Source organism: Lysinibacillus sp. NPDC097214 (assembly GCF_050277945.1).
Classification (GTDB): Bacteria; Bacillota; Bacilli; order Bacillales_A; family Planococcaceae; genus Lysinibacillus; species Lysinibacillus xylanilyticus_B.
The window spans coordinates 85586-142036 of the sequence record NZ_JBNNSS010000004.1 but is presented as its reverse complement, the minus strand read 5'-3'; the positions used below and the strand labels follow the sequence as shown (position 1 = coordinate 142036).

The window sequence follows — 56451 nt, the reverse complement described above, 5'->3', positions numbered from 1 at the left end:
TGTTAATAGCGATTGTACGCTTTAACGTAATATTTTAATTTTCTATGTTGTATTTCTTTGTCTTCGTCCGGAACACGAATACGATTCATTTGATTAATTACATAGCCATGCTCTGAATCATTGTCACGCAAAAACTTTAATCTACTTTCAACCTCATCAGCGATTGCTTCAGTATCGAGAAATACGTCACCATTTATCATTTTTGTTTTATTCCATATGTCAACATCAAGGAATAACTCATCCTTTAGATAATCCAACTCGTTTTGATTCGTAAAATCTATAATTATGTACGGATACTTAGCACTTTTAGGTGCTTGAACAATGTAGACAGGTGCAATGTCAGCTAACCTATCCTTGATGAAATCATATTTAGATACCATGCTACCCATTTAATCAACCACCCTCGTAAATACTCATAGCTATTTGTTTTATCTTTTGAGTATTCTCTTGGAGTGCAGGTGCTAAAAATGGTTGTGCTTCCATTTTTGAAGTACCTAATTCAACGAATGGTGCATATGGAGCTAATTCTTTATTGCAACCAATATCAACTTTGCTTTCTGGAAGATCAACATGATGTTCGACAGATCTTCGTAAATCACCAGATAAAACTGCAGCACGAACCTTTGCTTCACTATCACCAAACAATCCTATTGCTTCAAGAGTTAATTCTTTTTTATTGATCAATTCAGCAAGAACAGTATCTAAATTACTCTCGATTCTTACTGTAATGCTCATAATGTTTCACCGATATCAAGATTCATCGTATACGTTAACATGTCTGAAGCTGTTGCTATATCGACAATAGTATCTAAGTTCTTCTTGATACGAGCCGTTTTATCATGTGAATTTGTATTAATCAATTCCACTGCAGCAATTTTAGTAGGAATTGTTAATTCGCTACCAAGTACTTGAACACGTAAAATCATGTTAGGATTAGTCTGCACATTGATAAATCCTGTGATTGGTTTACCGTTTAAGTCTGTACCAATTACTACTTCAGTTCTTGTTGTCGTATGCATCCATTTAATTCTTGTACCGTTTGGAATCGGTTTGGAAAAGATTTCTTCACCCTTTTCATTCAAGAGCCGTATCTTATTCCAATTGTCTATCACATACTGGCGAAAATCTATGTATGCCAAATCTTGTAGTTCTGACATTTACTCACCTTCTTATTCTTCCTCAATTTCTTTATCTGGAAGGAATTTTAATTCAACTTCAAGATGATGATTCCTATTCATTGGATTATCTACGAATACAACCTCATAAACACGTTTGTTATTTTGATTGCATGTAACGTAATCACCAATTTGAATATCAACTACACCACAAATTAAAATGTGTGTAGAATCTTCAACCATCTTCATAGTTTTCAAACTAACTCCACCAGACAACAAATCAATTACTCCACTTGTTGGACAAATTTTATTGAACTCATAACGAGGTCTACCACTAACCACCGTTTCTGTAGCACGATAAATTTCTATTAAATCATTCATCTTTAATCACCGTAATGGTATAAAGTTAATGGATTTTCCAGAACTATTACTATCCACTACATAAGGTTCAAGTAATGACAATAAATACTTTGGAATTTCGTCAGAATACGTACTTGATTCTCTCGATAAACTGTAGCTTTTTAGACCTGCATTTAACATGAAATATTCAATGAATTTAGAGACAACAAAAGCTATTCCTTCATCTAAATTGAATAAATCTAACTCTAAACCTGTCTTCTTTTCTACAAATTTAACTGTGGCAGGAATAAGCATATTAATCTGTTCATCTTTCTCGTTGCCTTTTATGTTTAAAAAGGATTTAACGGATTCTTTAGTAAATAAAGTACCTGTCATTACTTATCACTCTTTTCAGCTTTAGATACTTGTTTAGTTGACTTTGGTTTAGTTTCAACCTCTTTCGGCTGTACTACATCTTCAACTTGTTGTACTTGTTGTTCACGTAATTGTCGTTTTCGATGGTAACGCATTAAAACACCTCCAAAATAAAATAAGAGAGAGGTACGAATACCCCTCCCATGGTTATGTATTACTTATTATTTAGTTGTAATTAATTTAACAACTTTAGTATCATCTTTTAGTGCCGCAACATACATCATGTCACCAGTGATAATATCTTCTTTCGTTTCAATATCACGATCAAACTCTACATCAACATCTGTCTTAATGTAAATCTTCAAAGCTCCATTTTTCACTAAGAAATTCGTATATTCATTGCTAACGTCATTAAATGGAACTTCTTGTGAAATCACTACTTTTGCTCCACCTAGTTCACCTAGATACGCTTTTTCGATTGTGCCTTGAACATTATTAATAAAGTCTTTACTTTTAACAACAGTTGGCTTTTGTCGTGGATGGATAAATAAAATCATTTCCTCCATACCCTCGTCTTCAAATTCTGAAGAAGCATCTACAACTGCATCAAAATTAATTGGCGTAGTAGCAGTGAATACTTTAGTAGCCCCATTTAATGCAATTACACAATCTTCATTGACTTTAGCTGAAATAGAATCTCCAATATAAGTAACTGCATCTTCCATTACATTTCCTGCGCCTGCAACTTTTGAACGCTTAGAAATACGGTAGCCATCACCAATATGTTTGATTGAATATTGTTTCTCTGTATCGTGAATTTTATGTAATGTAATAGCATCACCTTCTGCTGTTAGCTCCGTCGCTTTACCATTTGAGTGTCGAGTTGTAATTGTGACAGTATCACCTGCACCACGAGTAAGTGTGTAATCTAAATCTGCATTAGCTTTAAATTGCAATTTTGAATTCACTCGCTCTAAAATAGAATCTCCTAGGACTTCTGGACGGAATAAATCTGTACTACGTGTTAAATTTGGCATAAATTATGCACTCCATTTCTTTTTTTGTTTTTTAGTATTTTTATCTTTAGTGTCTTAAAACCCTAAACAAGACAATATAAAAAGGACATCAGTTAATTAGCGCCCTTTAAAATTAAATTGATTATATAGACTTGGATTCTCGTCATATAATTTTGATTTTTCTTGTAGAGATAATGCATTAAATTCCTCTTTCGACATTGCTCCAACCTTTTCACTACCTTGCTTATGTTGAGTACCTTTACTACGGTATAAATCCCCTGCTTTTTCAGTCACAGCATTATCAATAATTAATTTTAAAGCTGATACATTCTTAGCAATTTCTTCTTCATTTTCACCAGTAATGAACTGCGTAGCTTCTAATGGTAATGACTGTTTAGCCAATTCCGTTTGTGCTACAAATTTTAATTTTTCTTGTTTTAAGGTTTCATTTTCTTGACGAATCTGTTCAATCTCATGCACCTTTCGTTCTTCTTCTGACATCTTCTCAATTTGAATAGTTTCTAGCTCTTTCTCTTTTGCTTTCAACTTTTTATTATATTCTGTGCGTACCTTATCCGTTTCAGACTGAATCATTTTCTGGATTTCTTCCATAGTAGGTACTTTAGCTTCTTGTTCATTTTCTTCATTAGTACCTGTTTCAGTATCAGTAATCGTTTCCGTATTTGTATCATTTGTTTGATTATCTTCTGCAAAGAATTGTAAGTCTAAGTCTAATAAGTTTTTAATAGGTTTATTCATATTAATATAACTCCCTTTATGTTTATTTTTATGTAAATCATTTAGTATTCTTATATGTAAACATATTAATATTACTTAAACGTTTACTATTTAAGTTTTTGTTTCCATTCATTATAGTTTTTGTACTTGGTTATCTCACCTTTATTTTGACTATCCCTTGCTCTACGGACTTCTGGCTCTAATCCTTTAAAGATAGCAATAGTAGTACATCTGCATCCCATATCTTCTTTAGGATCGCCAAACTTCTTTGGTGCTTGTGCTTTACGACCACTTTTTGAAATAAAATAATCATCAATTCCAACAGTTTGACCATCTAAATGTTGATGTGTTTTTCTAGTCTTGCTATCTAAAGTTGAAAGCCATCTTTTATCCATAATGACACCTTTATCTTTAGCATCTTGCATGACCTTTAAATTAGCATCTTCACTCGCTCGATGTGTCTCTTCTTGTACAATTTGTAATGCTTTATTTCTACCAACATTTAAACGTTCTTTTACTGCTCCAATAGTAGCTTTGTAATCGTCACCTTGAATAATGGAAGTCCTCAATGCAGACTTTAACTGTTTAATTAAAACGTTATTATCGTCATTAATAGATTCATTCCATTTATTTGGTAACAAATTATTATAGATAAATGAGTTAACTACTTGAGGTTGTAGCAATGCGTATATACTCATAGCCGTTACTGTCTCAACGGTAAATCCACGATAATAATAAGACTCACTAAATGTATCTACAATTGCCTTTTGAGTAATCGTTTCTTGGCTTTGTGTAAGTACCTTAATACGCTCTACAATTTGATTATCTAATTGTTGTAGGTATCCTAAACTTTCTAAACGCTGTAATTCAAATCCACCATCTTTTCTATGATCCTCATAAAACTTTGCAATTAAAATCCGTAACTCTTCTAACTCATTCAAATACAATTCATCTATCATACGTTCGTTCTTATTCTGAATACCACGTATTAATTTAATAAATGCGTCGTATTGTTTAGCGTTCATCAGCGTTACCCTCATCTAAATTAGCAAGGTTATATAATTCATTTGTTGGTACGTTTGGATTGGTTAATTGAATATAAGACGATTGTTTTTCTTTTTCCCATTCAAGTAATTCGTGTTCGGAATCATCCACAGATGATGCTAAATCGAGAACGGATTTATGAGAACGTGTTTCACGCATTTTACTAGACCAATTTGCTTCGTATTCAAGGTCTGGTGGAAGGTTACGTTTGAACGTAAAGTAAATATCAAGATAATCAATATCAATACCAATCTTCTTCCATCCACTTGTAATGATTTTAAATTGTTCGGTTAATGAACGCTTAAACTTGGATTCAAGCGCAATACACTTATTACTTAGTGCCTGTAACTTATGTTTCAAGGCTACTCCACTAAGGTTATTGAACTTTTCATCATTGAAGTTTACACTCTCCGCAAATTGGAAAATATCTTGTGCGGTGCGGTCTAAATAAGAGTCACTAAATGTCGGGTCTAATTTTTTAATTAAAAAACTGACATCTCCGTCCTTATCCAATTCTACTCCACCTGTCACACGCATTGTATTTACCATTTCTTCAGTTAATCCGTTTGTAGCTTTAAATAGCATTAATGCATTTGTAAAGCCATTCAAATCGTTATTATTGTTAGACACAACTTGATTGTAAGCATCAATTAATGAGAATACTCGTTCTCCATCTGACATTGACTCTTCATTATTCTGGAAATAAACGAATGGACAATAATCAAATACGTGCTGTTGGGGATTTTCGGGGTAGTCTGTATCTAATACAAACCGTTCTTTATTCTTACTCTTTTTCTTTGGATTTTCAGTAAAGTATGTAACTTTGTCATTATCATAAAACTCTATGTATGTAACTAATTCATCATTATCGTTGTAATCCTTATAAAATTGTAAAGCGTACTCCACTTCTTTGTGTTCATTCAAAAGTACCATAGCTACGTCCGTTTTAAGATTTACTCCTCGTGTATACCCTTGTTTATCTGTGTAATATTTACGTACACCATCACCACATACTGATATGATTTTTGTAATCTCGCTATCCAGATCATGCATGTTATTTCGTAGTAAAAATTCAGATACAACTTTACGGTGTCCTTGATAAATAGAATCTTCAGTTTCCGTCAATTGTTCATCATTCATAGCATATGTATTTTTATCAATCGTATAATTGATTGGAATACCATTGAAGAAACCAACCTTATTATTGACAATCAGCGAAAAGAAATCATGTTTAATCTTTTCGTTATTGAGTGCATATTCAGGCATTTCCCTGTCATCAATTGGTGCTTTACCTAAGTAGCGCCCCCATAAGTATTCCACTTTAGAGATTTTATTTGTATGGTCATCTAATAATTCACATAGCATTTCTGAATTAATAGGAATCCCTTTGCGTAGCTTACGTAATATTTTATTTTGTACTAATGTATTAATATTCATCACCCTTTCAAATATGAATATAAAGATTTAACTGCTCTAATTGGTTTACCGCCACTTTCAATTAATTCGACTAAACCAGTCAATGCATCCGGCGCATCATCATGCTTATTATTTTTAAAAATACGTTGAAATGAAATCAACGCTAAATAAAACTTATTCCATCGGTCATTCCAATTTGAAGGGAAGTACACTAATCGCTCTACAGTCGATGACATAGATAAGATGCGTGATTCCTTATTTTTAGATTGATGAAACGTTTTAATAGTCGTTAAATGGTTATTGAATTGGGAACGCAAAATCTTTTCAACATTACGAGCAATAACTGAACCTGCTGCGTTACCTTCAAAAGTAACCTCATTCACTTCATTTTTATGTATAATTTCAGCCAGCTTATACTCTGTCTTGTCCGATGATTCTTGAGAATAGAGAACATCGAGTATGTATAATTCATTATTGAATACTCCACTGATTACGCAACAAGTCCAGTCTTTACCTTTATCCGCATAGTCAACGAATCCAATTACTTTAGTGAATACAGGCCTATCATGTTCATTAACAGGAATCTTCTTATACGTTTTAAAATGCGTGTAAAGTCTCCCCGTCAATTTGATTGGCTCTTGTTGGTAGTTACTCATGAAAATTTCTGGTGACATTGTTCTTTTACGCTTTTGATACATCTTAATATCAAATATTTCATCGCATAACATTTCTCCAGTTTGTTCATTTAAGCACGCTGCTAATTTTAATTCGTACCAATCAGAACTCTCACGTTCAAGTAATCGACCTGTTAAATCATTAGTACTCCACCTAGTCATAATTAAAATAGTTTTACCACCTTTTTCTATTCGAGAAGCAAAGGTGTTATCGTACCAGTTCAATATCTTTTCTAATGCATCTTCATTAAAGGCTTCTGAATCATCCTTTGTTGGATCATCAATTACTCCTACAGTTGCACCCATACCAGTAATTGCAGAACCAATAGAAGTTGCATAATAATTTGGTCTTTCGCTACCTTCTAACGACCATTTTCTTTTAGATGAATCTCCATACTTTAATTTAGTATCTGGAAATATATCTGCATATGTAATATTAAGATCATCGCTCGCTTCAACATCAATTCCATCTCGTACTTGTTGTGCGAATAAATCAGCTAAATCTCGTGAATATGATACGGTTATAATCTGTCGCTTATTATTCTTACCTAGTAGCCACATTTCAAGGTTTTTAATTGTGAATGACTTACCGTGTCGAGGAGGAACATTGAGTGTTAAGTTTTGATAAGGTTCATTAGTTGTAGGATTAATAAGCTTATCTTCTATGAAGTCCTGTAAAGTGTTACAGATGGTTTTCAAGAAGGTACGATTTGGCTTATAAAAACTAGGATATAAAACTTTGCAGAACTCATAAAAATCATTCTGTGCATCTTCAATTATTTTTTCTCGCTTTAATAGCAAATACATATTTAACTCTTCTTCAGTTAAATGGTCTAAATTCATTAGCATACTCCTTTATAGTCCTTTCAGCAGCACCCTAATTAATAGTTTGTTGTTGGTAGTCCTACTTTATTGCAAAATAAAAAGTCATGCGATAGGCACGACTTCAAAAATTATAGATATTGATCTACATCATTAGCGTATACATCGATGTAGTGTTTTGTAATTGTCTCTTTACTTGAATGACCTGTTTGCTTTGCTATTACAGGAATATCAGCACCATTTTTATACATGTTTGTAATTTGCGTTTTACGTAACGAATAAGGAGCTAAACCGTTTAACCATCGTTTAACATGCTTATTATAAACATTCGCATCTAATTCAGCACTTGAATAATTACCATGCTTATCTGCTTTGCCTACAAAATAATCATCTGAATTCAAATCAAACGTTTTAATATACTTTTTAACTGCATTTACACATTCAATTGTTAATCGTTTCTTATGTGGTACTCCTTGCTTATGAAGGGAAATCAATACTTCATTATTATCTAAATTGAAATCAGATACCTTCATAGTTACCATTTCACTAGGACGGTTAGCAGTAATAAGATTAACAAGTAGTATGGCACGTTTACGAATATCGCTCTTTTCTTTCGTATCGTATTTATCAATCATGCCTAATACTTCATCTTTATTTTCGGCTTTAGTCTTAGCTTGAACACTTGCCAACTTCATGTATTCACCAGTCTTATATAACGCTCTCATTGCTTTTGTATTCGTAGTTTGTTTATCTGTCTGTTTTAAATCGTACTGATATTCAAGGTAGAATTTTAATGCTGCATGTTTACGGTTAAAAGTATTCAGCTTAACCCTCTTCACTTGCACCTGTTCAAGTAAATACTTTTCAACAGTTTCAAATGAATCCAATGGATAAGATGAAGCCTTTGCCCATTTTACATATAGATTAAATTCACCTTTATAATCCTGTAACTTTTTTAAATTAGCTTGCTCAACTATTTCATTCATTTGTTTTTCATGGATCGCTTTATTTAATGGTACAACATTAGTCATATAGATAACCTCCCAATGGAAATACTTGTTAGATTAACTATACACTTTCAAGTACCAAAAAGCAATTATTTTATGTACTTGAAAAATTACATTCTCATATACCTAAAAGGTAGTTTTTTGGTACTTGAGATATTAATGTTCAATTCTATTGTTTTCAAATTTATGTAGCAACTCCATTTTTTCTTCAGTAGTCATTTCAGATAATCGCTTTAAATTATCATCAGTATTAACGACAACTTCAGATTTTTCTGGAGCATTCCAACCGTTCATCTGATTGAGCATTTTCATTGCTTCTAATTGTTGACCAATCGGAAATTCAGAAACAGTAATAATATGTTCTAACTTTCTAACTACATCAGCACGATCAAGCGAACAATAGATACTATTTAATTGATTACAAAGGTTTATGTATTTTTGAATATAAGCCTTCTTTAATAGCCGACTCGCTTGGGTTGTATAACTAGCATCACTTGAGCAATTGTATCCTGCCTCTTTGTACGCTTGGGACGCGTTACCCCCGTTATTTAAATAGGCATCACAAAAACGAAGCTGCTTAAAATTTAATTCGCTCCTTACCTTTGCAATCTCATTTTGTAACTCTTTTTCTTCCATTATGTATCACCGCCTAAACACTTTCTTATCATCTTACTTTTCTGTATTTACTTCACTAATAACCTGTACAATTCCGTATTTATCTACTGTATACTTCATGTCCTCACTCCTTTTACGCATAATAAAAAGGCATTGCACAAAGCAACACCTTTCGTATGTATTATTTGTTTAATTCCCTTTCACAAAATATATAGGATACTCCTGTCCTTTTACTAACTCATATCCCAAACTTAAAATCATGTTAAATTCATCTTTTGTATCTACATTTATCGTATATTCTTTATCAAGATAGAGTGTAGCATTGTTAGGTATGTACAAAACGCCATAATCCTTTGTCTTAATCGTAAATGAATTGTATCCAATATCGCTATTTTCCACATGCTTTATGAATCCTTCATCACTTTCATCTACATTTACACTTTTTTCAATTAAACGATTAATAACGGACTTATATATTTCATTTCCGATATTATCCTTTAAATAATCAATAGAGAATTTCAAAGAATCAAATTCTTCATTTTGTAACGCTTCCTCTACCACTACACAACCATATTCAGCTTTATATCTTAAATTATCTGGGTATACATACGGCATCACCTTTACAAATTTAGATAAACGTATTAACCATGTATCTTCAATATTAATCTTTAATGGAAACATCATTAAACTCTCCTTCAATAAACATCTTTAATAGCGAACTTCCTGTTGTTACTAACTCATGTAAATCAATAAATGTAGTTCCAAACAGTAGTAATCCAGTTTCAATTAATGTTTCTTCATCTTCTATTTCTTTTAATTCATACAATACCGTATGGAAATTCTTATCTTTGTAACCTTCTATGTCTAATTTTCTAATGTCATATTCTTTTGCTAAATCCGCAATATGTTCAATAAGGATTAGACTGTTTTTATTCAGACTCATACTATGCTCTCTCCCTCATCACTTTAATCATTTCTAAAAAGCTACATCCTGATTCTTTATAATAGCTGCTATATTCCATCAAATTGTCAAGTAGCTTACCTTTACGATTTAATCCAACTTCAGATGCTTTATTTAATCCTTCAAATACTTCTGTTTCTTCAATATCAAATACACTAACAATATGATCTACAACTTGAGTAACAGTATATTTCATTTAATAATCCGCCTTCTCAAATTTGATTTCATCATCTGCTATCAATACTTCATATTCGTTATATTTACACCCTTCATCCACTACATCAAATAATGGAGAAATAGCGATATATTCAAATTGGTTACTGTAGTAATGATGTGTACATTCCACCACGATTACTTGGCTTAGTATGCGATTCACAATATCGTAATTATCGAATAGTAATTCACTTGAAATATAAAATCTCCCGAAACGTTTATTTATGTTTTTATCAATTTCCATCTTATTTTCCCCTTCGAATATAAAAAGAACCACACCTATTTCAGATGCAGTTCCTTAAATATTTATTGTTTATTCTTATTTTTTAACTCAAGATATGTATTGATTCCATCAGCAATTTGTTTTAGGTATTCGTCATCGAACCAATCCATGTGAACGACTTGATCGCCTTTTGATGAACTACTGTAATCAAACAAAAAGAAGTCTGTAACATCTGGCGTAACTGAAACTAAATGTAGTTGTGTATCATCCATATCAATATTTACCATAATTTCTTTCTCATCTTTTTTAACTTTTAACATCTTCCATTCTCCTTTTAAACTAAATTTATGTATTTATTAGATTAATATTTTTAAATCATGTTTGAACATACTTATCAAACAACTCAACGACTTCATTAACAACCTTATGTTCAATTGAGTCTGGTTCATAATACACACAAGCTAATAAGTCGTGTAATTCTAATTCAAATTTCCTTACATCTTCTATGAAATCATTGTATTCTGCTTCCAGTACATCATAATCCTTACTTTCACCATCTGTAAATTGTTCAAATTCATCACCAAACATTGAGACACAATATTCCTTTAAAGCTTCTGTCTTCAATTGTGATTGCATGTCGTATAAGTGGTTAATCATTTGAGTGAATGACATCAATGAGCAAATTTCCTTCTCGGAATAATTATCACAACATACACCTATGTTGTCTAAATACACTGTTTTAAAATCCTTAATGTCATACGATTTACAATGTAGTTCTAAAATTTTATTTAAATACTCATCCAATTTTTCAATAAGTAATTTGTATTCACCTTTATATTGATCCATGAAAGCTGAGTGTTCATCTGCTGAACTAACAAACTTCCATAAGTAATCTGAAGCTTCATTATATTGATCTGTTATTGTTTTAGTTGTCATAGTTATTTTCCCCTATTCTCTATATAAATTTCCTGATCGTATTTTAAACCTTAGTCTTTTTAAAAATACCGTAGCGTGGAATCCACTTGCCAATACCTTTAACACCTTCAATCTTTATATGAGTCTCTTCTTTAGGAAGCTCAATTGAATTAAAAAATTCTCGAATCTCAGAAAATTCTTCATAGGATAACTCCATTTTCATATCTTTAATTTTTACTGTTTTATTATTCTTATTAACATACACACTATACTTTTTATTAATAATGCATTTCCCCATTCACTTAAAATTTTAGTATTACATTTATGTTTACATATACGTTTACTTAAACATTTTAGTTTAAACTGTCATTATCCCTATTAATAAAGCATGATATTGCTTGGTATTCTAAATAGTCTTCAATTTTAGTAAAACCCATACTTTTACATTCCATATTAAATAATACTATGTCTTTTTCATACTCTTCTTCTATCGCTTCATACTGGTAAAGGTCAATCAATGCACGACCAACTTGAACCTTTTGAATACCTGTATGAAATACACCGAATTTCAAAGAAATAGATTTACTACTTTCAATGCGTTCTAATAGCTCAGTTGTTGTTAATTTAGTCATAATAATTCTCCTCATTTAACTCTCTCTCAAGATAATCAACTAAATTACCATCTCGCCATTTTAAATCATCCAATGAATGTGCAATTTCATCATTCATTGCTCGTATTGCGATATTTGTAACAACATAATTGGAATCAATATGCTTATCAATTTCTACAGACACGACTCTATTATTCTCTTTATTATTACAAGCGAAATTCTCTAATTTATGTATAATATTTTCTTCACCTTTCATAAGTGCTACTCACTTTCTCTGTATAATTTACCCTATATTAATCCCTTTTCTTTGTTCATAATCACTTCTCATTATTGAATTCTTCAACAACCAATAACTTATTTACTTCTGGCTTCTTCATACCGTAATACTTTGATATTTCATTTACTAATGCAGTTTTAACTTCTTTAATATCTAAGTACTCCGACTTAACTCCTGCATACAATGGATCACCATTCAATTCATCTAAGCTATCAAATGTGTCCTTCAACATTTCCATATAGTTACTTACGTATCTTTCTAACATCAATAGACCCCTTCCCAATTAAAATTGATGTTTGCATCTTTAATTACAATGCTTTTTATCTTCTCACCGAATGTAGATGCAGTAATAATGTAATTTGAAACAATATCCTCTATTGCAGAGTTATTTACGATGATCCTGCAAGGTTTATCAACGTAAAGGCTACACTTTTCAAATCCCTCATTACTGTCGCTTAAGACGGCTTCTACAAATCCATTTTTACTATTCTCACACTTATCGTTCCAAACATATTTCATTTAATCATCCCTCTTAACTTTCACATCAAACTTTACGATATCTGGCTTTACATGTGACAAAAAGTTATACAAAGAATGATCATTATTTAAGAATACGTCTGTCAGACCTGTTGCTAATCGAGTAACAATTTCTTCTTCCATTAATTTATCTTTGTCTTCTTGCTCTCCACCTTGAAGCTGTGTACGTTTATAGATTTCAGATACATTGATATCCCACTCTTTAAAGATGCCATGCGTTATTTCGTGGAGGATTACACCTAGTCGTACAGCACTACTGTTATTACGATTTAATTCAATACTCTTCCATTGCTTATCGATATTTCCGAGCGTGTTTTCATCTAAATCTCTATAATGCATTTGATAGCTATTTAATCCGATATTTATTTTACTGATTCTAGCTTCTTCAGATCCACCGAAAAATTCTTTATCGATGCCATTTTTAACAAAGATAGGAAGGATAGAGTATCCATCAAACTTGTGTACGTATTTCGGTATATGACAATATGCAGTTTCATACATAAGAATGTCGTGAATCACTCTACTAAGATCCATAACAAGTAAACTAATATGCTCCATGCTTGATGGCTTTATATTTAATTTAGCTTTATTTGAATCTAACTCATAATCTGTACCATCACTTTCGATTTCATATTCTATACCTAAAAATTTAAATTTCTTATTTTCGAATATTGATTCAAACGATTCATTTTCTTTGAAAAACTTCAAATATCCAATTTTAAGCTGTTTAATCCAATGTAATAGAGCCATTCCTTTAGCTTCTTTACGCTTTTTACTTCGGTCATTATCATCTTCATACATGATATTTTCCTCAATAATGATTGAAACAATTTCATTTTTAAAAAACTCAATGTTGGTATATTGGTTTTGACTCCAATTTAAAGGAATTACCTTGTTATCCATTTTAATTTCTTTTAAATCTTCCAGTTTAATCATTTCTATTCCCCTTGCTAAAATTATTTTTGTGTGTTATGATATTAATGGGTAAACACGGTTTTAACGTGTTGTGTACCTATTTCTAAATTTAATTTGCATTCCCTCATATCCTTCAACGTCATCTAACTTACCACTTCCTGCAAAATTAACGTTCCCAATTCCACCTACATGTTGTTGATTGAATAGAGCAATTACTCTATCCACTACTTTCGCTAGAGTAAATCCTGTATTTTGGAAGTCCTCATGTACATACGCATCAATATTAACTAATTGTAAGAAACTATAAGGGTCAATAGCATTATTAGTACCACTTGTTGCATTCTCAAAATTATCTAAGTAAAAATACAGAACACATTGAGGATCATCTGCTGTTAAATCTTTCTCATTCCGTTTACGCATCTTAACAACTTGATTAATAATATCGAACGATGTTACATTTTCACCATTTATACCGTTATTGTATATTTGGTTATTTAAGCCACCAATAATATTTGGGCGATCTGAAGTTACCAAGGTTACATCATCATCTTTATGTTTAGCTGCATAAAATAAATACCTCATTAATTTCTCATCCGTTATCGCATGTTTATACATCGCATCAAAAATTTTATACACACTCATTTCCTTCACCATATCCTTCTATGTAATTTTTTAAGTTATTTTCATTCTCGATGTTCATATTTGCTTTTCCGCTGAAGAACTGACTTAAAAGTGATGCAGAAATACCGATTTCCGCAGCAATAGTGCGAGCCTTCAATTTCTTTTTTCTCATAGCAAGATATAACTCGTTTCTACTATCAATTGACACTGTAATCATCTCCTTTTTTGTATTATGTATTTTTTGCATTAAAAATTTATTAATTGAATTTATTCAATGAAAGAAAGTGGGACTTATCGCTAAATCCCAAAGAGGAGAAATTAAATAATAAGAGGTAAACTATACACAAAAAGCATATAGCAACAAAAGCATTTAAAAATAAATGGTTGGAAAATAAGAAATTAAAAGTTTTAGAATTATGTTAGCAAAGGAGTGAATAAATTCATTTCCTCTACTATAAGTCAAGAATAACAAAACCCCCAAACCATTGATACATAAGGGTTTGAGGGTTATTTTTCAAAAAACCTGTTAAATTTTCGCTTTTTTTACAAAAAAACCTTGCAAAATTCATCTCTATGTGTGTATAATAAAAGATTTACCATTTTAGAAGATTTCTCTGTTTTCTTATTATTGTACATATCGTCAATTAGTACATAAATAGTCTCGGCATTGATCTTTAGCTTGGATAGTTTCTTTTTGAATTTAGCAGTCGCTTTACTGGCGTTACTCATCAATTCGTCCTTTTCTAAGTTTTTAAGGTTCAATTCAATGAAATAAGAATCAACCTCTTTAGCTAATGCCTTTAACTCTGGTAACTGATTTCGATTAGCTTCACTACGTTTAATCTCTGGATTCATTATTTTTTTGAGTTCTATTGTACGTGTTGAAGTTGTTGATTTAGTATCATCAATGATTTTTTGTAGATAATCCATAGGTGTATTAAAATAATCGTATACAACCTTTACTTTACGATTTCTTTTTGATTTCCTTTCTTTTGTTATTTTCTTCGCTTCAACATATTCAAAGAATTTTGGCTTAGTAATTGATATAACTTGTCTCAATTTTGATTTAGTTGATATTTTTCCAATATACTTAATATGAATAACATTTTTATTTAGCTTGAATTTCTTTAATTCTTGTATGTATTTATTTAACTCATTTCGAATAGAACTAATTTCAGATTGAATTTTAACATCAAATTCTTTTTTTGCCATATCGATTACGCAAGTCTGCAGGCTACAAATTTTATCAACCTGCGCTAGAACTTTATTAGCTTTTTTTACTTTACCTTCAATTTTTAAATGTTGATGAATTGAAAAAGCTAATTGTCCCAAATTTGCAACTTCTCCTATTAAGCGTCCACTTATACTAATCTTTTCATCAGCACGTGCCATAGCTTTCGGTGAATATGTATAACTATTAGCTTGCTTTTGAGTAATTCCACTTACTACAGTAGAATACATTCCTTCAGAATCATTTGTTAATTGTAATAATGCTTTATTGTTAGAAATCAACAAGCTGTCGCTGTCAAAATCCGCACCTCCACATTGCTCTTGAAGAGTTGTCCCAATAGCATTAACTATAATCAGGTTTTTCGAAATATTTTCCATATACTTGTAAATTAAATTGTTATATGTATTAGTGCAGCTATAAATACTTGATGTCGATGTATGAGGATTACGGAAAGCTGAAATCTCATCTCCAAAAGGAAATAACTTCGTGTACACTCGGTCGCCCTTTAATGCAATAGCTTCTACATTTTTATTATCAAACTGACCTATTGACCATTTCGCTAATTCCATTGGGTTTGAACACATAATACTATAATCTGCCCCACTGATATGAATTGAACCACGTTTAATCTTCTTTTTATAGCTATTAAGCGTTGTGTATTTGAAATCTTTAAACATGTTGGTGTTCTGAAACTCTTCGTTATGTCTATATAACTCAACATATAAGTTATTTGAATTATTATCATTACTTGTTCTTTCTAAATAGGCAATAAATGCTTCATTGTCAGTATTTAATTTAGCAATATAATCTACTTCTTCCTGCGCTAGTTCCTTCATTCCATTTTCATCTGCAATAAGAGTGTTGACAATTTGATAAGATAAACGATGAACAGAGTCCTCAAAATCATTATCGAAAGTGTGAATTGATTCTTTTTCATATTTACATACTCCAAAGATTTTACTTGCTTTTTTCTTCCAGATATTATAGATAGCCTTTTCAGCTTTTTTCTGTTCTTTTAATGGTAATTTTTTAAATCCTGTATATGACTTATTCTCAGTCATCAAATATGCAAACTTAATAAATTTACAACTGTTCGGAGTCGTTATTATTCTAACATCTTTCGCAAGAATTGACTTTCCGTACATGTCCTTTACTTTCCATTTTTCAAATTCGATACCTTCTGGACAGTTATCACGCATGAATTGTTGAATATCAAAACTAAATCCCGCACTCTTAAACATGTGATTCCGTAATAACATGAATGAGTAATCCTTACCTTCAAAGAACGTTTTATAATCCATTAGTGATTCGCCATCAAAAATATCATTTGTAATTGTAAATGTGTCTTTTTCTTTTGGTTTCTCAATATCAACTTTAAGTTTCCCATCTGCCCCTTTACGGATTACTTTTATAGGATTTTTGATTTCAAAAGTAGATTGTAAATCTTCAACTAATAAAATACTATTAACATCAATATTGACTGTTGACTGTATACCGCTAGAAATAAGGCTTTCATAAGCACGTAATGAAACTAAATCTAAAGGTGCATCTTCTTCAAATTCAAATCCTAAACGAGTCCATTTTTGGATTGGTTCAAGTAAAGTCTCTTTGATGAAAAGCACCTCGCCTTTGCGACTCTTAGATGATGATCTAGCAAACTGCACAAACTCTATACCATCTAATTTAAATCCTTCTTCATATAAGTATGTACGCAATGCACCAGTGGACATCTCTTTCCATTCTTCGTTATCGGTAGGTACTCCGTTAATCTCTGCCAAACGTTCTTCTTTTCGTTCTAAGATAGAAAGTAGCCTTTTTAATAATTTCACTTCTTCATCATCAAGTTTTTCTTTAATTTTTAATTTAGTGATACTTTTTTTGAGATTTTCAATATCTTTTTTAAACTTTTCCTTCGTATCTTCTAAACTTAATGATTTATTATCAAATTTAACATTTATTATATCATCACTTAAATATTTGTAATTAATTGGATTCTTCTTTGTACCTTCTAAGATAACAGTACGCTTTTTAAACTCACGTATAGTATCTAACTTCATGGATAGTAAGGAGTAAGGCATCATACCAGTGTAATCAGCTTTTACATACTCCCCTCTCTCGGAATGTTCAAATGCTTTTGAAGCTTGAATAGTGCGAATGTGAATACCTTTATTTTCTGTTTGTTCCATGTAATTCTCCTTTTATTTTATGTATTTTTTTATTTAATGAGATCAAGAGATAGTCAACACTTTTGAGATTATAAGTATCACTAACAATTCGCTTTCAGCAAATCGAGTGATCCTAATAACTAAAAACTATTGCCTTCGCCCATTTAACTTTCCAATGTTCCCTATTCGGTCACATAGAAAAATTAAATAGTCGGATTATTTTTTATGTATTTATTTTTTCATGAACCAATTTCACTTTTTTCAAATATAGAATAATACAGGGAATCTTGTACAAGTTTTATATTTTATTAATCCTCGTAAAATTATGTAATTATCTATATTATAGATATATGTATGTTTTTCAGATGATTAATGATTTATGTTATTTGATACTTCCCAATATGTAATAGTTTTAGAATTTCCATCTATCCATTTATCTGTCCTTTTGGATAAAATAATATAAGGAAATTTCCTATCTTTTAGATTCCCATTTAAAGTGTTGATACCTAGTGTGCGAGCATTCAAACCATTCTTTTTAAATACTTCTTTTAATTCAGCTTGCTGCTCTTTCAATAACCTTTCACCAACAATAGATTCCAAATACTGCTCTAGAGTTTGTTCTTGCATTTCCTGTTTGATAACTTCGTATTCTTTCACCTTTTCAACAGGAAGTTTTAGTTTATCTACCACAAAACGTTTATAACCTATACCTTTAATTTCATTTTTATTTCTATCTATTCCGATCACCTTCTCTTTCATCTCATACAAATCCATTTGTAATTGTTTGATTGTCATATAACCCAGTTCATTAAATTCCCATTTATTTTTATCAAAGTCGTAAAATATGTATTTATTGATGTGTTCCCGATTAGAGCCATATTTAATAGCATATTGGTTATAATCGTATTGAAATAAATCCATTTCCTTCAAATCTTTAGATTTATCAATTAGATTCATTTCACGTCTGTTAAATTTCCTAATATAATATGTACAAGTGTCATTTAAACCTTCTATGTATTGCTTATCTGATTTAGTTATTTTTCTTTTTCTTCCTAAGCATTGAGCTAGTTGATTATGATTAAAGATTGAAGCTACTATATGTTTTATCGAATAATCCTTTAATGTAATTCCAACATCTAGTGCTGAGGTTGATATTAACAATCTTGTTGTAAATGTTTCATTTTCTATTTTGCAGGACTGACTATTTAAAATATCTAGCGCCTCTTTATCTTTACTAAATTTAGAGCAATAAAATACAGCATCATCTTTATATTTGCAATAGAGTTTCTTACATGCATCTAATGAATTTATAAAGACTATAATTTTATCATTTGTGTTTTGCATCAAGTCATCTACTAGGTATTCTATGTCAGCTTTCTTATTAAAAAAGTAAATATCATCTACATATTCGTATGACTTTGGAATGTAGTAATAATTTTCTAGTGATACCTCCCTTTCATCGATTAAGTATTTGAATAAAGTTTTAGCTGTTGCACTCATAAATATCTTCTGTGCTGAGTTTTGCATAATCCATTTAAAACTTAAATCAGTGTATTTGCTGATCCCCTCGGTAAAGTGTTGGCATTCATCCAAAACAATATAATCATATTTATTAGCAAAAATCGGACTCAAATCAGTTACCTTATTTTTGATACACGACTCAATATGTTGATATGAATTGACAGTGACATTAAATAAGACTCCATTATCTACTTTCTTCCTTATTTCTTTTGTTAATGCATCACGACTAGATAAAATCAATATTGTCTTAAATGGATCTAAGCATATGTGCGCTAACTTATCTAAAATTAGGCTTGTTTTAGCTGTCCCAGTGCCTGCATCTAAAATTACATTTCCTTCCCATTTTCTAATTTCTTCCTCTGCAATTACATCAGTTAAAAAAGTATTGCTGTTAAATTTTTTAACTATAGTTAATCCTCCTCCTTCTCTCTTTACCTTTTATTGGGATATATCAGGAATATAAGATAAAATAATGTAGATTATATTACCCAAATCTATTTACACTCACTCTGACACATGCTATACTGAGTTCACAGCAATTTTATATCTTTGAATCTATCATACTACACTCCTTTCTTTGAGTGGTTAAATTTAAATCTACTACTTTGCAATTTTATTTGCAAGGTTTTTCGTCGTTGTTTTTTAAATTATTTTATTATCTTACATTCTAATAATAATAGCTTCTTCATCAAGTAGCTAGTCGGACTACTAAAAAATATATAAATCACCTTTCGCCACTTGTGCCGAAGATTCGCTACTTCTTTGTTTATATAATAATGCGAAACTATCCAATCATCTAGTCAGATTTAAAAATAAATTTTCAAAATACAGATTTTGCTTAAACTAGTAAATTATGTTACTATTATCAATAGGGAAGGGGAATAAATCCCCTCCGACTACTTGCGACTTTTCTTCTTTGGCTTTTGGTAGGGCTTTGAAGATGGTCACTTTTTGCTTTAAGGGCTATGACAATATATTGTAGTCCTATTTATTTAATTGTTCTTTCTTCAACTCCAATAGACTATCTATATTGTAAATTACAGCCATTTGGTGTATAGTGATTCTAACAAGTAATTAAAGTTATACGAGAAGGTTGTAAGCGTCTAGTGACCCCAAATCACTGAACAAATCGCTTATAGCCTTTTCAAATTCTTCTTTGTTTTCTATTTTCAAATGACTAGAGTAACATTGTTCGATCTCTTTTAAATTATCATCCATTTTATTGTGCAACCTCTTCAACTGTTGTAGCAGTAATATTAACGACTTCAAGTTTTGTTGTGATAAAATTTTCATCATCAATAAATGTAAAGTCATTAATTGTGATGTTGTCAGGAGTAAAAATACTTTCAAATACGTCACTTGCATGATCTGGACTATAACCATTTACATTGAGAAAATTAAAAGCAAAATAAAATTCTGCTAAGCCATCCTCTAACACTTTGAAGGAGATCGGCAATAGCTTATAATCTATCTTTTTTAAACCATTGATAGACATTGTAAACCCCTCAAATTTGTAATTCTCATTATCCAACAAATCTTCTGACTTGTAAGGAACATTCCATTCATGAAAGCATTCTGGTGCATCCTCTGGAATAATGCCCTCTATTAAACTAGGAATATCACCCTTCACTAAAACTTTTAATGATGCGAGTTGGTCATATTTTTTGGGAGTTTCATCATACTTTGTAATCTCTTTAATTAGATAATTGTCATCAAACTGATATGATAGTACATCACATTCAAACTCCATGTTATCTGTATCAGCATCACTCAATGTAAAGTTGTTGATTACAATATCCCCTTCCAAGGTTCTTTGCATCTTTTCGGTAGCTTCTTCACTACTATTTGCAAAGATATCAAATGAGATTAGCGCATCAATGATACCAACATTATAATCATCCTCTAAGACCTTGTATGACGCTTCTTTTACCTTAATTAAGGCTTCTTCACCATCTAGCTGTACCATTAATTTATTAAATTTATCTCCGTATATTAAATACCCCATACGTTCCGATAATTTAACACCTTTGTAATCAGTAAAATTAGCTTCTACTGCAAATTGTACAGTTGCTATTACATTAAATTTTTTTATTCCTCGATAGTTAGGATGTAAAACGCTATATTGACTGCTCATATAAACTCTCCTTTTTGTGTGTTATTTGATAGTAATGATTAAAATGATACCTACTATATTTGCGGATAAAATAGCAAATTGATGCCAGTAGTCTGTTATATTGATCTCCTCATCTGAGCACTCTAGATAGTTGAAATATCTTATGATTGCGATTAGTAATTTCAAGTTATCACCTCTTTAAATTGCATAGAAAAAACGAGACAAACAATTAGCTTTTTAGATAATATTCATTTACATAAATTAGCTTATATGATACTATTTATACATAGCTAAATAAGACTTTTAAAAAGCCTGTGAAATTTACACTTTACCCGTTCCCCAACGTAATAAATGTGTTATAGGTTGTCTTTTTCATACTCTTTTTTAGCTAATAAATTAGCTTATGAACACAGTATAATATCAAATAAACTATTTGTCAAACTGTAATATTAACTTATTTGATATTTTTCCTATTAGTTCTAGAAAGGTTGATATTGATGAGTTTAGTTGAAATAATAAAAACACTTTGTAAAGAAAAAAAGATAACAATTGCTGAATTAGAGAGAAAAAATGGGATCTCCAATGGTCAAATTAGAAAATGGGATAACTCTACTCCTGGAATTGATAAACTAATTACTATAGCAAATTACTTTGACGTTAGTATTGATTACATTCTTGGACGCTCTGAAAATAAAAGGTGTGATAATTTAAAAGTTAACAACGAAAGTGATGCAGACAAAAAACTACATGAGATAATAAACGAATTAGATGAAGAAGATAAAGAATTATTAATAGCATCATTAGAGAATTCGCTGCTATTAGCCAAGCAATTAGCGAAGAAAAAGTTTAAGTAATACTAGTGTCGCTCATACTCCTCTTTTCTTAATTAAAAATAGGCTGAGTAGAAGGATTTTTCCAACTACTCAGCCTATTAACCGTTCTTACTTAAAATCAACTTTCAAAAATATACAATTTTCTATTAAGCTTATCTTCTTTAACTTGTTTAACTGCAATATCTTTGTCTTTAGCTATATCTAGTACAAGTTGTTTGTCACTATCACTAATCCTAGAACCCATTATTATGCTTACTGGCTTAGTTACCTCATAAGAAAATCCTAAATCTTTATTATCTGAATAGTCGACCGCGATTCTCCATTCCTTTTCATATTCCCAATCTTTAGATTTATTCAACGAAGCCAACAGTGCCTTTCTGATATGCGTTGCATTTTCATACAAGGTTAAATCTATTAGACTATCTGTATATCTCACAGGATGGATATCATAAGTAAGATAACTAGGTAATTCTATATCACTGAAGTTATACTCTAAACAAATACCTTTGTTATTGTCAGCATAGTGACTCCACATTAATATAGATAGCGGTTCTTCACTGAAACATGAAGCATATACTCTTTTTTGAAATAATTCATTCATTTTTTCTAAATGATTTTCAAAAAGGTCTATTGTTCCATCTAATGTTGATTGTACCGTTTCATGCATCTTATCTATTAGGTTTTGGGGAACTTCTGCTCCTGCCTCTTGTAACATATTAATTAAAAATTTTTGTGTTGATTCTAAATCAAGAGGCTTCGAAATCTCTAGAATAGGCTGATAATCCAACCTATATGATGCACAAAAACCTTTGATAAGATGTTTCTTCGCTTGTTCGTAATGTACTGAAATATTTTTAGTCACTCCACTATCAAAAGGATCGTTAAATGTGTCTGCTCTACTACACCATACCAAATCATCTTTTAAATTTGATAATGTATAGTCATCAACAGCTCTATATTTATATAAAGAGAGTGGTATATTCTCATATTTTAAAATCATTGCTTTCTCAAAATTACAGTCTTCTTTATTTATTGAAAATAATAAGTTATAGTATTGTTCTTTCCACAAGTGAGACGTCTCTCCTTTATAATTGACTTCATTTTTCTTTAATCTTCACTTTCTAAGAATTCACTAATGAGATTATTTAGCTCTTTGCTCTCCATCATTCTATGAACCACGCTTTTAACTTCCTCTAAATCCTTCATTACTTTTTCAAAATCTTCATTTACATAATTGTAGTATCCATTTTCATCTCGTACTTTTGCAACATCTTTAAGCTTACCAAAGTCTTCATATACTTGTTGGTAATAATGTGTCAAATGTTCTTGAGCCTTGTATAGTAGGTATTGTGTGTCCATAGGTACTTTATTCGTCACTCATAATCGCTCCATTCTTTGTTTTATAAAATGCTGAATTTATAAGTTAGAGTATCTCTCCCGAATATTATACTATATTTCCAATTAAAACATATTTTTATTAAGATAATAAAATTGTTCAAATTAATACACTATTATCTTGACAACTGTTTACGCCTCCCCCATCATGAAGCCAGAATTGAGGAAAACGGCTTGGCGCAAAAATGACTGCCTACGTTTCAGAAACTAACTAAATAGAATCTAAAACATAGACAGTCATTGCAAATTTACATGAATCCGTCATTTGAGGTATCCGTATAGTATGCCCTTGTTAATGCGTTCTCTCGAACAAATACACCTACTGATCTACTTCTGCCCCGATAGTTACACTGGATTATAGTTTGCTATAAAATTGTGATATATGATGTATTCTGCATGACCGTAATCATTCAGACCTTCCACTCCTAACCTTTTTGGTAGTTAGCACCATTCAGATATCTAAGTCAACAAGGAAACTTATAGTGATATCCTAGACTTATTTTATGCAGCGGCTAAGTCATAACCTGACCAGTTTAGTTTCGATTGGTATTATTGGGCAACCACCAAAGAGCTACTATCATCTAAAAAAGACCATAGTGAACTAGACCTTTGCATTTCAACTTTTTTTGAAGTAAAATGAAGGCTATAGTCGCTCATATTTAGTTGTATACGTCTACTGCTAATTGAGTGTTGAGAGTCAGCTACCGCAAATAGCTAACTCTCTTTTTTATTGTTGATAATTCATCATAAATATTTACGTAAAGTATCAGCCACTTCATCTGCATCCATTTCAATGTATCGCTGTGTGACTTCATACGAACTATGACCAAGTGCCTTTGAAATAATCGCCAAAGGTACTTTTTTACGTACCAAATTAGTCGCATATAACCTGCGTATTTTGTGTGGTGAAATTGAAAGCCCATATTTTTTAGAGTAAGCGTTTATGCGTTTTGAGATAGCATTGTTATGGGAATAGTCATTTAATGTCGGCTTTCCACTTTTCGTAATGAAAACATAATCATTTTTCTCTTTATAACGTTTCCTAACTTCATGATTTTGCCTAATTAAATGTTCTAGCAACATTAATAATTCATCTTCTAAAGGAATCTTCAATACCTGCCCATTCTTCATGATATCACCAGATAAAACCAACATTTTTTCATTAAAATTTATATGTTCCTCTTTTAAGCTTGTTAAAGTGTGAATACGTATGCCTGTCCTATATAGTAGAAGTAAAACTGTTACGTCTCTCCAACCTAGCCATGTGGTAGTATCGATCACCGATAACAATATTTCTAATTCTCTTTCGTCTGCGGCTTTTTTTACTTTTTTATCAACTTTAATTTTAACGTCCTTCCAAAATTTATTACCTTGAATCCAACCGTTATCATAAAATCTCGTTAATATAGCTGATACAAATCTAAATCTATTAGCTTGAGTTGTCTTGTCTAAATGACTGAGTGATTCTAACCACTCCATAAACCCTTCTTTATTAATATCATTCACCGTCTCAATATTTAAAAACTCTACAAATTTTTGCATCGTCTGGTTATAAGTCAACAAAGTCTTATGTCTTAATCCTTGTAATTGCATTTGTCGGTTTACTATTTCAAGCGCTTGATCGATTAGGATTGAATCTGATTTACGTTTGGTGGTATTTTCTCCAGATTGCTTAGGTTGTAAGCTAGGCTTAAAAACAACATCTTCCATTCTCAATTCCTTTACTTTTCTAGACATTTGCATCTTCCTTTCAATGAAATATTAAAAGGTAAGTAAATTAGGGATAAATCAACTTCATTTACTTACCTGTTCTTTTCCCTAAAACGATCAAATAAATATAATTTCAACTCCCATTTTTTTGCAGATACCATTTCCTTCATTCCCCTTCCCTCTTGAATAACGCCAAACGTTGATTTAATAATGTTTATAGACTATGGTACATATTTCATGATATACTAGTGCCATTGTGAAAAAAGGAGGAACTTGCATGATTCAAGTAAGTAATGTAGGTCTTCGCTATGGCGATCGTAAACTATTTGAAGACGTAAATATAAAATTCACACCGGGGAATTGCTACGGTTTAATCGGGGCAAATGGTGCTGGTAAATCAACATTTTTAAAAATTCTTTCTGGTGAAATTGAAGCACAGGAAGGTCACGTATCGATGGGCAAGGACGAACGTTTATCAGTCCTTAAACAAAACCACTTTGAATACGATGAATTCAATGTATTAGATACAGTTGTTATGGGGAACAAACGTCTTTGGGAAGTAAAAGCTGAAAAAGACGCTATCTACGCAAAAGAAGACTTTTCTGATGAGGATGGCATGCGTGCTGCTGAATTAGAGGGTGAATTCGCTGACCTAAATGGTTGGGAAGCTGAATCAGAAGCAGCCACATTATTAAACGGGTTAGGAATTGGCGACGAGCTTCACTATATGCTAATGGCTGATCTTGAAGGTTCTGACAAAGTCAAAGTATTATTAGCACAAGCTCTATTTGGTAAACCAGACGTTCTATTACTAGATGAGCCTACCAACCACCTTGACTTAAAAGCAATCCAATGGTTAGAAGAATTCTTAATTAACTTTGAAAATACAGTTATTGTCGTATCCCATGACCGTCACTTCTTAAATAAAGTGTGTACGCATATTGCGGATTTAGACTTCTCTAAAATCCAATTATATGTTGGTAACTATGACTTCTGGTATGAGTCTAGCCAATTAGCACAAAAAATGATGGCAGACCAAAACAAGAAGAAAGAAGAAAAAATTAAAGAGCTACAAGCATTCGTTGCTCGTTTCTCTGCGAACGCTTCGAAATCAAGCCAAGCGACTTCTCGTAAGAAAATGTTGGATAAAATCGAGCTTGACGACATTAAACCTTCTAGCCGAAAATATCCATTCATCAACTTCCAAACTGGACGTGAGATCGGTAATGATGTGTTAACTGTGGAAGGTCTTACTGCAAGCAATGAAGGCGAAACACTACTTAAAGATATTCGCTTTTCGATGAACAAAGACGATAAAATCATTTTACTTGGTAATCCAATGGCAAAAACAGCTCTTCTTGATATTCTAATGGACGAAAGAAAAGCAGATGCTGGTACATTCAAATGGGGCGTAACAACTTCTCAAAGCTACTTTGAAAATGATCACGATAAATACTTCGAAGGTTCAGAGAAATCATTAGTGGAATGGTTGCGCCAATATTCTCCTGATGATGAAACTGAAAGCTTCTTACGCGGCTTCTTAGGTCGTATGCTATTCTCTGGTGAAGAAGTAAAAAAATCTCCTTCAGTTTTATCAGGGGGCGAAAAAGTTCGTTGTATGCTATCTAAAATGATGCTTGCAACTGCAAACGTTGTTTTACTAGATGAACCAACGAACCACCTTGACCTTGAATCTATTCAAGCACTAAATGAAGGACTTATGCGCTTCAAAGGTGCGATGCTCTTCACATCTCATGACCATCAGTTCATCCAAACAATTGCGAACCGTGTCATCGAAATCCGTGAAGACGGCACAATTTTAGATAAGCTATTAACTTATGATGAATTCCTAGAGTGGAAAGATAGCCAAGGCTTAAACTAATAACAAACAGGGTTCTCCTATTCAAAAAGGAGAACCCTGTTTTTTTATAAAAGTATTAAGCGCACTTTATTGAATTAAAACTTAATGTACACGATTACTTTGTCGTAGTTGTCATTGCCACTTCCACTTGAGCGTCTAACATGCGTTCATCTTCTTGTACTTTCTCGACAGTTTCTTCATATTGAGTGATCAATCGTGTATCAGGCGAAAATACGGCAAGTAGCAGTGATATTAGGAGCCCCGCCATCATCAATCCACCAAATAAATACGGTGCTGCCCCATATTCTGTTGCTAAAGATGTCCATAACATTGGCCCAAAGCCGACGATTGCCGCAGCGATTTGATAACCAAAGGATAGCCCCGTATAGCGAACATTTGCTGGGAATAATTCAGAGAAGAACGTACCTTGAGTCGCGAAAATGGCTGCCCATACGATACCGAGTAAAATGACTTGCAACGTAAAGAAATAAGTTGATTTGATCGGAATCATGACGAAATATGGAATAGCTAGCAGTACCATTGTGATTAGGCCACCGATATATATTTTCTTACGGCCTATAAAATCTGAAAAATAGCCAACAAGTGGAATTGTTACAATCATTGTTGCGCAGCTTACTGTTAAAGCAAATAATGCGACATCCCTTGTATAGCCAATATAGGTAGTTGCATACACTAAAATAAATGACATTAAAAATACATTAAAGAATCCGTCCCCTATTTTTAATCCAATAATGCGGAAAATATCTTTTTTGTTATATTTAAATACTTGGACAATTGGAATTTTAGCTAATTCACCATTGTCTTTTTTGCGTTTAAATTCAGGTGTTTCTTCGATCCCGCTTCGAATCCATATTGCTAATACTATCAAAACTGCACTAAATAGAAATGGTAAACGCCAACCCCAGGCCATAAATTGCGCTTCTGTCGTTAATGAAGAAATCAGTGTAAAACTAAATGTCCCTAACACTAAACCTATTGGGACACCTAACTGTGGAATAGAACCAAAAAAGCCCCTCACACCTTTTGTAGCCGATTCGGTAGCTAGTAACACAGCACCTCCCCATTCACCACCAAGTGCAATCCCTTGAATAAGTCGCAAAATTACTAATAACGTTGGCGCGAGTAACCCCACTTGCGCATACGTAGGTAATAAACCTATCAAAAAAGAACTACCGCCCATTCCAATTAACGTAAGCATAAGCGAGGCTTTCCTTCCGACACGATCACCCATATGTCCAAAAATTAAACTTCCAATTGGTCGTGCCGCATAGCCAGCTCCAAACGTAGCAAATGCAATTAAAATCGACATCGCTGGATTTGATGAAGGGAAAAATAAGGTTGTAAAAACTAATCCTGTTGCCGTACCATACAAATAAAAATCGTACCATTCAATGATTGAGCCTGCTAAACTTGCTAATAATATCTTCACATTTTTCATATAGCCCCTTCTCTCTACATTCAAATTTTTATATCATTCTCTTTAACTAAAAATAGCGTTACGTAAAACATGCTTTTGAATTTTGCCGACTGGTGTACGAGGGAAATCAGTCACAAATTCAATACTATCTGGCACTTTAAATTTTGCGAGACGCTCCCGACAATGTGCAATCAACGCCTCTTCACTAATAGCAGCGCCAGCCTGTAAAATAACATAAGCTTTAATAGCTTCATCACGCATATCATCTGGTACACCGATGACCGCTGCTTCAAATACTAATGGATGCTCTGTTAACACACGCTCTACTTCATTGGCTGCCACATTTTCACCTGAACGTTTAATCATATCTTTTATACGATCAACGAAATAGAAATAACCATCTCCATCAAGTCGTGCGTTATCCCCAGTCAATAGCCAGTTATCTTTAAAAGTGTCGTTTGTCGCTTGTTCGTTCTTAAAATAGCCTTTCATTAAGGTTCTTCCTGGAATCCCTTTAACGGCAATTTGACCAATCTCCCCTTGATTTACGGGGATCCCATGTTCATCGACAAGCTGAACTTCATAACCAATGCTTGGTCTACCAATACTCATATTTTTTCGTATGCCAAATAGAGGATTTATTAGTGGAATTCCAACAGTCTCGGTCAAACCATACAGTTGAAGTAACTTCACATCAAACTGTTCTTCAAATTGTACTAATTGGTGTTCTGCCACTGACTGTGCAAAAAGGACAAGTCGTAACGGATTATCCTTTGCCTCTTTTTTATAATCCTTCGCTAAAATCATACGAATAGGTGCGGCAAATAAAGAACCAATTGTTCCGCCTAATGCCTTTGCTTGTTTAAAATAACGTGAAGCACTAAATTTCTCCGTAACTGCTATGCCTGCCCCTACCATGATGGCAGACATCGTGGAGTAATATTGCGCATTCCCATGGAAAAGAGGTAAGACAATGAATGTTCGATCTTCAGGTGTTAAAGCTATAGAACGAGCCATCAACTCACCTGTGTAAATATAATTAGCATGTGTCACTTGAACACCTTTTGGTTTGGATGTTGTTCCAGATGTATAAAGCAATGCCACAATATCATCTGATGAAACAGTTGGGAAATGCACATCGGTATCGCTTTCATGTTTAATAAGCTCAGAGAAATATAAGACACCTTCAAAGGTATCTTGTTGTCTCGTAATAATAATATTTTGTATAGTCGGCGTTTCAGACTGAATACTGACAAACTTTTCGATATAGTCCCCCTCTGTAATAATGAGGGTAGCTTCAGAATGAGTAATAATATATTTCATCTCATCTGCTGGTGATAAAATGTTAGTTGGCACCATAATGCCTCCAATTTCAGCAAGAGCGAACCATGCTGTAAAAAACTCCATATTGTTTGGTAAATGCAATACTACATGATCACCTTTTTTAATGCCCAGCTTAAGAAGTGCATTACTGAAGCGCTTAACCTCCTCATAAAAATCCTCATAATTTTTTTCAAAATATATTCCCTTACAATCCTCAAACCGAATAAAACTTTTTTCAGGCTGTTGCGCAACTCTCTCCCTTAAAACAGAACACAACGTTCTACTTCCAATTAGATCCATGATCTACACCCCTTTTGAAATAGTTTCATAGACTATAGTCTGTATATTAATCGTCAAGACAATTATTTGTCAATATTTTTCTAACAATTCAGAAAATGAGTTAATTACAGGATCGAGTATTATGCTAAAGTTAAGTAGAAAATCTCATGGAAATTAGGTGATGTAGAAATGAAAAAGACACGAAAGCAACAGGCTCTAGAAACGAAAAAACATATATATTTAACAGCACTTACATTGTTCCAAACGAAAGGCTTTGATCAAGTAACGGTTGATGAAATTGTTCAAGAAAGCAAAAGCTCAAAAGGAGCATTTTATGGTCATTTCACTTCAAAGTACGATATTTTCCTAGAGAAATTTAAAGAAATTGATCATTTTTATGAAGAATTTACAACTACACTGCCCTTAAATCTTTCTTTCAAGGAAAAGGTGATCTCATTAATTGATGCACAAATGAAATATTTAAAAGATGATTTAGGAATGGATTTAATGCGGTCTGTATACAAAAGTGGCTTAACTGAAAACGAAAGAAATTTCTTTTCCAATTCTGAACGCAAATTGTATAAAATTTTGCATTCATTTATACAAAAAGCAATTAAGGATGGTGAATTATCTGTGCAAATAAATGTGCAGAAAACTGTGATTTACATTACTCGTTGTATGCGAGGTTCTTTATATGACTGGTTAGTTTTTGGAAAGGATTTTGATTTGATACAAGAAAGTAAAGGCTTTATTGCAATATTTTTAGATGGTTTATTATTAAATAAAAATAATTAATAATCTATAAAAAAGTCCCTATTCTATAACCCTCATTTACTATCAATAATTGCCTGACATCCGCCGGAGGCTTTATGAAAGAAATTGGCTGTTTTCGAAAAGATTGTTGTTATTCAACTAACGGTGCAGTTTAGTACAATAAGCGTAATGAATTCTGTAGATACTAAATGGTAAAATTAATTAAAGTTGGAACAAATATTCCTTTCATTCGTTCTTATAGTAATTGTAGAAATTAAGGAGGAGGTAAACAATGCTTAGTAAAAAAGGGATATTATCAACATTATTTTCAGTAGTAGGACTTATTTGTGTAGCATGTTTTTATTACTTTCAACTTAATACTGCTTGGCTTTTCCTCGTTGGAGCTATTATGTTCGTCATAGGAGTAATATTTAGTGTTCAAAGCTTTAAAAAAAGGGAAAAAGGATTTTGGAAGTATTCCCCTATGATTGTTTTTGGGATTTATGCCATTGGCGTTGCATTGTCAATCGTACTACTTGTGTTTATGGGCGAAACCTGAATTACACCCACTTATAGAAGTGGGTGTCTTCTGTCGGAAAATGAAAAAATGTTACATTATTTCTTTGATTTTCCTTTTAAACTAACGGGTGCTTTACTTGAAGATCATTAAGTTGCATAGGCAGCTCTTCTTTCTTTGTTGAACTAATGACGCTGGATAGTTAAGTAAGAATGATATGTGAATCTACTGGTGAATAAAGTATTTTATATACACAAAGAGAAAGGAGGCTTAAAAATGAAATCATTAGTTATAGGTAATGTTATATTTACTGGTTTTGTTGCATTATTTATTTCTTGGTTTTTTGCAGAAGGGGCGTTAGGTGAATCTGATACTTTGACGCCAGAATTCTTTTTAATCATACCAGTATGGGCTTTTGGGGCACTGTTGATGTGGAGATTCGTTTCCAAAGACAAATTAGAAAATACTTCTTATTTTAAAATTATATTGAGCAATTCTCTGCTTTGGTTAACTATCCCTTTAGGTTTAATGTTTGCGTTTGAATTTATATAAGAATATTAGAGGAAAGATAAAGAATAAAGCTGTTTTCAACTAATGGGGTACTTTAGTTGAATAAGATAGACAAACCAGAAGCAACAATCTTTGAGAAAACAACCAAGAAATTAAACAAAAATAGGCAATTCCTATTAACTTTCAAATAAGAATTGCCTATTTTCTCTTTATATTTCATCAAAAAAGACAGATACACTGAGTATCTGCCTAATACGTCTTATTTTTGCATTTCTTTCGTAGGTCCCATTACACCTGGTACTGGTAAGCCTGCTTGACGTAGGAGCACCGTCATTTGTCCACGGTGATGTGTTTGATGATCGATTAGTACACGTAGTAGTGCACCTCTAGCTATTGGACCAGTGAAGCCTTTTACTTCTTCTAGCAAGTCTTCATCTGATAGCTTTGCCGCTTCCTCTTTCACACCATTTGCTACCTTTTCGTATGCAGCTACAATTTCAGCAGCGGTAGATGGAATAGGATCTTCTTGACGAGTCATTGGCACCTGTAAACCTGCTAAATAACTGAAATAACCAGCAGCACCAACTAAATGCCACCCTAACCAGCCTAGCGTGCTGTGACCTTCCACGATGCCTTGCTCTAACTTCTCATCTGTTACGGCTTTTAATACTTGAATAGTACCTTGTGCTGATGCTGACCATTCATTTAAAAAATCATCTACTTGTCGATACATCTAAACGCCCCCCATTTTCGTATATTCATTTCTATCATATTAAATTATTAACTCTCTTACAAGTTTCCAGCACATAGTTTACATAATATAATTATTTTAAATAAAAAGTGGTGCTCCCTATGGACCTTTTTTACTTCTACATCCTTTTAACCGAGCAATATTTTTTTCGTGAACGGCTCGATGCGTCTAGCAAAAAGATTATCTTTCTAGAAACTGATTTTCATAAACATTCGTATAACCTATAGACTTCACGTATAATGAAAGAAATGAGCCGAAGAAGTTTCTGTGTTTAGGACGTAATGTAAAAAAGAAATAGCTTTAATGCTTGAACTATTTAATTAACCCTGACTTCTTTCACTACTGGAACAACTGTCTATCATGATGATATTCATTTTACACGCTCTAAAGGGTACATTGACCACTACAAAATATTCCGTATAGAAGACACGATGTTGATAATAATATGGAGCCGTTTGTCATTACCCCTACCCTACAAAAAATTGAATAAGAATTACTTTACAGTCGTCCAGCTTGGGCGCTTTTCATTTTGAGTAAGGAGTGCTTTTATGAGTGAAATACATAGAACAACAACAGATGAAGAATTGACGGAAGAAGAATTGATTGAGCTTGTCCTCGCTGAACAGCAAAAAGCGTTAGCACAAGAACAAGAAGAACAGCAGCAAGATAAAAAGCCTAAAAAACAAAGACCCATTGTCAAATGGATTGTCTGGAGTATGGCACTTGTGTTATTTTTGAATACATTTGCACTTATCTTTCAAATTTACTCCATTCCAGCGATAGAATTTTTGAAAGTGTCTGCTCGATTATCGGCGCAAGAAGATATAAAAACCTATAAAAAGGCTGTTGTAGAAATCTCGACGGATTCTAGTAAAGGTACTGGTTTTGTGATTTCTTCAGATGGGCTTATCGTAACCAATGCACACGTTGTAGAAGATGCTCAATCATTATTCGTTATTTTCCCTGAGGAAGGTTTAATGGGTGCCAAGTTAGTGGAAAGTTACCCAGACGTAGATTTAGCATTATTGCAAGTAACCGGTGATGATCTACCTTCCCTTTCACTTGCTAAAAATCCAAGCTATAGCAAAAATGAGCATGTGTATTTCATTGGTAATCCACTAGCCTTTACAGGGATTGCAAATGAAGGAACATTACTGGAGCCAACATACCTTGAGGATTGGCAGGAACCTGTTATGATGATGGATGCCCCTGTTTATCGAGGTAATAGTGGGAGCCCAGTCATCAATGCCGATGGAGAGGTTATCGGCATTGTCTTTGCAACGGCGAAAAAAGATCCATATGGTCGAGTCGGTTTGTTTATACCCGTTCAGGTGTTACAGCGTGTATTAAATAAATAATACCTATGACAACAATACAGCTATGGATTCAACTGTAATAAGACCATAAGTTAAAGGCTTATACAAATATAACTCTAATTTAGGACGGCTTGAAAATTTAGCTGAACTAGACGATTTGAATAAGCTTATTTCATACATTATTGAACATTCTTCAGAAGAAAAACCATCTATTTCTTCTATATAAAAATGACCTCCATTACTATGAGAAGGTCATTTTTTAGATGAAACTTAATTTCCTGTTTAAGAGATTTGACTAATTATTTGGCTAATAGCTTCGTTTATCGGTGTACCAGGGCGACCGAGTAATTTTTCTAGATCGTTACTTTCAATCTCTAAACCACCTTCTCGAATACCTTTTTGCGTGTTTACGAGCATAGGAAGGTATGCTTCTGGTACGCCTGCACCTTTCAAAATGTCCGCATAAGTAGCATCATCGACTTGTTGAACATGGACTTCTTTCGTTAAAACATCTCCAAGGGCAGATACTAATTCCTCTTGCGTCATTAGCTTCCCAGAAAGCTCGTAAATTGTATTCTCGTGTCCTTTCCCAGTCAATACATTTGCTGCTGCCTCCGCTAAATCTTGTTGCAGTACCCAGCCTACTCTTCCTTTTCCTGCTGATGTAACCCAAGGTGCTCCTACCATCGCGCCCTGTATGCTCCCAATTTCATTTTCATAATACCAATTATTGCGTAAAAATGAATAAGGGATACCTGTTTTCATAATAGCTTCTTCTCTGGCTCTATGAGATGAAGCGAGGAAAAATTCACTTTCATTTGCATTTGTTACACTAGTATAAGCAATAAATTTTACTTGAGCACGTTGAGCAGCGGCTACGGCATTCGTATGCTGTCTCATTATTGTTTCATCTTCCCCAAATGTAGATATTAATAAAAGTCGATCAATTCCTGAAAAGGCAGCATTTAATGTTTCTGGTTGATCAAAATTTCCGTGTCGAACTTCTACTCCGAGAGCTCGCAATCCTTCTGCTTTCTCTGGATTTCGAACACTAACTGCCAACGCACTCGCCGGTACAACTTTTAATAATGCTTCTACAACCTTTGACCCTAATTTTCCAGTTGCACCTGTAACTAATATTTTCATTTTTTTCCCTCCAAATAAGAATTAAATATTGAAAAATGAAATCTAGGTATATACTATATCTACAGTCACAATAATAAAAGTAGGCATTTTTTTATGACATAGTCACAAAAAAAGTACCTTATGAGAGAGGGATTCTACAATCAATGGCTCGATTTAATTTTCATGGAGAACCACCTACCGAAGAACAAGAGGAAGTATGTTCTTTGACACTTACTCAAAACGTAATCGCTGGAAGATGGAAAATTATTATTTTATGGTATCTAAGTCGGCGAACAAGAAGATTTAACGAACTTCAAAGGTTGTTACCAGGCATTTCTAAAGGAATATTAACAAGACAACTGAGAGAATTGGAAGAGGATGGAATGGTTCACAGAGAAGTGTATAAACAAGTTCCTCCAAAAGTTGAATACTCGCTAACAACACAAGGGAAAAGCTTTATACCAGTATTGAACACTATGGGAGAATGGGGTAAAAAATATATGGAGAAAAAACAAAAGGAATAAAATTAATCCATACTAAAAAGGGCTTGTTGTTGATTTATAATAAAGTTTGATTAAAATCACTTTAAATTCTGGATTTCACTGCATATAAAAAGCCAACGTTTTGAATTAACTTTATTCAAAACATTGGCTTTCCTTTAATTTAGCGTAATTCAATTATTCCTTTACAAATTCAGTAACTATTTTTGAATAAGGCAAATATTTTACAGTGCACTGGTAAGTACCTTCTTTAACGTCAGGAAAATCATTTATACCTCCTGAAAGCCTTAAACTGTCTATTCCTATCTCTAACCATTCAGAACCTTTAGCAGTAGACTCTGCCACAAATACTTGGCATGTCCCCCTTGATTCTTTTAAATTTCCACTCATAAGTGCAATTAAATCGATTGAACTCACTACAGTCAAAAATAAACTGATCAAAAATATCAACCCAGCAGTGATTATCACTTTTTTGAAATCTTTATGATCGCGTTTTTTAGAGAAAATCTGAATTACAGTTAATGCCCCTAGCGAACAAATTATTTTAAATAAAAATCCTAAAGAAAATGCAACCATTGAATCCTACCTTACTTATTTTATCGGACAAGTTTTAACTTTATGCTACTCATTATATATCAACGATTTATTTAAACAGAAAGAAAATATAAATATACATCTTATTCAAATAACTGGTTCGAATTTAAAACTAGCCCTAAGTGTATTTTTTTATTCCTGATCGTCTGAATCTATTTGAATACAAAAAAAGACATCCTATATCAATAGGATGCCTTAAGTTTAACGAAAGTAATTTTAATTACTGAGAATTAAAGTTTAGTTACGTTAGCAGCTTGTGGTCCGCGGTTGCCATCTACAACTTCGAATTCCACTTTTTGACCTTCGTCAAGAGTTTTGAAACCTTCGCCACCGATAGCTGAGAAGTGTACGAATACGTCGTTTTCGCCTTCAACTTCGATGAATCCAAAACCTTTTTCTGAGTTAAACCATTTTACTGTACCTTGTTTCATTTAAGAAAACCTCCAAAAAAATAAAAGTGAACAATATGTAATTTCTTCAGCGTATGAAAAAATTCACATATTACAAAGAGTACCGAACTAACGCGATCACTTTTTGTAATATGTGAATTCATGTTTCGGTGAAGCAATTAAATTGTTAAGTTAAGTATAACCATCATTCATAATTTTGTCAAATAAAGAAAAATGTTTTTTTTAAAATGTCAAAATTTTATTTCTATTCCTCAGATTTCAAAGCGATAATACCGTGATAAATTTGTACATCATCATCACAGGCTTCGCAAAAAACACTTTCATCCTCTGACCAGAAGGCCCAAAATCCCCCTTCTTTCGTTACCTCATTGTCATATGCTAATCGGAAGTGCTGCAGTTTTCTTTGTAATGCTGACTCAAATTGCTCCTCTGTTTCGAAGGTTTCATTTGTTTGAATAAAAGCCTCCCAGCCCTCAAACTTCCACCAAGGCTCATAATCAGCTTTCATGTAAATGATTGTATACATATTTGCCACATTCCCTGCTGTAATAAGATATTTTCATTTTAGCAAAGACATTTGAAATGTCTATTAAAACACTCTTTAATATGCTATTATTACCTTATTATTCATAATTTTTGGAGGTATTTCTTTTATGTTTTCAAGTATTCGACCTAAGGCCGAACTCGAAGAATTATTAAAGCGTGGTACAAATTTAAATGCTACAGGCCGTTTTAATAAAACACTAGCATTTAACCATTTCAACTCTCAAGATGAAGAAAATTTAAAAACTCTCTATAAAAAATTAAATGATATCACGCCTTCAATGAACGCTATTTTTAATAATTATTTAAGTGAAATATCTCTCTCCACTCAGCTAACGATTAGTGAAGAAAATATTAATCGATACTTAACTCAATTTTTCTTAGCTACTCGTGATGATGAATATGTGGATGAAACCGTTAAATTTTTCAATTTATTCAGAAAAAATCAATATGAGCCTGGTAAGTTAATCGTCGTCTTCAATCAATTTGCTTTTTATATTACTACATACATATTACATAATTTTGGTTTAAAACCTTATAAGGCATTTGAATACATGAAATCCTTCCAATCTGCAGTCAATGTTGATCAGGAATTACTCGTTGAAGTATTAACAGAACGTACGATTGAAAATGTAGTTGCTGAAGTTTCTTCTTTAATGGATGTTAACGCAAAAATCATGTATATGAAAGATTTAGTATTTAGCTTAGATAAGCAAAATGAAGAAATTCAATCCTCTACCGCAGCAACTGAAGAAATTGCCGCTTCTATTAATGAGGTTGCTCGAATGTCTTCCCGTATTTCAGAAAAAACAACTGAATCTGTTGATCACGCTGTACAAGGAAAAAATGCTATTGAGCATGCCCTTTCTGAAATCTTTAAAACTGAAGAGACATTTACAACGATTGTTGAGTCCTTTTCAGAATTACAAAAGCGGGTAAATGATATCGAAAATGTTGTAACGTTAATCAACCAAATTGCCGATCAGACGAATTTACTTGCTTTGAACGCTTCTATTGAGGCTGCACGGGCAGGTGAGCATGGTAAAGGCTTCGCCGTAGTTGCACAGGAAGTTCGAAAGCTCGCTGAGGGCACAGTATCAGCGCTTAGTGAAGTATCTACAAATGTACATCATTTAAAGAGCTATTCAAATGAAGTGTCAGTCTCGATTACGGAAACGACAGAGATTATAAAAGAAGCAACAGTGGAAGCTAAAGAATCATTACCATTATTAAATGCGATTGTTAGTGCCATTGAAGGTATTAATCTGGATGTTACAAATACAGCGGCGATATCAGAGGAGCAAGCCGCAGCTATTGATGAAGTATCAGCAAGAATGATTGAGATATCTAGTCTTCAAGATGATATTCGTGATTATAGCCATAACACATCTAGAGATATTCACGCATTAGGGAAAGAAATTAATCGATTCCGAAATGACATTATTGCGAATAATAACGTTCAACTATCGTCTATAGCACTTTTACAATTATCAAAAGCCGACCATATTTTATGGAAATGGCGAATTTATAATATGTTCCTCGGTCTTGAAAGCGTCCAACCAAGAGATGTTTCTTCGCATACCGATTGTCGTCTCGGTAAATGGTATACATCTACTCGCTCAGTAGAACGTTTTGGCCACTTGCAGGACTATCGTGATTTAGACGCATATCATTTACATGTTCATGAATCAGCGAAGTTAGCAGCGGAGGCTTATAAAGTTGGGAATATTCAACAAGCTGAAGTTCATTTAAAAGAAGTAGATCAAGCTTCAAAGCAGGTTCTCTATTATATCAATAATTTAATTGCTTATTTAGAAAAAGAACGTGTTATGCACTAAACACAAAGGGGGTTATTCCCCCTTCTCTAGGAGGTGTTAGCTTGAATAAGCGAGCGCTAATTAAATTTTTCGGAGATGTTTATGGGACTGGCTACCGTTTTTTCATTAAACAAAAAGCGATTGAGCTAGGATTAAAAGGTTACTGTAAACTAAATGATCAAGAACAAATTGAGGTTGAAGTAGAAGGATCCAAAAAAGCGATAGATGAATTCTTAGTATTTGTTCAAAAAGGTGTTAGCCCTCAAGCAGATTCAAATTCATTTGCATTAGAGCTTTTTGATGATTTAAAAGGCTATGCACGCATGGACTCAGACATTGTTTAGTCTGGCCCCTCCTTTTTTGTAGCGTTATTATAGCTAAGTATTCAATGAATACGGTGACGTTGCTGGTGGCAAGTTTATATTTTATTAATTAGGATTGGGAATAATACCCCAGTCCTTTTTATTTTTCCCTTCCATAAAAAAACACCTACCGTAGCAAGTGCAAATAATTATTTATATGCTTTATTATTGCTCTCTTTCTAATATTTCTTTTAGTTCAGCTTCTCTTTACCTATTAGCCATGGAGCAGTAGTTTTTAATAAGAATCTAAGCATTTTTTTAATGCTTCATCTGAAGGGTGATTCATTGATTACCCCCTATTGAAAATTTCGCATCCTCTTACTTTTATTTTGGCTGTTTTCTCATAGATTGTTGCTTCTGGTATAGCTATCTCCTTTAAGCACCTGTTAGTTCAACAACTTCTTTAAATCAATTCTTGTGTAGGTATTATTATAGGTCGTACCATCATCATTATAAAATATGGCTTTTTTAAAATATGGGTCGGAAATAGCTTCGTAACCGTGTTTTCTAATTAACTCTATCATTTTGGGATTTTCTATTGGCAACACTCACAAATATCTCAGAATAGTCTAAATTCTTCGCAACATTTTCTCTATACCTAATTAAATCTGAACCTATACCATTACCCCGATAATCCTCTTTTACATATAGATCACTTAAAAGTGCCTTTTAATTTAAGAACTCCAAAACCAAATATAAGTGAGTCTTGTTCAGCGATTACCAAATATACTTCCCTTGCAAATTGTTTTAAATAATTCGTGAATAAATCTTTATTATTTCTAATATCACACAAACCCGATAAATCGTTTTCATTCGCGAATCTTATTATGTAGTTCATTGTTACTTCCACTTCCCTATTCTTCAATAAATCACTTTTATAAACATTCAATTCCTTCTTCAACAATCCTGCTCCGTTAGTTGAATAGCAACAATTTTTCAAAAACAGCCTTTTTTGTGATTATACATATATTTCCTTGATTGATCATTAAGTAGAAAATATTTGAATAAAAAACGGAAAATGCAAATAGAGTACTATAAGGATACTAATCGAAAAAACGGGGTGATCCAAATGAAATTTATACAAAAATTAAGTGTGATCGGACTGTCAGTATGTATATTGAGTATCGTTTTTTCATCTACCAGCATGGCAACAAAAATCGTAACAGATGAGTACCTGGATTCAGTCAATAATAAAAACAAAAATGAAGTTCATTATTACAAAAACGACTCCGCCAAAATATTAGCACAAGAAACAAAAACGGTGCTGATTAAAACAGAAAGAGAAGATAAATCAAAATTAGAGCAAAAAACAAAAGAGTTTGAAGAAAAAATGAAAATGGAACAAATAGCCTTTATTGAAGAGGGATTGAAAAAAGCAACAACACTACAAGATGTGGAAAAAGTAAAAAGTGAAGCAGCTAACTTATTAAAAAAAGAAAAAGAATTGTTTAAAAAAGAAAGTGAAACATATGTAAAAAAAGTGACTGATACGGAAAAAGTGGACTTAGCGATGATTTCAAGTTCATATAAAACGATTATGGATGACTTTTTCACCTTTAACAAACACAGATTCTATTACTATGATGTAAATAAAAATGAATTTGTTCCAAATGATAAAGTAAGTAAAACAGAAGAAGTAAAAGAATTTGAAAAAAAACATAAAGAAGAGACACTTGTAAAAGTTAATCCAATCAACACCTTAATTCTGTTCATTCTGCTTGGATTGTTATGTACAATTCCTCTTTCCATAAGCATAAGACAAAAAAACAGAGCGTAAGCTTTGTTTTTTTGTTCGTTTTAATGGACAATTTTTTGCTCAATACATATTCCAATGTGGGAAATTAACACGTCATTTAAATGATCGTAATCATGTTGAATCACTCTCACATTAAAACCTAGCCTTTTATTAACTCAACCATCTGGCATCGATGGTGGAATATAATGATAAAAAGAAAACCTTTAATTTTAATCCCTACCTTGACCAAATAAATGACAATGAATATGCTCATTAAAGAATTATATAAAGTTCTATATGACTAAAATAACGGACACATCAGACTTAGACTTTAAAATTGTTTTAAGATAAATAAAAAGATAAATTGGAAGGTTGACCCAACATATCCTTTTATTTAATTGACTATTATCCTTTTACTAAGCCTTTAGAACGTTTCTAAAGGCTTTCTGTATATTTTTAATTAGTTAAAGTTAAATTTCTATTCCATTCACCATTCCATGTATAGCCAATAGACTGTCCTCCGATTACAATTCCTAATGTATAAATACCTTTAGCAACTACATTAGTTGTATCTTTTGTTTTATTAAATGTTTTGGAACCTTTTTTGTGAGTCCATTTTACATCGTGGTAACCTGTTTGCCAGGAAATTATATTAGTTACATCTACAAATACAGGTTTGCCATTGACAAATTTATATGAATAGTCAAAAGACATATTTCTCATATTAAGTACACCCATTACAGGTCCGTTCATCGGACCCCACCAAGACGTTTCGTAACTGCTTTTATATACTTTAGATGACCTAGCAATGGCATTTTCTGGCTCAATTACGATCTCTTCGTTAGTTGTTATAGAATCATTTTCTGTTGCTTGGTTTAAAAATTCTTCGAATTGTTCGAAACTATCAAATTCTAAAAGAGTATTATTATCAATATTTGTAGTCTCTAGATCTACTAATTCAAGGTTATATTTGTTAACTAATTCATTGATTTTTTGTTCAAAATTTTCAGAAAACTCTTCAGATGCACTTGCATTTTGTGTGAAAATTATTGCGAGTATTACAATGAAAATTGCTGATATGAAGTTTTTTTCATGGTCTTTATCCTCTTTTCATTATATGATATTTACATTATGATATAAATTTGATATTTTTGGATAAGGAGGTATTTTATGAAAAAGAAAATTGCTATTTTCAGTTTGAGTATTGCATTTGTTCTGGGCATTCCATTTCAATGGGTTCAATATAAAGGCAAAGTAGGCGTATCTATTTTCCGTTTAATGGATTTAAGTATTCATAATTTGTTTTTTGATTTTACTATATTAAGTTTAAACACTCTAGTTATTTATTTTGTGTTATCTAGAATTCAAGAATATAGAAAATCGTCAAACAGAGAGTAGCTAAAGCTACTCTTTTTATAGTATATCGGATGCCACTTAATTTATTAAGTTCTGCTCTTGCTTTTACCCGGGTATGATAATAGCATAGCATTAGCTATAAATTTTTAAAAATCAATTTTTGTCATAAATTGAACAAAGATTGATAAAGTTCAGAAAATCATCTTCCGCTTTCTAATATGCGAATCTTCGAAATTGCAATAAGGAACTGTGGCTAGAACAACACTTAAGATATTTAGAGAACCCTATGCCACTAGTCTATTAAAGTTTCAAAATCAATTTTTGTTATAAATTGAACAAAAATTGATAAAACTATCTACTGCTGTCAATATAAAACAAAGTTGTACTATTTCAAATAAAATCGCACCGTTTTTTTAGCGTATAAAGATCAAGGAAATACTGTTATATCAACATTTGTATTAATAAAGGTTTTTGAAACAAAGAAACCCCTCTTTTGGAAATGGGAACAGTAAGTTCTTTAGGCATAATCATATGCAAGATTTTATACACGTTGCAGTTCGTAAAGCCGCCAAAAAAAACTGACAAACCAACGAAGTATAAAATCTTGTATACACAATAAATAATGATCCAAACGAAAAGGCAGTAATAACAAGAGTTTGTCCTTTGTCATTACTGCCTAATTATAATGTTACACTAAGTAAATCCATCTTTTTTTGATTTTTAAAAGGTAGCTCTAATGAAAAACGCCATTGCGAGTTACGACCTAATGGTGGATTCATTCGTATTCCCTGTTCATGTATATGTGGACCAAAATTATAATCTATATAATCACCTTCTCTATTAATTTAATTTGTTATTAAAAAAAAATCATAATTTAAAATAAAAACAGCAAGAAATACAATGTTAAAATTTACTACTTTTAATTATACATGATAACAATCATAGATAGTCTAAAACTCCAAATAACTCCATTTTTTAAACCATGAACATTTGCAGAAAATAGGATATCCCTAACTTTAAACAAAGCTAGGGTTTCATTTTACTTTGAATGGCAGTCCCCACTAATCGAGTATTTATACTCTTTGACCTACTAGCACCTTTCAATGCTCCTGAACCTAGATAACCAAATAGACTCCCGTAACACTTCCCTTTCTAATTTTCAGAACTATGTTTACTTAGATTAATACTTACAACAGTACCAATTAAACTGCCTACTATTCTACTCACTATCAATTTACCCATATTAAAACCCTTATTATGGAGGTATAGCACCTTTATGAGAGATTTCATTAATTTTATCCATTAAATGAGATGTTGCCCCTGTTAGACAACTCTTTATTGAACTATTTTTGCAGATAAACCATAAATATTGTTATTATTTCCTAACACTGCTTGCTTTTTCTAATACGTGTTGTGTTTGTTGCTGCATGTTCTCATTCCTCTTTACATCGATGTTTTATTTAGTTGCTATCGCATTTAAAAGTAATTGTTTGTTGCGATCAGACATTACACGCCATTCTTTAACCGTTACTTTCATTTGCCTCCACTTCCTTTCAAATTTATGCTCCTAAACACTGTATGCAATCGCTGGCGAATGTAAGACACTTCAGCATTGATTAATAACCTTTGTGTCTATTTTTATTAAGAAAAGTAGACCAGCCCTCACGGCGAGCATGATTGCCTTGACCGGTTAGCCAACCCTTACTATAGATGAATTTTAGTTTATTGAATCATGCGAATAAAGGCTCCGTGCCAAGTTGCAATTATTCACGCACTTGTATATAAAAGTATTTAATCATCATCGAAAGTGTACATGCTTAAACGAGCAAAGATTTACATTGTTTTGACATTTACAATGATAATCAATTTTGCCCAACTTTTAATTATATTCGATAGAATCGAAAATGATTCCACATTCCAACTAATTTTTCTATTTTATTCTCATTCGACATTCTAGCAAATGATCTATATTAGATCTACGAAATTAACAACGACTGGACATACTCTATGCATTTGTCCTCTACTACTGCTCAAAAGTCCATTCGATCATCCTCCGTTGGATATTGTATGCACAATAAAAAGCCACACCTTGTTAGATGTGACTTAGGATGTTATTCGCTTGGATCAATACACCGATGCAAAAGCTAATTTTAACACCTTACATGCTTGCGTTTGAAACCGATTCTCCCTCTATCCATTTCTTTTTGAATACTTTCATAAGCATTTAAAAAACTTGTTTTTTTCTTGTCCCTTTTGAGTTCTACCACACCTGTTTCCTTTGCGGTCTCGATAGCCTTTTCATGTAGTGGTAAATACGAAATTCCCACTGTGGATAGAAAATTATTCATAGCAGATTTTGTTCTTTCTGGTGAATCATGAATAGAATTTTTCACAATATCAAGCATATTGGAAATCTTGCTTTCGGAAAATTCATTGTCTTTGCGATTCCCTAAAAGCCAGCAATAGCAACTCCAACCCGCTGACATTCTTAGCTCGTCACCGCTTGCAATCCAGTTATCAGCAACGTCTTGGGCAATATCTGACTCTGATAAAGTTACTGCCACTACATAATCAGACAGCATATAAAAATACGCTTCATCTATCCAACGATCAAAATCCGACTCAGTCATAGCATTTGGATCTGCAATAATGCCTGCAAAATACATTGCATCATAGTTACCTGTAGCATAAAGCTCTTCAGCTAAACGTTGGTTTATTTTTATTTTCTTCGCAATAGGTTTCATAGCACCTGTAGCAACACCAAATAGAGGCTCGTGCGCACCATTGGATATATACATTTTTTTAGTTCGTTCCTTACCAAGGGATTCAAGCTCCTGCATAACTGTTTCGAAATCCAAAGTTTTGTACTTCCTTTCTTATTACAATTATCTCTTTAATTATAATCCACTAGTTTCTATTCTTTATCAAGTCTTCCACACTTCTCAAGCATACAGATTTTCCTATTGTGGATTACTCAACTAAAATTCTGAAATTACTTTTTGGATCTACTCATTAATATTTTCCTTACATAATCCTCGATGATAACAATTCACAGATACACTGTCGAAGTCTAGGTATTTCTTCAAAGAGTGTCGGGCTTCATTTATATCAAGTGCTGTCGGTGAATGGATTCCCCCACTTACTTCATGCGGGTATTTCCTCTGCTTCCGCGGGTATTTACCCTGCTTTCACGGGTATTCACCTCACTTCCGCGGGTATTGCTTCGCTTCGCGGGTATTTCCTCTGCTTCCGCGGGTATTTACCCTGCTTTCGCGGGTATTCCCTCTGCTTCCGCGGGTATTCGCCCCGCTTCCGCGGGTATTCGTCCTGCTTCCGCGGGTATTCGCCCTGCTTCCGCAGGTATTTACCTCACTTCCGCGGGTATTGCTTTGCTCTGTTTGGAAACCCGCTGAAAGAAGTTAAATCACTTTCTAAGACAACCTATGATAAATATCTCAATCACTATTGAAAACTATACATATTATAAATTACAGAAAGGAGGGAATTATTATGTCTCAATATTGTGGTAATCGAGGTTCTGGCTACGGTTCAGCATTTGCGCTACTTGTTGTTTTATTCATTCTACTAATTATTATCGGTGCTGCTTTCCTATTTAATTCGTATTAACATTTCTAACATAAATCATAGATATTTAATCCATAACATTACAATTAATAACTTCAAACATCTAATGCATTTTTCAAAATAACCATACATCTCTTTTTCTTTTCTAAGGGTCACTACCCTTCGGTGACCCTTTTAATGATTCATTACATGCATAATAAAAACCACTATTCGTCGTGAGTATGACTATTTGCTGTCAGTTAAATATGGATTTGTCTAATCTACCCTCATGGGATTAGACAGATCCAATGCTCATTCCTGTTAGAATCAGTTGTTACTAGCATAACAAGTATAAGTCGTTGTATAGGCTGGCTACTTTACCTTTGAAGGCTATTCATATGAAAAGTGTTTCCAGCTTTATAGGTATTCCTAGAATAAGATGAAAACACTTTGAACTTCTGATTTACGTTTCGCGTTCACTCTTAAATCTATCTCCCTCAGAATATGTAACAATCAAAAGTATACTAAAAACCTATATCAAATTGGGTGTGCTTGATATCAATATTTTATTCAGTTATTAATGTCACAATGGTTTTATTATTATTACACATAAGAGTATTAGCTTTAAATTTTATACTCGTTGAAAGCAGCTGCAACATGTTTAATTCGTCAGCCAACTTTTCTAATTCAACCAACCCTTCACTATGCAAATTACTAACTTCCAACTCAAGTTGGTTTAATGATTTTTGAATTGATTCTATATTTTCCTTGTATTTCTCTAATATAATTTTAGTTTCCAATATCTCAACCTTGTTGTTTGTGTTCTTTGGCATATGGCAGACTCCCTTTCTTCTATAAACTCATCATTATGGTGCAATCTTTGTTACATGAGATATTGAAAAAAACTTTGAACATGAAAGCGTCTTAAGGATTGGATATAATTAACACTATTATAATGGTGTTTACCTTATTTAACAATATTAATCTCAAATGAAATAAAAAGGCCACATCTAGTTAGATGTGACTTTCTAAAACATTAAGGACTATATATCTACCTAAATAAATTGTATATACTCAAAGACGTTCCCGAAAGGATCTTTAAAGCTAATTACTTTTCCTGGAGGACAATCCATTGGTTCTTCAGCAATGAATTCAACATTATGTTCTTTTAACTCTTTGACTGTCTGATTAATATCTTCCGTTTTTAAAGCTAAAACCACACCTAAAGAATCTCTAGAAATGGATTCAGATTTTTTTGCTTCTTCTAAAACTAATGGTAAATCTCCGTTAACAAGTGTTGCGATTTTGGGTCCGTATTGTTTGTTTACCTCAAAACCTAAAACAGTAGTGTAAAAATCAATTGCTTTTTCAATGTTAGGTACATAGATGCTGATAACACAAACTTGACTCATAATTCATCCCCCTATAATTCCATTGATTCCCTTTTTTCATTTATAAAAATAATAGAATATTGCGAACTATTTTTCAACTATTAAGTCAATTGGCAAAATAAAAGCCCTATGGCTATGACTTTGCATTTTACGGCTCCCCTTCTTTATCTTTTAGAAGGTTCTTGCTCTAGTCATTTGATGTGGGAGCTTCTTGTGAAGTAGATACTTTTACTAGCTATTCTATATTTATCAAGCTATAAAGGTAATCACTAGCCAGCCATGATATGCCTTCTATATTCCATAAAAGAAATAATAGCGTAACCAGGTGTTTGGAGAATAATTGCCGAAATAATAACTATTAAAAAATATTAGGCAGAACTTATTTAGGGGGATGAAGTTTGAAAAAATTTTTGACCGTTGGGATAATTATTATGTTGCTTGTACCATTTTGTACAGTACACATCAAAAAGCGGCTATATGAAAAAAGAATCGAAAACTATTTGATTGAGGATATGTCTTATCCGAAAGAAGCTATCCAATCTATTGCACGTAAATGGCACTTTGCAGGTCTTCCAAGTTATTGGGTAAACGTTATTTTTTCAGATGAAACAAATGTCGTCTATACTTATTTTGCTCATGATAAAGACCATTTAGGACAATTTGAGTACCATACAATAAATGGGTCAACTCTTTCACCAAAACAATTAAAGCATTTTAAGCGTTGAACAAACTGAAAGCAAGCATGATTCACTACTCAAAATGTAAGCGTACTTTGGGTATAAAATCATATAAGCAAATATAACGCTGATGGTGAGGAATTAACAACAGATGAAAAAACAATACTAATAGTTGACCTATTATGAAAAAAAAAAAAAGTGTAAAGCACTGCAAATAATCGCGATTCACATTAATTTTGAATACGATATAAAAAAAATAATTGGTTCTGATAGACTAATACCACTCTACCGAGTTAGATAAAGCCGCAATGTCGGACATTTAGTTCGACTTCTATTTCGTCTTTCCACTTTTCTTGCTAAAAAAGCAAAGGATTTACTTGTTCTAAAGTAATATCATTGAGAAACTTTATAAATAGCAGTAAAATTTATGTAAGGTTTATTTTTCGTTGAAACTTTATGTCGATTATTTCGTATAAGAAGATAGACATATTTAAATGCTAGGAGGAAGAAACATGCTCAGTGTCGGACAGTTTTTCTCTAGACATACCGCTAGCCTCTTAATTTCTCTCACAACTGTTTCTATCGCAGCCTTTGCGGCAACGCCAGGATACTTACTTGGTAGTTTATTGTTCGCTGGAACATACGCGTCCAGTACGACGCTGTTGAAACATAGACAGAAAAAGAAATTCATGCAAATAGCCGGTATAACCAAAGAAGAATACAAACATATTGAAACACAGCTTACAGCAGCTAATAAAAACATTCAAACATTAAGTCAAAACTACTTACGTGTACGCTCTGTTTCTGCATTTAAGCAATTACTCGAAATGACGCGTATTTCAAAAAACATCGTGAAAATTGTTAAAACAGATCCACGTAAATTTTATAATGTTGAACAGTTTTTTTATGCACATCTCCCATCTGCTGTTGAATTAACGGATAAGTATACGATGTTATCAAGGCAGCCTGTGAAGGATAAGGAAATCCAAATTACTTTATCAAAAACAAGAGAAACACTTACCGATTTAAATGATACGATTCAAATTGATTTAAAGGATGCTCTTTCCAACGACATCGACCATCTTCAAATGGAAATCGAATTTGCGAATCGTTCCAATATACGACGAAAAGAACAATTGGAGTGGCGAGGCGATGATAAGTGACGGCAAATGATCACGCATTTCAACTAAATACAATACAAGGTATTTCCCCTCTTGTGCAATCTTATTTAGAGACTACAAATAATGAGGCGATGGCGACGTATGAAACGCTATCGCCTCTTGCACAAAGTCGTGCACTTCTCTATGCTAGTCAGCTTGACCTGACAAACTTCGAATCAGTCCTGTCTTTAGGGCAAGATTCTCAGCGATCACTTTCTCAATTTGCCGATCGAATGCTTGCACAAGTAAAACAGAAAGACGTCACAAAAATTGGCCAAATGCTAGACTCATTAATGCATACGTTAGACCGTGTAGACCCTAATGCATTAAAACCAAAAGAACAGTCCTTTTTCAAAAAAATGTTTGGTAAAATTGAGCCTACTGTTAAGCAAACATTAACGGAGTTTGAACGTATTAGTATCCAAGTAGAACGAATTGGTGTTCAGCTTGAACGTGAACAGCTTCAAATGATTAAAGATGTAGAAATGCTAGAAGAACTGTATGCACATAATAGAGGATTCTTTGAAGAGTTAGCGACTGCTATTGCAGCCGGACAAATGAAGAAGCAGCAAGCCATTGAAGTGGAACTTCCTGAAAAGGTGACTAGTGTACAGACGGCGAAACAACCACTAGCTGTCCAACAGCTTAATGACTATGCCGCTCAAATCGAACGTCTAGATCAACGTATTTATGACTTACAAGTTTCTCAGCAGGTTGCCTTACAAACTGCGCCACAAATACGCATGATCCAACAGTCCAATCAAACACTAGCGGAAAAAATAGAATTTTCAATCGTTACCCTTATTCCACTTTGGAAAAATCAGTTAGCTATGATGTTATCTATGCATATGGACCATCGCTACGCGCAGCTAGAAGAAAGATTATCTCGTACAAATGATCGTTTTACGAGCCCTTCCTTTGAACAGCAAATATCAAAATTCAAAGAGACACAGCATGAGCTGAAGTCAGCTATCCAAGATGTCTTTGACCTTCATACGGCTACAGAGCAGGAAAAAGAGCATCTACAGGATGTTGCTGAAATAAAGACCTTAAAGAGGAAATGATTTCGTTTTTCCAACAAAAAAGGGTGGCTCAGAAATCATCTGAACCACCCTTTTATTTTCATTCTAACTTACTGAATAGAGGAACTCAGTCTAAGAACGCCACGTCCTGTGGCAACGACTGAGTGATCAACATCACGTTGACCCAAAGCCTCCGGCGGATGTCACGAATTTTAAAAGGAATGAGTTGTGCTCGCACAACTCAAAATCCGGACGCGTTGTTTATCTGCGCGAAAGCGAAGCGTCAGCGGCAAATGTTTTCTGTAGCGAAAGCAAAGCGACAGCTACAATTACGCTAAGGCGAAATTGATATACTTATTCAAAATAATCTTTATAGTAGCCACCAATATTACCAGTGTTATCGATAATAAAAACGAATTCTTCTGTTTCATTTTTCACATCATATTGTTTGCCTACTGTTAATACGTTTGAAACTAAATATTTTGATGCATTTGTATGCTTACAAGTAACTGTACGTACTGTTGAAGCATCTTTCCATTTTAAATGTAACATAATCTCTCTACCTCTCTTTACTAGCACGAAGCTAATGTCTACAGCTTATTTTATAATATTTTTGTACTCTTGTGGAGAAAAAAACCATAGAAGACCATATTTTCTCCGTAACTATCCATTTTTTTAACTATATCAATTTCGTCTTGGCGTAATTGGTGCTGTCGCTTCGCTTCCGCACAGTAAACATTTGGTGCTTTCGCACAGATGATCAATGCGTCTGGAGGCAATATTCTCATTCAGTAGATGTTTCACATTTAGAACTGGGAGTCCACTAACGAATGAAGATAACTAATAAAAATTTTACTTCGAGGTGTTAACATGAGCTTTGGTGGTGTACCACAATGGTTTTTTATCCTGGCCGTTGCATTTGCAATTTGCTTTATTTTATACGCAGAATGGAATTCTAGAAAATAAAGCAACCTATTTTCTGTAAAAAAACGTTAAATGTACATTGCTAAATTCAATTTTAGTGGTGTACGTTTTAACTTTTAGAAGTCATAAACAAATGGGATTAGAAGTAGACGGACTGCAGCTTGGAAAGGTAAAAAGCGAGCACGCTCATCCGTCACTCATGCCTTTTTACGAATTGCTTATTACCTTCTAACAAGGAAAGAAATGTATGTAGACTTAACAACAAAACAATCAACTAGTCGATATTCTGTTCGGAGACTTGTAAGTTTGGGTTACAATGTGACCGTCACTGCCTAGATCTCCATTTTTTTAATGTCTAGGCCTTTATTTTTAGTGCCAGAAATTTTATTTTCATGGAAGTTTAATACCTTATTTGTATTCTCCCCCATTATTCATTAATCTCAATTTTTTCTGCATTTGCTTGTTGGGGATAACTATCCTCTATTGCGTTTGTCCAAACAGAAACTGTAAGTCCTACTTTTAAAGATTCAATTTCATCAGTTGAAAACCATATTGCATCTGGTCTGCCATCTGGTAATTTTTCTGTTATGCTTTCTACTAAAAATCTTTCACCTTCTATTTGAACAATTTCGCCTATAATTGTAGGCTTAACTGTTATTTTCTCAGTTGACTTTGAAATCTCTTTGTCGAGTTCCTCCTCATTCCCACTTTTTTGACAGCCCAATAATCCAATTGATAAAAATAGTAAAGATATAATTAAACTAAATTTTTTCAATATCATCACTCCTTTTAAAAATTAGACTGAATTTCGTAGTTTTCGTTTCAATAAATTTCAAAATCATTCCACTAAAAATCCCCCTATCTTCAATAAAAAAAAGGACATTACCCTTCTAAGAGCCCCCTATAGCTTAAGAACAGCACATCACAGCCTTATCCATATCTTTTTCATTTACTAAAACGCTACCATTATCATCAATAATGAAATCTATCTCGGCATTAGTAAGCCTTTCTATCGCTGAATCAATACTTTCTTGTGATTGTGTTGATGAATCAACCCATACGTTATAGTTTTTTTCTTGCGAACAGCCAACTAACAGAACACTAATTACGGTAATTAGAATAACTAATTTTTTCAACATACTACCTCCATTTTGAAAGGGTTATTAACTGCATAAAATTTATTAATTTGACGCTATCTGTGGAAGGAAGTTCCAAGACTAAAATGCTCCATTAATTGAAATAGCCCAGATTATATCTTTAATCGCAAAAAAGCTGAACTAATACAAAAATTAGTACAGCTTAATAATGTTACACATTATATAAAGTTAAATTTAATAGTAATAAAATTAGTTTGGACTCACTCTTTAGTTATTCATAACCAGACGCGGAAACTTATTTATCTTAATGTCCTTTTTAAAAACTCTTTTGTCCGTTCATGCTGAGGGGTTACTAAAACCTGTGCGGGAGGGCCTTCCTCTACAATAACACCTTTATCCATAAAGACAACGCGATCAGCTACTTCTTTGGCAAATTCCATTTCATGTGTAACGATTAACATCGTATTTCCGGAATCCGCTAGCTGACGCATTACCTTTAATACTTCACCTACCATTTCTGGGTCAAGAGCTGACGTCGGTTCATCGAACAGCATTACTTCTGGGCTCATTGACAAGGCGCGCGCAATCGCTACACGCTGTTTTTGACCGCCAGATAGCTGTCGTGGCTTCGCATTGACGTATTGATCCATCCCAACAATTTGTAAATATTTTAGCGCAACTTCATCAGCTTCTGCCTTCGAACGCTTTAATACTTTCATTTGACCAACTGTGCAATTTTTCAGCACATTATGATTGTTGAATAGGTTAAATTGCTGGAATACCATTCCTAAATGTGTACGGTATTCCTGGATATTATGTTTTTCATCTAAAATATCTTCACCTTTGTAAATAATTTGACCGCCAGTTGGAATTTCCAGTAAATTAATGCAGCGTAGTAATGTTGATTTACCAGATCCTGAAGAACCGATTAAGCAGACAACCTCGCCCTTTTCTACTTGGAAATTTACATCCTTTAACACTTCATTACGACCAAATGATTTACTTAAATGCTCTATTTTAATAACAGTCATTTATTGGCCCCCTATACTGCTTCTTTCTGTTTTTTTTGGTAGGCATCTTGTCCATCCAGCCGTTTTTCTACATATAGTAAAATTCTTGACGCTGTGAATGTCATTATGAAATAAAGGACACATGCTACGAAGAAGGATTCGAAATAGCGGAAGTTATTACCTGCAATCGACTTTGTTTGGAAAAATAATTCCGTAACTCCAATAACGTTTAAAACTGCTGTATCTTTAATGTTCATAATTAATTGGTTACCCGTTGCAGGCAATATATTACGTGAAACTTGTGGTAATATAACATGTAGCATGATTTGAACATGATTCATACCAATAGCCGACGCAGCCTCGTACTGCCCTTGATCAATGGAAACAATTCCACCACGCACAATTTCTGCCATATAAGCACCTGTATTTAGTGAAACAACTAAAATACCTGCCGTAATAAAGTGCATATCAATGCCAAATGCTATATCTAATCCGTAAAATACAACCATTGCTTGTACAATCATTGGTGTACCACGGAAGAATTCGACATAGCAAGTTAGTATAAAATTAATGAATTTTAAGCTATAAAATTTTACATCCTTTTTACGAACTTTGATGGTATGCATAATTCCAATAAAAAATCCGATAAGTGCACCAATAATTGTACTACTAATTGAAATAAGTAATGTATAATACGTACCTCGTAAAAACATTTGCCAGTTGTTCTCAACAATTGAAATAATCCATTCAAGACTCATGATGTACCTCCTAACAACGTCATATTGCTTTTTCGAACAAATCATCTTAGCTATCTAGCATTTTCATTGGGCCTCTGTTTATTTTATCTTATGAAATAATTAGCTAAGACATTAATATTTTTCAGAAAGATTCTACTATAATGTAATGATATTGCACGGACTAATAGCTAGCCCGTGCAATCATTTTATTGTGCTGCTGGTTGTTGGTGAATGGCTTCTTCCATAATTTTTTGGCGATTATCTTCAGAAATACCTTTTAAGATTTCATTAATCTTTTCAAGGTTTGAATCACCTTTACGCAAACCAACTGCTATCGATGTATCTGCAATATCTGTATCGAAGCCTTGTTCAAATTTTACATATGTTAATTTATCGTTTGCAGCAGCAACGGAAATACCTTCTGGTCGTTCTGCTACATAGCCGTCAATTTTTCCAGCTTCTACAGCTACACGCATTGCTGGGAAGGTATCCATTGCTGTTTGTTTTTTTACACCTTTGATTTGATCAATAACAGTGTAGTTCGTTGTATTTAACTGTGATGTAATTTTTGCACCAGAGAAATCTTGAATAGATTTTGCATTTTCATATTTACTACCTTTTTTAATAACCATTACAAAATCAGACGTGTAGTAGTTTTCTGAGAAGTCGATCGTCTTCTTACGTTTTTCAGTAGGTGACATACCTGCAATAATTGCATCGATCTTATTTGATTGTAGCGCTGGTACTAAACCATCCCATTCCAATTTATAGACGACTAATTCTTTTCCTAAGCCTTCAGCTATTTTTTTCGCCATTTCAATATCATAACCACCTGCATATTCTGAATTATCAGTGATTTTTATTCCGCCATTTGCATCATCTTGCTGCGTCCAGTTAAACGGAGCATAACCACCTTCCATCCCGATACGGAATTGGCCGCCAGCTTCCTTGTTATCCGTATTGCCTCCCTTATTACTAGATGATGACGGCTCCGTTTTGTCACCACATGCAGCGAGCAACGTTGCTGCCATCACAATCAACATTACTACTAACCATCTTCTTTTCATGTAAAACTCCCCCTTTTTAGTAAAAAAAATAAGACAACTGTACTAAAAAAGCCTAAGTTTTTAACTTAGGTCTTACTTTTTTCAACAGTTGCCCAAATCCTCACTGGAATTCCACATTCCAAGATAGCACAACCTAGTAAATTTGGAAGATAGTTTACTAGGACAGTCCTGCACTTATTCACTGCAGACCCAGTATAAAAGTACGAGCTCCTTTTACACTTCGGCGATAGTTCCTTCTTCATTGCGTCTTCGCTTGCTTGTACTCAACAATGAACTAATAAATACCGCGCCTCTACCTCACAATAGAATAAACGTGAGGGTTGTATATTTAATTGATTATTAAGATACTACTATAAAACTAACTTATTCGTCAAGACAGTTTTGTTAATTTTCTGAATAATTACAATATTTGGATCCTCCATCCTTTTAATGCCTTTTATACACTTTGGTAAAGTTGAAAATGATTAAGACTTCCCCTTTCATAAAGAGTCCGTAAAGTCGCCCATACTCCATAGTACTTACTTCAACCAACATATATACTTGGATACATTTATAACAAAAATAAATGAAGAGCTGATTCTTCAGGAAATCCGCAAATTATTAATACTTACTATTAATTAAAAAGAAATTGTTGATTAATAAAGATAATAGCCTTGGCACTATATGCATCTTTGCTGTGAAGCTTTCGCAAACGGTGGGCTATCCGTTGTTTGGGCTCTTTTATCCGTCACTTCGGCTTTTCTTTCCGTCGTCTTGAGTGCTTTATCCGTCACTTCGCCTTTTCCATCCGTCACTCTCCCTTCTTTCCATCACTTTGGCCACTCTATCCACGACTTTGGCGGTGCTATCCACGACTTTGGCAGTTCTATCCACGACTTTGGCCACTCTATCCACGACTTTGACGGTTCTATCCACGACTTTGGCCTTTCTATCCATCGCTTTGCTTTCTATCCATCACTTTGACGGTTCTTTCCGTCACTTTGGCTCTTGCATCCGTCGCTTTGTCTGTTCTTTCCGTCGCTCTGCCTTCTTTCCATCACTTTGGACACTCTATCCACGACTTTGGCGGTTCTATCCACGACTTTGACGGTTCTATCCACGACTTTGGCGGTTCTATCCACGACTTTGACGGTTCTATCCACGACTTTGGCCTTTCTATCCATCGCTTTGCTTTCTATCCATCACTTTGACGGTTCTTTCCGTCACTTTG

70 protein-coding genes and 1 riboswitch are annotated in these 56451 nt (G+C 33.1%); of the genes, 17 read left to right on the top strand and 53 right to left on the bottom strand.

Translation table 11 applies throughout. The features are described from left to right. Positions 1-2 precede the first annotated feature (2 nt). The 31 genes from ACQKMI_RS10715 to ACQKMI_RS10565 form a co-directional block, all read right to left on the bottom strand. Positions 3-389 (bottom strand): hypothetical protein, encoded by a 387-nt coding sequence (locus ACQKMI_RS10715; protein WP_427488707.1) that lies wholly within the window; start codon positions 387-389, stop codon positions 3-5. 4 nt (positions 390-393) lie between these two features. After that, a complete protein-coding gene (locus ACQKMI_RS10710) occupies positions 394-735 on the bottom strand; it encodes an HK97-gp10 family putative phage morphogenesis protein (protein WP_427488705.1) in 342 nt (113 codons plus the stop codon). After that, positions 732-1157 (bottom strand): hypothetical protein, encoded by a 426-nt coding sequence (locus tag ACQKMI_RS10705; RefSeq protein WP_427488703.1) that lies wholly within the window; start codon positions 1155-1157, stop codon positions 732-734. Before ACQKMI_RS10705 ends, ACQKMI_RS10710 begins: the two co-directional genes overlap by 4 nt. 12 nt (positions 1158-1169) lie before the next feature. Then, complete coding sequence (locus ACQKMI_RS10700; RefSeq protein WP_427488702.1) at positions 1170-1496, bottom strand: hypothetical protein; 327 nt, start codon at positions 1494-1496, stop codon at positions 1170-1172. A 6-nt stretch (positions 1497-1502) separates the two neighbouring features. Further along, positions 1503-1850 (bottom strand): phage head-tail connector protein, encoded by a 348-nt coding sequence (locus ACQKMI_RS10695; RefSeq protein ID WP_427488700.1) that lies wholly within the window; start codon positions 1848-1850, stop codon positions 1503-1505. Continuing rightward, positions 1850-1984 (bottom strand): hypothetical protein, encoded by a 135-nt coding sequence (locus ACQKMI_RS10690; RefSeq protein ID WP_427488698.1) that lies wholly within the window; start codon positions 1982-1984, stop codon positions 1850-1852. The genes ACQKMI_RS10695 and ACQKMI_RS10690 overlap by 1 nt, the downstream gene beginning before the upstream one ends. A gap of 66 nt (positions 1985-2050) precedes the next feature. Continuing rightward, complete coding sequence (locus ACQKMI_RS10685; protein ID WP_427488696.1) at positions 2051-2866, bottom strand: N4-gp56 family major capsid protein; 816 nt, start codon at positions 2864-2866, stop codon at positions 2051-2053. A gap of 96 nt (positions 2867-2962) precedes the next feature. Continuing rightward, the gene (locus tag ACQKMI_RS10680; protein WP_427488694.1) at positions 2963-3604 is read right to left on the bottom strand and encodes a capsid assembly scaffolding protein Gp46 family protein; all 642 of its coding nucleotides are present in this window, start codon (positions 3602-3604) and stop codon (positions 2963-2965) included. 86 nt (positions 3605-3690) lie between these two features. Further along, positions 3691-4608: a phage minor head protein gene (locus ACQKMI_RS10675; RefSeq protein WP_427488692.1), complete on the bottom strand. Its 918-nt coding sequence runs from the start codon at positions 4606-4608 to the stop codon at positions 3691-3693. Next, positions 4598-6064 (bottom strand): phage portal protein, encoded by a 1467-nt coding sequence (locus tag ACQKMI_RS10670; RefSeq protein WP_427488690.1) that lies wholly within the window; start codon positions 6062-6064, stop codon positions 4598-4600. Before ACQKMI_RS10670 ends, ACQKMI_RS10675 begins: the two co-directional genes overlap by 11 nt. Further along, positions 6064-7560 carry a phage terminase large subunit gene (gene terL, locus ACQKMI_RS10665; protein ID WP_427488688.1) on the bottom strand — a complete coding sequence of 499 codons (1497 nt, stop codon included), beginning with the start codon at positions 7558-7560 and terminating at the stop codon, positions 6064-6066. The genes ACQKMI_RS10670 and terL overlap by 1 nt, the downstream gene beginning before the upstream one ends. Before the next feature lie 110 nt (positions 7561-7670). Beyond that, positions 7671-8570, bottom strand: coding sequence for a tyrosine-type recombinase/integrase (locus ACQKMI_RS10660; RefSeq protein WP_427488686.1), 900 nt, complete (start codon positions 8568-8570; stop codon positions 7671-7673). Positions 8571-8702: 132 nt separating this feature from the next. Continuing rightward, positions 8703-9182, bottom strand: coding sequence for a terminase small subunit (locus tag ACQKMI_RS10655; protein WP_427488684.1), 480 nt, complete (start codon positions 9180-9182; stop codon positions 8703-8705). Between the two features lie 168 nt (positions 9183-9350). Continuing rightward, positions 9351-9842, bottom strand: coding sequence for a hypothetical protein (locus ACQKMI_RS10650; protein WP_427488682.1), 492 nt, complete (start codon positions 9840-9842; stop codon positions 9351-9353). After that, positions 9823-10104: a hypothetical protein gene (locus ACQKMI_RS10645; RefSeq protein WP_427488680.1), complete on the bottom strand. Its 282-nt coding sequence runs from the start codon at positions 10102-10104 to the stop codon at positions 9823-9825. Before ACQKMI_RS10645 ends, ACQKMI_RS10650 begins: the two co-directional genes overlap by 20 nt. Before the next feature lies 1 nt (position 10105). Then, the gene (locus tag ACQKMI_RS10640) at positions 10106-10318 is read right to left on the bottom strand and encodes a hypothetical protein (protein ID WP_427488678.1); all 213 of its coding nucleotides are present in this window, start codon (positions 10316-10318) and stop codon (positions 10106-10108) included. Next, positions 10319-10612 (bottom strand): hypothetical protein, encoded by a 294-nt coding sequence (locus tag ACQKMI_RS10635; RefSeq protein ID WP_427488676.1) that lies wholly within the window; start codon positions 10610-10612, stop codon positions 10319-10321. 29 nt (positions 10613-10641) lie between these two features. Further along, entirely contained in the window at positions 10642-10878 is a 237-nt protein-coding gene (locus tag ACQKMI_RS10630; protein ID WP_427488674.1) for a hypothetical protein, read from the bottom strand. 55 nt (positions 10879-10933) lie between these two features. Further along, the gene (locus ACQKMI_RS10625) at positions 10934-11494 is read right to left on the bottom strand and encodes a hypothetical protein (RefSeq protein ID WP_427488672.1); all 561 of its coding nucleotides are present in this window, start codon (positions 11492-11494) and stop codon (positions 10934-10936) included. Between the two features lie 43 nt (positions 11495-11537). Further along, positions 11538-11771 carry a hypothetical protein gene (locus ACQKMI_RS10620; protein ID WP_427488670.1) on the bottom strand — a complete coding sequence of 78 codons (234 nt, stop codon included), beginning with the start codon at positions 11769-11771 and terminating at the stop codon, positions 11538-11540. Positions 11772-11826: 55 nt separating this feature from the next. Further along, positions 11827-12105 carry a hypothetical protein gene (locus ACQKMI_RS10615; RefSeq protein ID WP_427488668.1) on the bottom strand — a complete coding sequence of 93 codons (279 nt, stop codon included), beginning with the start codon at positions 12103-12105 and terminating at the stop codon, positions 11827-11829. Next, entirely contained in the window at positions 12098-12268 is a 171-nt protein-coding gene (locus ACQKMI_RS10610) for a hypothetical protein (RefSeq protein WP_427488666.1), read from the bottom strand. The genes ACQKMI_RS10615 and ACQKMI_RS10610 overlap by 8 nt, the downstream gene beginning before the upstream one ends. A 133-nt stretch (positions 12269-12401) precedes the next feature. After that, positions 12402-12626: a hypothetical protein gene (locus ACQKMI_RS10605; RefSeq protein WP_427488665.1), complete on the bottom strand. Its 225-nt coding sequence runs from the start codon at positions 12624-12626 to the stop codon at positions 12402-12404. Further along, on the bottom strand, positions 12626-12880 hold the full coding sequence (locus tag ACQKMI_RS10600) for a hypothetical protein (protein WP_427488663.1): 255 nt from the start codon (positions 12878-12880) through the stop codon (positions 12626-12628). Before ACQKMI_RS10600 ends, ACQKMI_RS10605 begins: the two co-directional genes overlap by 1 nt. Continuing rightward, positions 12881-13834: a hypothetical protein gene (locus ACQKMI_RS10595; RefSeq protein WP_427488661.1), complete on the bottom strand. Its 954-nt coding sequence runs from the start codon at positions 13832-13834 to the stop codon at positions 12881-12883. Between the two features lie 60 nt (positions 13835-13894). Next, complete coding sequence (locus tag ACQKMI_RS10590) at positions 13895-14464, bottom strand: hypothetical protein (RefSeq protein ID WP_427488659.1); 570 nt, start codon at positions 14462-14464, stop codon at positions 13895-13897. Further along, positions 14442-14642, bottom strand: a complete 201-nt coding sequence (locus ACQKMI_RS10585) for a helix-turn-helix domain-containing protein (protein ID WP_427488657.1) — start codon at positions 14640-14642, stop codon at positions 14442-14444. Before ACQKMI_RS10585 ends, ACQKMI_RS10590 begins: the two co-directional genes overlap by 23 nt. Before the next feature lie 335 nt (positions 14643-14977). Beyond that, positions 14978-17851 carry a hypothetical protein gene (locus tag ACQKMI_RS10580; RefSeq protein ID WP_427488655.1) on the bottom strand — a complete coding sequence of 958 codons (2874 nt, stop codon included), beginning with the start codon at positions 17849-17851 and terminating at the stop codon, positions 14978-14980. A 348-nt stretch (positions 17852-18199) separates the two neighbouring features. Further along, positions 18200-19591 carry a helicase-related protein gene (locus tag ACQKMI_RS10575; protein WP_427488653.1) on the bottom strand — a complete coding sequence of 464 codons (1392 nt, stop codon included), beginning with the start codon at positions 19589-19591 and terminating at the stop codon, positions 18200-18202. 840 nt (positions 19592-20431) lie between these two features. Further along, positions 20432-20569, bottom strand: coding sequence for a hypothetical protein (locus ACQKMI_RS10570; RefSeq protein ID WP_427488651.1), 138 nt, complete (start codon positions 20567-20569; stop codon positions 20432-20434). A 1-nt stretch (position 20570) separates the two neighbouring features. Beyond that, positions 20571-21485, bottom strand: a complete 915-nt coding sequence (locus tag ACQKMI_RS10565) for a hypothetical protein (RefSeq protein ID WP_427488649.1) — start codon at positions 21483-21485, stop codon at positions 20571-20573. Positions 21486-21961: 476 nt separating this feature from the next. Here ACQKMI_RS10565 and ACQKMI_RS10560 point away from each other — a divergent pair, with 476 nt between their 5' ends. Then, positions 21962-22318 (top strand): helix-turn-helix domain-containing protein, encoded by a 357-nt coding sequence (locus ACQKMI_RS10560; protein WP_427488647.1) that lies wholly within the window; start codon positions 21962-21964, stop codon positions 22316-22318. A 97-nt stretch (positions 22319-22415) separates the two neighbouring features. Here ACQKMI_RS10560 and ACQKMI_RS10555 read toward each other — a convergent pair whose 3' ends face one another. The 3 genes from ACQKMI_RS10555 to ACQKMI_RS10545 form a co-directional block, all read right to left on the bottom strand. Continuing rightward, positions 22416-23366, bottom strand: coding sequence for a DUF2971 domain-containing protein (locus tag ACQKMI_RS10555; RefSeq protein WP_427488646.1), 951 nt, complete (start codon positions 23364-23366; stop codon positions 22416-22418). 38 nt (positions 23367-23404) lie between these two features. Further along, positions 23405-23674, bottom strand: coding sequence for a hypothetical protein (locus tag ACQKMI_RS10550; protein WP_427488644.1), 270 nt, complete (start codon positions 23672-23674; stop codon positions 23405-23407). A 762-nt stretch (positions 23675-24436) separates the two neighbouring features. Further along, entirely contained in the window at positions 24437-25429 is a 993-nt protein-coding gene (locus ACQKMI_RS10545) for a tyrosine-type recombinase/integrase (RefSeq protein ID WP_427488642.1), read from the bottom strand. A 250-nt stretch (positions 25430-25679) separates the two neighbouring features. On the opposite strand from ACQKMI_RS10545, the gene ACQKMI_RS10540 reads away from it, so the two are divergent. Beyond that, positions 25680-27284 (top strand): ABC-F family ATP-binding cassette domain-containing protein, encoded by a 1605-nt coding sequence (locus ACQKMI_RS10540; protein ID WP_427488640.1) that lies wholly within the window; start codon positions 25680-25682, stop codon positions 27282-27284. Positions 27285-27378: 94 nt separating this feature from the next. On the opposite strand, the gene ACQKMI_RS10535 is transcribed toward ACQKMI_RS10540, so the two are convergent. Both ACQKMI_RS10535 and ACQKMI_RS10530 read right to left on the bottom strand, forming a co-directional pair. Continuing rightward, complete coding sequence (locus ACQKMI_RS10535; protein ID WP_427488639.1) at positions 27379-28722, bottom strand: MFS transporter; 1344 nt, start codon at positions 28720-28722, stop codon at positions 27379-27381. 42 nt (positions 28723-28764) lie between these two features. Continuing rightward, positions 28765-30324 carry an AMP-binding protein gene (locus ACQKMI_RS10530; protein WP_427488637.1) on the bottom strand — a complete coding sequence of 520 codons (1560 nt, stop codon included), beginning with the start codon at positions 30322-30324 and terminating at the stop codon, positions 28765-28767. Positions 30325-30492: 168 nt separating this feature from the next. On the opposite strand from ACQKMI_RS10530, the gene ACQKMI_RS10525 reads away from it, so the two are divergent. The 3 genes from ACQKMI_RS10525 to ACQKMI_RS10515 all read left to right on the top strand — a co-directional run bounded on the left by ACQKMI_RS10525 (position 30493) and on the right by ACQKMI_RS10515 (position 32125). Beyond that, complete coding sequence (locus tag ACQKMI_RS10525; protein ID WP_427488635.1) at positions 30493-31098, top strand: TetR/AcrR family transcriptional regulator; 606 nt, start codon at positions 30493-30495, stop codon at positions 31096-31098. Positions 31099-31348: 250 nt separating this feature from the next. Continuing rightward, positions 31349-31615: a hypothetical protein gene (locus ACQKMI_RS10520; protein ID WP_427488633.1), complete on the top strand. Its 267-nt coding sequence runs from the start codon at positions 31349-31351 to the stop codon at positions 31613-31615. Between the two features lie 234 nt (positions 31616-31849). After that, positions 31850-32125 (top strand): hypothetical protein, encoded by a 276-nt coding sequence (locus ACQKMI_RS10515; RefSeq protein WP_427488631.1) that lies wholly within the window; start codon positions 31850-31852, stop codon positions 32123-32125. Positions 32126-32342: 217 nt separating this feature from the next. Here the strand turns inward: ACQKMI_RS10515 and ACQKMI_RS10510 are convergent, their stop codons facing one another. Then, positions 32343-32816, bottom strand: a complete 474-nt coding sequence (locus ACQKMI_RS10510; RefSeq protein WP_427488629.1) for a DinB family protein — start codon at positions 32814-32816, stop codon at positions 32343-32345. 566 nt (positions 32817-33382) lie between these two features. On the opposite strand from ACQKMI_RS10510, the gene ACQKMI_RS10505 reads away from it, so the two are divergent. Continuing rightward, a complete protein-coding gene (locus ACQKMI_RS10505; protein ID WP_427488627.1) occupies positions 33383-34192 on the top strand; it encodes a S1C family serine protease in 810 nt (269 codons plus the stop codon). Between the two features lie 240 nt (positions 34193-34432). Here the strand turns inward: ACQKMI_RS10505 and ACQKMI_RS10500 are convergent, their stop codons facing one another. Beyond that, positions 34433-35296, bottom strand: a complete 864-nt coding sequence (locus tag ACQKMI_RS10500) for an SDR family oxidoreductase (protein WP_427488625.1) — start codon at positions 35294-35296, stop codon at positions 34433-34435. Between the two features lie 143 nt (positions 35297-35439). Between ACQKMI_RS10500 and ACQKMI_RS10495 the strand changes: the two genes are divergently transcribed. Then, positions 35440-35799 carry a winged helix-turn-helix transcriptional regulator gene (locus tag ACQKMI_RS10495; RefSeq protein ID WP_427488623.1) on the top strand — a complete coding sequence of 120 codons (360 nt, stop codon included), beginning with the start codon at positions 35440-35442 and terminating at the stop codon, positions 35797-35799. Positions 35800-35952: 153 nt separating this feature from the next. Here ACQKMI_RS10495 and ACQKMI_RS10490 read toward each other — a convergent pair whose 3' ends face one another. The 3 genes from ACQKMI_RS10490 to ACQKMI_RS10480 form a co-directional block, all read right to left on the bottom strand. Further along, positions 35953-36351, bottom strand: a complete 399-nt coding sequence (locus ACQKMI_RS10490; protein ID WP_427488621.1) for a hypothetical protein — start codon at positions 36349-36351, stop codon at positions 35953-35955. A gap of 248 nt (positions 36352-36599) precedes the next feature. Further along, positions 36600-36800, bottom strand: coding sequence for a cold-shock protein (locus ACQKMI_RS10485; protein ID WP_049665398.1), 201 nt, complete (start codon positions 36798-36800; stop codon positions 36600-36602). Positions 36801-37023: 223 nt separating this feature from the next. Beyond that, entirely contained in the window at positions 37024-37305 is a 282-nt protein-coding gene (locus ACQKMI_RS10480; RefSeq protein ID WP_427417011.1) for a DUF1033 family protein, read from the bottom strand. 127 nt (positions 37306-37432) lie between these two features. Between ACQKMI_RS10480 and ACQKMI_RS10475 the strand changes: the two genes are divergently transcribed. Beyond that, positions 37433-39160, top strand: a complete 1728-nt coding sequence (locus ACQKMI_RS10475) for a methyl-accepting chemotaxis protein (RefSeq protein ID WP_427488619.1) — start codon at positions 37433-37435, stop codon at positions 39158-39160. A 41-nt stretch (positions 39161-39201) separates the two neighbouring features. Further along, on the top strand, positions 39202-39483 hold the full coding sequence (locus ACQKMI_RS10470) for an acylphosphatase (protein ID WP_197140733.1): 282 nt from the start codon (positions 39202-39204) through the stop codon (positions 39481-39483). A gap of 525 nt (positions 39484-40008) precedes the next feature. Here ACQKMI_RS10470 and ACQKMI_RS10465 read toward each other — a convergent pair. After that, entirely contained in the window at positions 40009-40119 is a 111-nt protein-coding gene (locus ACQKMI_RS10465; protein ID WP_427489318.1) for a hypothetical protein, read from the bottom strand. Positions 40120-40153: 34 nt separating this feature from the next. Next, positions 40154-40402, bottom strand: coding sequence for a hypothetical protein (locus ACQKMI_RS10460; protein WP_427488617.1), 249 nt, complete (start codon positions 40400-40402; stop codon positions 40154-40156). Positions 40403-40570: 168 nt separating this feature from the next. Here ACQKMI_RS10460 and ACQKMI_RS10455 point away from each other — a divergent pair, with 168 nt between their 5' ends. Then, positions 40571-41278 carry a hypothetical protein gene (locus tag ACQKMI_RS10455; protein WP_427488615.1) on the top strand — a complete coding sequence of 236 codons (708 nt, stop codon included), beginning with the start codon at positions 40571-40573 and terminating at the stop codon, positions 41276-41278. A 414-nt stretch (positions 41279-41692) separates the two neighbouring features. Here ACQKMI_RS10455 and ACQKMI_RS10450 read toward each other — a convergent pair whose 3' ends face one another. After that, the gene (locus ACQKMI_RS10450) at positions 41693-41989 is read right to left on the bottom strand and encodes a hypothetical protein (protein WP_427488613.1); all 297 of its coding nucleotides are present in this window, start codon (positions 41987-41989) and stop codon (positions 41693-41695) included. Positions 41990-42406: 417 nt separating this feature from the next. Between ACQKMI_RS10450 and ACQKMI_RS10445 the strand changes: the two genes are divergently transcribed. Next, complete coding sequence (locus ACQKMI_RS10445; RefSeq protein ID WP_427488611.1) at positions 42407-42634, top strand: hypothetical protein; 228 nt, start codon at positions 42407-42409, stop codon at positions 42632-42634. A gap of 2108 nt (positions 42635-44742) precedes the next feature. On the opposite strand, the gene ACQKMI_RS10440 is transcribed toward ACQKMI_RS10445, so the two are convergent. After that, positions 44743-45450 (bottom strand): DNA alkylation repair protein, encoded by a 708-nt coding sequence (locus ACQKMI_RS10440; RefSeq protein WP_427488609.1) that lies wholly within the window; start codon positions 45448-45450, stop codon positions 44743-44745. Between the two features lie 652 nt (positions 45451-46102). Between ACQKMI_RS10440 and ACQKMI_RS10435 the strand changes: the two genes are divergently transcribed. Further along, on the top strand, positions 46103-46219 hold the full coding sequence (locus ACQKMI_RS10435; protein WP_427488608.1) for a YjcZ family sporulation protein: 117 nt from the start codon (positions 46103-46105) through the stop codon (positions 46217-46219). Between the two features lie 503 nt (positions 46220-46722). Here the strand turns inward: ACQKMI_RS10435 and ACQKMI_RS10430 are convergent. Continuing rightward, the gene (locus tag ACQKMI_RS10430) at positions 46723-46989 is read right to left on the bottom strand and encodes a hypothetical protein (RefSeq protein WP_427488606.1); all 267 of its coding nucleotides are present in this window, start codon (positions 46987-46989) and stop codon (positions 46723-46725) included. 222 nt (positions 46990-47211) lie between these two features. Further along, positions 47212-47568, bottom strand: a complete 357-nt coding sequence (locus ACQKMI_RS10425; RefSeq protein WP_427488604.1) for a VOC family protein — start codon at positions 47566-47568, stop codon at positions 47212-47214. A 377-nt stretch (positions 47569-47945) separates the two neighbouring features. On the opposite strand from ACQKMI_RS10425, the gene ACQKMI_RS10420 reads away from it, so the two are divergent. From ACQKMI_RS10420 to ACQKMI_RS10410, 3 genes are all read left to right on the top strand, one after another. Continuing rightward, entirely contained in the window at positions 47946-48272 is a 327-nt protein-coding gene (locus ACQKMI_RS10420; protein WP_427488602.1) for a DUF3139 domain-containing protein, read from the top strand. Between the two features lie 464 nt (positions 48273-48736). Beyond that, on the top strand, positions 48737-49387 hold the full coding sequence (locus ACQKMI_RS10415) for a 5-bromo-4-chloroindolyl phosphate hydrolysis family protein (RefSeq protein ID WP_323646110.1): 651 nt from the start codon (positions 48737-48739) through the stop codon (positions 49385-49387). After that, positions 49384-50448, top strand: a complete 1065-nt coding sequence (locus ACQKMI_RS10410) for a toxic anion resistance protein (protein WP_427488600.1) — start codon at positions 49384-49386, stop codon at positions 50446-50448. Before ACQKMI_RS10415 ends, ACQKMI_RS10410 begins: the two co-directional genes overlap by 4 nt. Before the next feature lie 312 nt (positions 50449-50760). Here ACQKMI_RS10410 and ACQKMI_RS10405 read toward each other — a convergent pair whose 3' ends face one another. The 6 genes from ACQKMI_RS10405 to ACQKMI_RS10380 all read right to left on the bottom strand — a co-directional run bounded on the left by ACQKMI_RS10405 (position 50761) and on the right by ACQKMI_RS10380 (position 55241). Next, the gene (locus ACQKMI_RS10405; RefSeq protein WP_323646114.1) at positions 50761-50958 is read right to left on the bottom strand and encodes a DUF6501 family protein; all 198 of its coding nucleotides are present in this window, start codon (positions 50956-50958) and stop codon (positions 50761-50763) included. Positions 50959-51757: 799 nt separating this feature from the next. Then, a complete protein-coding gene (locus tag ACQKMI_RS10400) occupies positions 51758-52105 on the bottom strand; it encodes a DUF3221 domain-containing protein (RefSeq protein WP_427488598.1) in 348 nt (115 codons plus the stop codon). 133 nt (positions 52106-52238) lie between these two features. Then, on the bottom strand, positions 52239-52466 hold the full coding sequence (locus ACQKMI_RS10395) for a hypothetical protein (protein WP_427488596.1): 228 nt from the start codon (positions 52464-52466) through the stop codon (positions 52239-52241). Positions 52467-52726: 260 nt separating this feature from the next. Next, on the bottom strand, positions 52727-53458 hold the full coding sequence (locus ACQKMI_RS10390) for an amino acid ABC transporter ATP-binding protein (protein WP_323646119.1): 732 nt from the start codon (positions 53456-53458) through the stop codon (positions 52727-52729). Between the two features lie 11 nt (positions 53459-53469). Continuing rightward, a complete protein-coding gene (locus ACQKMI_RS10385) occupies positions 53470-54195 on the bottom strand; it encodes an amino acid ABC transporter permease (RefSeq protein WP_427488593.1) in 726 nt (241 codons plus the stop codon). A gap of 185 nt (positions 54196-54380) precedes the next feature. Continuing rightward, on the bottom strand, positions 54381-55241 hold the full coding sequence (locus ACQKMI_RS10380) for a transporter substrate-binding domain-containing protein (protein ID WP_427488591.1): 861 nt from the start codon (positions 55239-55241) through the stop codon (positions 54381-54383). A gap of 116 nt (positions 55242-55357) precedes the next feature. Next, positions 55358-55544: riboswitch (Lysine riboswitch) on the bottom strand. 450 nt (positions 55545-55994) lie between these two features. Between ACQKMI_RS10380 and ACQKMI_RS10375 the strand changes: the two genes are divergently transcribed. After that, entirely contained in the window at positions 55995-56204 is a 210-nt protein-coding gene (locus ACQKMI_RS10375) for a hypothetical protein (protein WP_427488589.1), read from the top strand. Then, on the top strand, positions 56201-56431 hold the full coding sequence (locus ACQKMI_RS10370) for a hypothetical protein (RefSeq protein ID WP_427488587.1): 231 nt from the start codon (positions 56201-56203) through the stop codon (positions 56429-56431). Before ACQKMI_RS10375 ends, ACQKMI_RS10370 begins: the two co-directional genes overlap by 4 nt. Positions 56432-56451 lie beyond the last annotated feature (20 nt).

Excerpts from the sequence above, each read along its gene's own strand:
- ACQKMI_RS10715 (WP_427488707.1), bottom strand. The coding sequence starts at position 389 with ATGGGTAGCATGGTATCTAAATATGATTTCATCAAGGATAGGTTAGCT.
- ACQKMI_RS10710 (WP_427488705.1), bottom strand. The coding sequence starts at position 735 with ATGAGCATTACAGTAAGAATCGAGAGTAATTTAGATACTGTTCTTGCT.
- ACQKMI_RS10705 (WP_427488703.1), bottom strand. The coding sequence starts at position 1,157 with ATGTCAGAACTACAAGATTTGGCATACATAGATTTTCGCCAGTATGTG.
- ACQKMI_RS10700 (WP_427488702.1), bottom strand. The coding sequence starts at position 1,496 with ATGAATGATTTAATAGAAATTTATCGTGCTACAGAAACGGTGGTTAGT.
- ACQKMI_RS10695 (WP_427488700.1), bottom strand. The coding sequence starts at position 1,850 with ATGACAGGTACTTTATTTACTAAAGAATCCGTTAAATCCTTTTTAAAC.
- ACQKMI_RS10690 (WP_427488698.1), bottom strand. The coding sequence starts at position 1,984 with ATGCGTTACCATCGAAAACGACAATTACGTGAACAACAAGTACAACAA.
- ACQKMI_RS10685 (WP_427488696.1), bottom strand. The coding sequence starts at position 2,866 with ATGCCAAATTTAACACGTAGTACAGATTTATTCCGTCCAGAAGTCCTA.
- ACQKMI_RS10680 (WP_427488694.1), bottom strand. The coding sequence starts at position 3,604 with ATGAATAAACCTATTAAAAACTTATTAGACTTAGACTTACAATTCTTT.
- ACQKMI_RS10675 (WP_427488692.1), bottom strand. The coding sequence starts at position 4,608 with ATGAACGCTAAACAATACGACGCATTTATTAAATTAATACGTGGTATT.
- ACQKMI_RS10670 (WP_427488690.1), bottom strand. The coding sequence starts at position 6,064 with ATGAATATTAATACATTAGTACAAAATAAAATATTACGTAAGCTACGC.
- terL (WP_427488688.1), bottom strand. The coding sequence starts at position 7,560 with ATGAATTTAGACCATTTAACTGAAGAAGAGTTAAATATGTATTTGCTA.
- ACQKMI_RS10660 (WP_427488686.1), bottom strand. The coding sequence starts at position 8,570 with ATGACTAATGTTGTACCATTAAATAAAGCGATCCATGAAAAACAAATG.
- ACQKMI_RS10655 (WP_427488684.1), bottom strand. The coding sequence starts at position 9,182 with ATGGAAGAAAAAGAGTTACAAAATGAGATTGCAAAGGTAAGGAGCGAA.
- ACQKMI_RS10650 (WP_427488682.1), bottom strand. The coding sequence starts at position 9,842 with ATGTTTCCATTAAAGATTAATATTGAAGATACATGGTTAATACGTTTA.
- ACQKMI_RS10645 (WP_427488680.1), bottom strand. The coding sequence starts at position 10,104 with ATGAGTCTGAATAAAAACAGTCTAATCCTTATTGAACATATTGCGGAT.
- ACQKMI_RS10640 (WP_427488678.1), bottom strand. The coding sequence starts at position 10,318 with ATGAAATATACTGTTACTCAAGTTGTAGATCATATTGTTAGTGTATTT.
- ACQKMI_RS10630 (WP_427488674.1), bottom strand. The coding sequence starts at position 10,878 with ATGTTAAAAGTTAAAAAAGATGAGAAAGAAATTATGGTAAATATTGAT.
- ACQKMI_RS10625 (WP_427488672.1), bottom strand. The coding sequence starts at position 11,494 with ATGACAACTAAAACAATAACAGATCAATATAATGAAGCTTCAGATTAC.
- ACQKMI_RS10620 (WP_427488670.1), bottom strand. The coding sequence starts at position 11,771 with ATGGGGAAATGCATTATTAATAAAAAGTATAGTGTGTATGTTAATAAG.
- ACQKMI_RS10615 (WP_427488668.1), bottom strand. The coding sequence starts at position 12,105 with ATGACTAAATTAACAACAACTGAGCTATTAGAACGCATTGAAAGTAGT.
- ACQKMI_RS10605 (WP_427488665.1), bottom strand. The coding sequence starts at position 12,626 with ATGTTAGAAAGATACGTAAGTAACTATATGGAAATGTTGAAGGACACA.
- ACQKMI_RS10600 (WP_427488663.1), bottom strand. The coding sequence starts at position 12,880 with ATGAAATATGTTTGGAACGATAAGTGTGAGAATAGTAAAAATGGATTT.
- ACQKMI_RS10595 (WP_427488661.1), bottom strand. The coding sequence starts at position 13,834 with ATGATTAAACTGGAAGATTTAAAAGAAATTAAAATGGATAACAAGGTA.
- ACQKMI_RS10580 (WP_427488655.1), bottom strand. The coding sequence starts at position 17,851 with ATGGAACAAACAGAAAATAAAGGTATTCACATTCGCACTATTCAAGCT.
- ACQKMI_RS10570 (WP_427488651.1), bottom strand. The coding sequence starts at position 20,569 with ATGGATGATAATTTAAAAGAGATCGAACAATGTTACTCTAGTCATTTG.
- ACQKMI_RS10565 (WP_427488649.1), bottom strand. The coding sequence starts at position 21,485 with ATGAGCAGTCAATATAGCGTTTTACATCCTAACTATCGAGGAATAAAA.
- ACQKMI_RS10560 (WP_427488647.1), top strand. The coding sequence starts at position 21,962 with ATGAGTTTAGTTGAAATAATAAAAACACTTTGTAAAGAAAAAAAGATA.
- ACQKMI_RS10545 (WP_427488642.1), bottom strand. The coding sequence starts at position 25,429 with ATGTCTAGAAAAGTAAAGGAATTGAGAATGGAAGATGTTGTTTTTAAG.
- ACQKMI_RS10540 (WP_427488640.1), top strand. The coding sequence starts at position 25,680 with ATGATTCAAGTAAGTAATGTAGGTCTTCGCTATGGCGATCGTAAACTA.
- ACQKMI_RS10535 (WP_427488639.1), bottom strand. The coding sequence starts at position 28,722 with ATGAAAAATGTGAAGATATTATTAGCAAGTTTAGCAGGCTCAATCATT.
- ACQKMI_RS10530 (WP_427488637.1), bottom strand. The coding sequence starts at position 30,324 with ATGGATCTAATTGGAAGTAGAACGTTGTGTTCTGTTTTAAGGGAGAGA.
- ACQKMI_RS10525 (WP_427488635.1), top strand. The coding sequence starts at position 30,493 with ATGAAAAAGACACGAAAGCAACAGGCTCTAGAAACGAAAAAACATATA.
- ACQKMI_RS10520 (WP_427488633.1), top strand. The coding sequence starts at position 31,349 with ATGCTTAGTAAAAAAGGGATATTATCAACATTATTTTCAGTAGTAGGA.
- ACQKMI_RS10515 (WP_427488631.1), top strand. The coding sequence starts at position 31,850 with ATGAAATCATTAGTTATAGGTAATGTTATATTTACTGGTTTTGTTGCA.
- ACQKMI_RS10510 (WP_427488629.1), bottom strand. The coding sequence starts at position 32,816 with ATGTATCGACAAGTAGATGATTTTTTAAATGAATGGTCAGCATCAGCA.
- ACQKMI_RS10505 (WP_427488627.1), top strand. The coding sequence starts at position 33,383 with ATGAGTGAAATACATAGAACAACAACAGATGAAGAATTGACGGAAGAA.
- ACQKMI_RS10500 (WP_427488625.1), bottom strand. The coding sequence starts at position 35,296 with ATGAAAATATTAGTTACAGGTGCAACTGGAAAATTAGGGTCAAAGGTT.
- ACQKMI_RS10495 (WP_427488623.1), top strand. The coding sequence starts at position 35,440 with ATGGCTCGATTTAATTTTCATGGAGAACCACCTACCGAAGAACAAGAG.
- ACQKMI_RS10490 (WP_427488621.1), bottom strand. The coding sequence starts at position 36,351 with ATGGTTGCATTTTCTTTAGGATTTTTATTTAAAATAATTTGTTCGCTA.
- ACQKMI_RS10485 (WP_049665398.1), bottom strand. The coding sequence starts at position 36,800 with ATGAAACAAGGTACAGTAAAATGGTTTAACTCAGAAAAAGGTTTTGGA.
- ACQKMI_RS10480 (WP_427417011.1), bottom strand. The coding sequence starts at position 37,305 with ATGTATACAATCATTTACATGAAAGCTGATTATGAGCCTTGGTGGAAG.
- ACQKMI_RS10475 (WP_427488619.1), top strand. The coding sequence starts at position 37,433 with ATGTTTTCAAGTATTCGACCTAAGGCCGAACTCGAAGAATTATTAAAG.
- ACQKMI_RS10455 (WP_427488615.1), top strand. The coding sequence starts at position 40,571 with ATGAAATTTATACAAAAATTAAGTGTGATCGGACTGTCAGTATGTATA.
- ACQKMI_RS10450 (WP_427488613.1), bottom strand. The coding sequence starts at position 41,989 with ATGAACGGACCTGTAATGGGTGTACTTAATATGAGAAATATGTCTTTT.
- ACQKMI_RS10445 (WP_427488611.1), top strand. The coding sequence starts at position 42,407 with ATGAAAAAGAAAATTGCTATTTTCAGTTTGAGTATTGCATTTGTTCTG.
- ACQKMI_RS10435 (WP_427488608.1), top strand. The coding sequence starts at position 46,103 with ATGTCTCAATATTGTGGTAATCGAGGTTCTGGCTACGGTTCAGCATTT.
- ACQKMI_RS10430 (WP_427488606.1), bottom strand. The coding sequence starts at position 46,989 with ATGCCAAAGAACACAAACAACAAGGTTGAGATATTGGAAACTAAAATT.
- ACQKMI_RS10425 (WP_427488604.1), bottom strand. The coding sequence starts at position 47,568 with ATGAGTCAAGTTTGTGTTATCAGCATCTATGTACCTAACATTGAAAAA.
- ACQKMI_RS10415 (WP_323646110.1), top strand. The coding sequence starts at position 48,737 with ATGCTCAGTGTCGGACAGTTTTTCTCTAGACATACCGCTAGCCTCTTA.
- ACQKMI_RS10405 (WP_323646114.1), bottom strand. The coding sequence starts at position 50,958 with ATGTTACATTTAAAATGGAAAGATGCTTCAACAGTACGTACAGTTACT.
- ACQKMI_RS10390 (WP_323646119.1), bottom strand. The coding sequence starts at position 53,458 with ATGACTGTTATTAAAATAGAGCATTTAAGTAAATCATTTGGTCGTAAT.
- ACQKMI_RS10385 (WP_427488593.1), bottom strand. The coding sequence starts at position 54,195 with ATGAGTCTTGAATGGATTATTTCAATTGTTGAGAACAACTGGCAAATG.
- ACQKMI_RS10380 (WP_427488591.1), bottom strand. The coding sequence starts at position 55,241 with ATGAAAAGAAGATGGTTAGTAGTAATGTTGATTGTGATGGCAGCAACG.